At 55.1% G+C, this 57,671-nt stretch carries 53 protein-coding genes and 1 riboswitch (1 of these 54 cut by a window edge); of the genes, 23 read left to right on the forward strand and 30 right to left on the reverse strand.

Going from position 1 to position 57,671, the window contains the following annotated elements; genetic code table 11:
- Nucleotides 1-410: the 5' portion of an Lrp/AsnC family transcriptional regulator gene (locus NIG5292_RS04160; protein WP_048598249.1), read on the reverse strand. The gene continues 46 nt to the left of window position 1, outside the view; 410 of the gene's 456 nt are visible here — the first part of the coding sequence; its start codon is at nt 408-410; its stop codon lies beyond the left edge, outside the window.
- 29 nt (nt 411-439) lie between these two features.
- Here NIG5292_RS04160 and ilvC point away from each other — a divergent pair, with 29 nt between their 5' ends.
- Both ilvC and NIG5292_RS04170 read left to right on the forward strand, forming a co-directional pair.
- Entirely contained in the window at nt 440-1,576 is a 1,137-nt protein-coding gene (ilvC, locus tag NIG5292_RS04165) for a ketol-acid reductoisomerase (RefSeq protein ID WP_267884459.1), read from the forward strand.
- Between the two features lie 118 nt (nt 1,577-1,694).
- Nucleotides 1,695-2,642, forward strand: coding sequence for a DMT family transporter (locus tag NIG5292_RS04170; RefSeq protein WP_048598251.1), 948 nt, complete (start codon nt 1,695-1,697; stop codon nt 2,640-2,642).
- Nucleotides 2,643-2,646: 4 nt separating this feature from the next.
- Here NIG5292_RS04170 and glmM read toward each other — a convergent pair whose 3' ends face one another.
- From glmM to NIG5292_RS04185, 3 genes are read right to left on the reverse strand one after another with little or no spacing between them, the layout of a single operon-like run.
- Nucleotides 2,647-3,987, reverse strand: coding sequence for a phosphoglucosamine mutase (gene glmM, locus NIG5292_RS04175; RefSeq protein WP_048598252.1), 1,341 nt, complete (start codon nt 3,985-3,987; stop codon nt 2,647-2,649).
- Nucleotides 3,988-4,003: 16 nt separating this feature from the next.
- The gene (folP, locus tag NIG5292_RS04180) at nt 4,004-5,011 is read right to left on the reverse strand and encodes a dihydropteroate synthase (protein ID WP_048598253.1); all 1,008 of its coding nucleotides are present in this window, start codon (nt 5,009-5,011) and stop codon (nt 4,004-4,006) included.
- A gap of 14 nt (nt 5,012-5,025) precedes the next feature.
- Nucleotides 5,026-5,952 (reverse strand): dihydroneopterin aldolase, encoded by a 927-nt coding sequence (locus NIG5292_RS04185; RefSeq protein WP_048598330.1) that lies wholly within the window; start codon nt 5,950-5,952, stop codon nt 5,026-5,028.
- 49 nt (nt 5,953-6,001) lie between these two features.
- On the opposite strand from NIG5292_RS04185, the gene NIG5292_RS04190 reads away from it, so the two are divergent.
- Complete coding sequence (locus NIG5292_RS04190; protein ID WP_233488168.1) at nt 6,002-6,946, forward strand: DMT family transporter; 945 nt, start codon at nt 6,002-6,004, stop codon at nt 6,944-6,946.
- On the opposite strand, the gene NIG5292_RS04195 is transcribed toward NIG5292_RS04190, so the two are convergent.
- The 5 genes from NIG5292_RS04195 to NIG5292_RS04215 form a co-directional block, all read right to left on the reverse strand.
- Nucleotides 6,943-7,650 (reverse strand): cell wall hydrolase, encoded by a 708-nt coding sequence (locus NIG5292_RS04195; RefSeq protein WP_048598255.1) that lies wholly within the window; start codon nt 7,648-7,650, stop codon nt 6,943-6,945. The genes NIG5292_RS04190 and NIG5292_RS04195 overlap by 4 nt on opposite strands.
- Before the next feature lie 209 nt (nt 7,651-7,859).
- A complete protein-coding gene (locus NIG5292_RS04200) occupies nt 7,860-10,400 on the reverse strand; it encodes a putative PEP-binding protein (protein ID WP_048598331.1) in 2,541 nt (846 codons plus the stop codon).
- Between the two features lie 108 nt (nt 10,401-10,508).
- Nucleotides 10,509-12,566, reverse strand: a complete 2,058-nt coding sequence (glyS, locus tag NIG5292_RS04205; RefSeq protein ID WP_048598256.1) for a glycine--tRNA ligase subunit beta — start codon at nt 12,564-12,566, stop codon at nt 10,509-10,511.
- Nucleotides 12,567-12,671: 105 nt separating this feature from the next.
- Nucleotides 12,672-13,196 carry a DUF6446 family protein gene (locus NIG5292_RS04210; RefSeq protein ID WP_048598257.1) on the reverse strand — a complete coding sequence of 175 codons (525 nt, stop codon included), beginning with the start codon at nt 13,194-13,196 and terminating at the stop codon, nt 12,672-12,674.
- Nucleotides 13,193-14,134, reverse strand: coding sequence for a glycine--tRNA ligase subunit alpha (locus NIG5292_RS04215; protein ID WP_048598258.1), 942 nt, complete (start codon nt 14,132-14,134; stop codon nt 13,193-13,195). Before NIG5292_RS04215 ends, NIG5292_RS04210 begins: the two co-directional genes overlap by 4 nt.
- A 173-nt stretch (nt 14,135-14,307) precedes the next feature.
- Between NIG5292_RS04215 and NIG5292_RS04220 the strand changes: the two genes are divergently transcribed.
- Nucleotides 14,308-16,173: a trypsin-like peptidase domain-containing protein gene (locus tag NIG5292_RS04220; RefSeq protein WP_233488169.1), complete on the forward strand. Its 1,866-nt coding sequence runs from the start codon at nt 14,308-14,310 to the stop codon at nt 16,171-16,173.
- Here NIG5292_RS04220 and NIG5292_RS04225 read toward each other — a convergent pair whose 3' ends face one another.
- From NIG5292_RS04225 to metZ, 3 genes are all read right to left on the reverse strand, one after another.
- Nucleotides 16,174-17,619, reverse strand: coding sequence for a TrkH family potassium uptake protein (locus NIG5292_RS04225; protein ID WP_048598333.1), 1,446 nt, complete (start codon nt 17,617-17,619; stop codon nt 16,174-16,176).
- Between the two features lie 83 nt (nt 17,620-17,702).
- Entirely contained in the window at nt 17,703-18,803 is a 1,101-nt protein-coding gene (gene folE2 / locus NIG5292_RS04230; protein WP_048598259.1) for a GTP cyclohydrolase FolE2, read from the reverse strand.
- Between the two features lie 128 nt (nt 18,804-18,931).
- A complete protein-coding gene (metZ, locus tag NIG5292_RS04235) occupies nt 18,932-20,110 on the reverse strand; it encodes an O-succinylhomoserine sulfhydrylase (protein ID WP_048598260.1) in 1,179 nt (392 codons plus the stop codon).
- Nucleotides 20,111-20,173: 63 nt separating this feature from the next.
- A riboswitch (SAM riboswitch) is annotated at nt 20,174-20,251 on the reverse strand.
- Nucleotides 20,252-20,345: 94 nt separating this feature from the next.
- Between metZ and NIG5292_RS04240 the strand changes: the two genes are divergently transcribed.
- Nucleotides 20,346-21,038 carry a glutathione S-transferase N-terminal domain-containing protein gene (locus NIG5292_RS04240; protein ID WP_048598334.1) on the forward strand — a complete coding sequence of 231 codons (693 nt, stop codon included), beginning with the start codon at nt 20,346-20,348 and terminating at the stop codon, nt 21,036-21,038.
- 31 nt (nt 21,039-21,069) lie between these two features.
- Here the strand turns inward: NIG5292_RS04240 and NIG5292_RS04245 are convergent, their stop codons facing one another.
- The 5 genes from NIG5292_RS04245 to xseA form a co-directional block, all read right to left on the reverse strand.
- Nucleotides 21,070-21,675, reverse strand: a complete 606-nt coding sequence (locus NIG5292_RS04245; RefSeq protein WP_048598261.1) for an inner membrane-spanning protein YciB — start codon at nt 21,673-21,675, stop codon at nt 21,070-21,072.
- Nucleotides 21,676-21,678: 3 nt separating this feature from the next.
- On the reverse strand, nt 21,679-22,578 hold the full coding sequence (locus NIG5292_RS04250) for an EamA family transporter (protein WP_048598262.1): 900 nt from the start codon (nt 22,576-22,578) through the stop codon (nt 21,679-21,681).
- 15 nt (nt 22,579-22,593) lie between these two features.
- Entirely contained in the window at nt 22,594-23,919 is a 1,326-nt protein-coding gene (gene ftsY, locus NIG5292_RS04255) for a signal recognition particle-docking protein FtsY (protein ID WP_048598263.1), read from the reverse strand.
- A 122-nt stretch (nt 23,920-24,041) separates the two neighbouring features.
- On the reverse strand, nt 24,042-25,742 hold the full coding sequence (locus tag NIG5292_RS04260; protein ID WP_048598335.1) for an NAD(P)H-dependent oxidoreductase subunit E: 1,701 nt from the start codon (nt 25,740-25,742) through the stop codon (nt 24,042-24,044).
- A 153-nt stretch (nt 25,743-25,895) separates the two neighbouring features.
- Nucleotides 25,896-27,488 carry an exodeoxyribonuclease VII large subunit gene (xseA, locus tag NIG5292_RS04265; RefSeq protein WP_048598264.1) on the reverse strand — a complete coding sequence of 531 codons (1,593 nt, stop codon included), beginning with the start codon at nt 27,486-27,488 and terminating at the stop codon, nt 25,896-25,898.
- A gap of 74 nt (nt 27,489-27,562) precedes the next feature.
- Between xseA and purD the strand changes: the two genes are divergently transcribed.
- Nucleotides 27,563-28,825 carry a phosphoribosylamine--glycine ligase gene (purD, locus tag NIG5292_RS04270; protein WP_048598265.1) on the forward strand — a complete coding sequence of 421 codons (1,263 nt, stop codon included), beginning with the start codon at nt 27,563-27,565 and terminating at the stop codon, nt 28,823-28,825.
- Nucleotides 28,826-28,838: 13 nt separating this feature from the next.
- Here the strand turns inward: purD and NIG5292_RS04275 are convergent, their stop codons facing one another.
- Both NIG5292_RS04275 and NIG5292_RS04280 read right to left on the reverse strand, forming a co-directional pair.
- Nucleotides 28,839-29,543 (reverse strand): FG-GAP repeat domain-containing protein, encoded by a 705-nt coding sequence (locus tag NIG5292_RS04275; protein WP_048598266.1) that lies wholly within the window; start codon nt 29,541-29,543, stop codon nt 28,839-28,841.
- Entirely contained in the window at nt 29,543-29,866 is a 324-nt protein-coding gene (locus NIG5292_RS04280; protein ID WP_048598267.1) for a 2Fe-2S iron-sulfur cluster-binding protein, read from the reverse strand. Before NIG5292_RS04280 ends, NIG5292_RS04275 begins: the two co-directional genes overlap by 1 nt.
- A gap of 149 nt (nt 29,867-30,015) precedes the next feature.
- Here NIG5292_RS04280 and NIG5292_RS04285 point away from each other — a divergent pair, with 149 nt between their 5' ends.
- On the forward strand, nt 30,016-30,555 hold the full coding sequence (locus NIG5292_RS04285) for a peptidoglycan-binding domain-containing protein (RefSeq protein WP_048598268.1): 540 nt from the start codon (nt 30,016-30,018) through the stop codon (nt 30,553-30,555).
- Between the two features lie 69 nt (nt 30,556-30,624).
- Here the strand turns inward: NIG5292_RS04285 and NIG5292_RS04290 are convergent, their stop codons facing one another.
- The 6 genes from NIG5292_RS04290 to rpiA all read right to left on the reverse strand — a co-directional run bounded on the left by NIG5292_RS04290 (nt 30,625) and on the right by rpiA (nt 37,026).
- Nucleotides 30,625-32,166, reverse strand: coding sequence for a Do family serine endopeptidase (locus NIG5292_RS04290; protein WP_082136630.1), 1,542 nt, complete (start codon nt 32,164-32,166; stop codon nt 30,625-30,627).
- A 155-nt stretch (nt 32,167-32,321) separates the two neighbouring features.
- The gene (locus tag NIG5292_RS04295) at nt 32,322-32,525 is read right to left on the reverse strand and encodes a DUF2065 family protein (protein ID WP_233488170.1); all 204 of its coding nucleotides are present in this window, start codon (nt 32,523-32,525) and stop codon (nt 32,322-32,324) included.
- A gap of 12 nt (nt 32,526-32,537) precedes the next feature.
- Complete coding sequence (hflC, locus tag NIG5292_RS04300) at nt 32,538-33,422, reverse strand: protease modulator HflC (protein ID WP_048598269.1); 885 nt, start codon at nt 33,420-33,422, stop codon at nt 32,538-32,540.
- Nucleotides 33,422-34,618 carry an FtsH protease activity modulator HflK gene (gene hflK / locus NIG5292_RS04305; protein WP_177193435.1) on the reverse strand — a complete coding sequence of 399 codons (1,197 nt, stop codon included), beginning with the start codon at nt 34,616-34,618 and terminating at the stop codon, nt 33,422-33,424. Before hflK ends, hflC begins: the two co-directional genes overlap by 1 nt.
- Nucleotides 34,619-34,705: 87 nt before the next feature.
- Nucleotides 34,706-36,061 carry a glutathione-disulfide reductase gene (gene gor / locus NIG5292_RS04310; protein ID WP_048598270.1) on the reverse strand — a complete coding sequence of 452 codons (1,356 nt, stop codon included), beginning with the start codon at nt 36,059-36,061 and terminating at the stop codon, nt 34,706-34,708.
- A 179-nt stretch (nt 36,062-36,240) separates the two neighbouring features.
- Nucleotides 36,241-37,026 (reverse strand): ribose-5-phosphate isomerase RpiA, encoded by a 786-nt coding sequence (rpiA, locus tag NIG5292_RS04315; RefSeq protein ID WP_048598271.1) that lies wholly within the window; start codon nt 37,024-37,026, stop codon nt 36,241-36,243.
- 190 nt (nt 37,027-37,216) lie between these two features.
- On the opposite strand from rpiA, the gene NIG5292_RS04320 reads away from it, so the two are divergent.
- On the forward strand, nt 37,217-38,590 hold the full coding sequence (locus NIG5292_RS04320) for an L-serine ammonia-lyase (RefSeq protein ID WP_048598272.1): 1,374 nt from the start codon (nt 37,217-37,219) through the stop codon (nt 38,588-38,590).
- A gap of 20 nt (nt 38,591-38,610) precedes the next feature.
- On the opposite strand, the gene NIG5292_RS04325 is transcribed toward NIG5292_RS04320, so the two are convergent.
- Nucleotides 38,611-39,282 carry a thiamine diphosphokinase gene (locus tag NIG5292_RS04325; RefSeq protein ID WP_048598273.1) on the reverse strand — a complete coding sequence of 224 codons (672 nt, stop codon included), beginning with the start codon at nt 39,280-39,282 and terminating at the stop codon, nt 38,611-38,613.
- A 139-nt stretch (nt 39,283-39,421) separates the two neighbouring features.
- On the opposite strand from NIG5292_RS04325, the gene NIG5292_RS04330 reads away from it, so the two are divergent.
- Nucleotides 39,422-41,455 carry a hypothetical protein gene (locus NIG5292_RS04330; RefSeq protein ID WP_048598274.1) on the forward strand — a complete coding sequence of 678 codons (2,034 nt, stop codon included), beginning with the start codon at nt 39,422-39,424 and terminating at the stop codon, nt 41,453-41,455.
- 76 nt (nt 41,456-41,531) lie between these two features.
- Here NIG5292_RS04330 and NIG5292_RS04335 read toward each other — a convergent pair whose 3' ends face one another.
- Nucleotides 41,532-41,780 (reverse strand): DUF2842 domain-containing protein, encoded by a 249-nt coding sequence (locus NIG5292_RS04335; RefSeq protein ID WP_048598275.1) that lies wholly within the window; start codon nt 41,778-41,780, stop codon nt 41,532-41,534.
- A gap of 34 nt (nt 41,781-41,814) precedes the next feature.
- The gene (locus tag NIG5292_RS04340) at nt 41,815-43,110 is read right to left on the reverse strand and encodes an adenylosuccinate synthase (protein WP_048598276.1); all 1,296 of its coding nucleotides are present in this window, start codon (nt 43,108-43,110) and stop codon (nt 41,815-41,817) included.
- A gap of 213 nt (nt 43,111-43,323) precedes the next feature.
- Between NIG5292_RS04340 and secG the strand changes: the two genes are divergently transcribed.
- The 14 genes from secG to NIG5292_RS04410 all read left to right on the forward strand — a co-directional run bounded on the left by secG (nt 43,324) and on the right by NIG5292_RS04410 (nt 56,037).
- Complete coding sequence (secG, locus tag NIG5292_RS04345; RefSeq protein WP_048598277.1) at nt 43,324-43,677, forward strand: preprotein translocase subunit SecG; 354 nt, start codon at nt 43,324-43,326, stop codon at nt 43,675-43,677.
- 216 nt (nt 43,678-43,893) lie between these two features.
- Nucleotides 43,894-45,537 carry a CTP synthase gene (pyrG, locus tag NIG5292_RS04350; protein WP_048598278.1) on the forward strand — a complete coding sequence of 548 codons (1,644 nt, stop codon included), beginning with the start codon at nt 43,894-43,896 and terminating at the stop codon, nt 45,535-45,537.
- Nucleotides 45,538-45,710: 173 nt separating this feature from the next.
- Nucleotides 45,711-46,145, forward strand: coding sequence for a tellurite resistance TerB family protein (locus NIG5292_RS04355; protein ID WP_048598279.1), 435 nt, complete (start codon nt 45,711-45,713; stop codon nt 46,143-46,145).
- A 23-nt stretch (nt 46,146-46,168) separates the two neighbouring features.
- Nucleotides 46,169-47,032, forward strand: coding sequence for a PhzF family phenazine biosynthesis protein (locus tag NIG5292_RS04360; RefSeq protein ID WP_048598280.1), 864 nt, complete (start codon nt 46,169-46,171; stop codon nt 47,030-47,032).
- A gap of 40 nt (nt 47,033-47,072) precedes the next feature.
- Nucleotides 47,073-47,366, forward strand: a complete 294-nt coding sequence (locus NIG5292_RS04365) for a DUF1330 domain-containing protein (protein ID WP_048598281.1) — start codon at nt 47,073-47,075, stop codon at nt 47,364-47,366.
- Nucleotides 47,367-47,424: 58 nt separating this feature from the next.
- The gene (locus NIG5292_RS04370) at nt 47,425-47,859 is read left to right on the forward strand and encodes a tellurite resistance TerB family protein (protein WP_048598282.1); all 435 of its coding nucleotides are present in this window, start codon (nt 47,425-47,427) and stop codon (nt 47,857-47,859) included.
- Nucleotides 47,860-47,975: 116 nt separating this feature from the next.
- A complete protein-coding gene (locus NIG5292_RS04375) occupies nt 47,976-48,746 on the forward strand; it encodes an ABC transporter ATP-binding protein (RefSeq protein WP_143081985.1) in 771 nt (256 codons plus the stop codon).
- Nucleotides 48,747-48,786: 40 nt separating this feature from the next.
- Nucleotides 48,787-49,512: a transporter substrate-binding domain-containing protein gene (locus NIG5292_RS04380; protein WP_048598283.1), complete on the forward strand. Its 726-nt coding sequence runs from the start codon at nt 48,787-48,789 to the stop codon at nt 49,510-49,512.
- Between the two features lie 108 nt (nt 49,513-49,620).
- Nucleotides 49,621-50,502, forward strand: a complete 882-nt coding sequence (locus tag NIG5292_RS04385; RefSeq protein ID WP_177193436.1) for an ABC transporter permease — start codon at nt 49,621-49,623, stop codon at nt 50,500-50,502.
- Nucleotides 50,502-51,308, forward strand: a complete 807-nt coding sequence (locus tag NIG5292_RS04390; protein WP_048598285.1) for an ABC transporter permease — start codon at nt 50,502-50,504, stop codon at nt 51,306-51,308. The genes NIG5292_RS04385 and NIG5292_RS04390 overlap by 1 nt, the downstream gene beginning before the upstream one ends.
- A gap of 44 nt (nt 51,309-51,352) precedes the next feature.
- Entirely contained in the window at nt 51,353-52,036 is a 684-nt protein-coding gene (locus NIG5292_RS04395; RefSeq protein WP_048598286.1) for a type 1 glutamine amidotransferase, read from the forward strand.
- Entirely contained in the window at nt 52,033-53,385 is a 1,353-nt protein-coding gene (locus NIG5292_RS04400) for a glutamine synthetase family protein (RefSeq protein WP_048598287.1), read from the forward strand. The genes NIG5292_RS04395 and NIG5292_RS04400 overlap by 4 nt, the downstream gene beginning before the upstream one ends.
- A gap of 5 nt (nt 53,386-53,390) precedes the next feature.
- Nucleotides 53,391-54,704, forward strand: coding sequence for an NAD(P)/FAD-dependent oxidoreductase (locus NIG5292_RS04405; protein ID WP_048598288.1), 1,314 nt, complete (start codon nt 53,391-53,393; stop codon nt 54,702-54,704).
- 139 nt (nt 54,705-54,843) lie between these two features.
- Entirely contained in the window at nt 54,844-56,037 is a 1,194-nt protein-coding gene (locus NIG5292_RS04410) for a DegT/DnrJ/EryC1/StrS family aminotransferase (protein ID WP_048598289.1), read from the forward strand.
- 20 nt (nt 56,038-56,057) lie between these two features.
- Here NIG5292_RS04410 and NIG5292_RS04415 read toward each other — a convergent pair whose 3' ends face one another.
- Both NIG5292_RS04415 and phaR read right to left on the reverse strand, forming a co-directional pair.
- A complete protein-coding gene (locus tag NIG5292_RS04415) occupies nt 56,058-57,008 on the reverse strand; it encodes a LysR family transcriptional regulator (protein ID WP_048598290.1) in 951 nt (316 codons plus the stop codon).
- A 3-nt stretch (nt 57,009-57,011) separates the two neighbouring features.
- Nucleotides 57,012-57,566, reverse strand: a complete 555-nt coding sequence (gene phaR, locus NIG5292_RS04420; protein ID WP_048598291.1) for a polyhydroxyalkanoate synthesis repressor PhaR — start codon at nt 57,564-57,566, stop codon at nt 57,012-57,014.
- Between the last annotated feature and the right edge of the window lie 105 nt (nt 57,567-57,671).

Genomic DNA, 57,671 nt, shown 5'->3' on the forward strand with positions numbered 1-57,671 from the left:
AACGCCTCAATATCCGAGATATGTGGCAGTGTTAGGATGCGGTCCCGGTAAAGCATCTGATAGTGTGCCATATCCCGCGCGACCACGAAAAGCCGAACATCTACACGCCCCAAAAACGTCTGAATTTCAGTGACTTCAGGCACATCACGGGCGGCGGCGTGAAATTCATCAAACGCACGCGCTTGGGTTTTATCAAGGGTGATGCGCAACGAAACGGACACTTCAAACCCAAGTGCCGCCCAATCGACCACAGCCTCTTGCCCCCGGTACAGTCCAGCATCACGCAACTTATCAAGCCTGCGCGTCACTTTGGCAGCCGTCAGACCACACCGGTCAGCAATTTCATGCATTGCAGCATCTGGCGTGTACTGCAATGTGCGCAGAATGCGTCTATCAAGGTCATCAAGCATGAATTTATCTATAAAGTAATTTTTGACGAATGAAACTGTCGGAAATAGTTACAAAAATTATATTTCTAACATCGCAATTGCCTTGGACAGGTCGTAGAAGGTACGCAGACATTCACCAAGCACTCAGACCAAAGGAATTTGATATGCGCGTTTATTACGATCGCGATTGCGATGTTAACCTGATCAAAGACAAAAAAGTAGCCATCCTCGGTTACGGCAGCCAAGGCCACGCCCACGCGCTCAACCTGCGCGATTCAGGTGCGAAAAACCTTGTTGTTGCTTTGCGCGAAGGCTCACCTTCCGCGAAGAAAGCCGAAGGCGAAGGCCTAAAAGTTATGGGCATCGCCGAAGCCGCAGCTTGGTGTGATGTGATCATGTTCACAATGCCCGACGAACTTCAGGCAGAAACATACAAAAAATACGTCCACGACAACATCAAGCCAGGCTCCGCAATCGCGTTTGCCCACGGCCTGAACGTACACTTTGGCCTGATTGAGCCAAAAGAAGGCGTCGACGTGATCATGATGGCCCCCAAAGGCCCAGGTCACACAGTACGCGGCGAATACACCAAAGGCGGCGGCGTACCATGCTTGGTAGCGGTACATGAAAACGCATCAGGCAAAGCGCTTGAAATCGGTCTGTCATACTGTTCCGCAATTGGTGGCGGCCGTTCAGGCATCATCGAAACCAACTTCCGTGAAGAGTGCGAAACTGACCTCTTTGGTGAGCAGGCAGTCCTTTGTGGCGGCCTTGTTGAGCTGATCCGCGCAGGCTTCGAAACACTCGTTGAAGCAGGCTACGCACCAGAAATGGCGTACTTTGAATGCTTGCACGAAGTGAAGCTGATCGTTGATCTGATCTATGAAGGCGGCATCGCCAACATGAACTACTCAATCTCCAACACAGCTGAGTACGGCGAATACGTCAGCGGCCCACGCGTGCTGCCATACGACGAAACAAAGGCCCGCATGAAGGCGATCCTGACAGACATCCAAACAGGTAAATTCGTGCGTGACTTCATGCAAGAAAACGCTGTTGGTCAGCCGTTCTTCAAAGGCACACGTCGCATCAACGACGAGCACATGATCGAAGAAACCGGTGCGAAACTGCGCGAAATGATGCCGTGGATTTCTGCTGGCAAAATGGTCGACAAAGAAAAGAACTAAGGTCTCTTACCTTGTTCACTTTGGCCTCCGCATCTGCGGGGGCCTTTTTCGTTTATGCTTGCCTGCACAGGCGCATTTAACTCTCGCCACTGGACCAAAGCGCGCCTAGTGTCAGCCCATGAGTAACACCATCCCCACCCCCGAAAATCCCGGTGCATTTAACTGGTTCCTGATCTGCTTTTTGGGCGTGATTTGGGGCAGCGCATTCATGAGCATCAGCGTAGCGTTACAAGAATACCCGCCATTTACTCTGGCAGCGCTGCGCGTCTTTTTTGGCGCAATTGTTTTGTGCATCATGGGCGTCATCATGGGCCAGCCAATCACACGCATTCATCAGACCGCGGGATTATCTGGATGGGGCTACAGCGCCGTCATTGGTTTTATCACCGTCACCGCGCCATTTTTGCTGCTGTGTTGGGGTATTCAATACGTGCCATCCGCGTTCGCCGGCGTCGCGATGGGGGCCATTCCGCTCATTATCCTGCCACTTGCGTATATCTTCTCACCTGAGGAAGGCATCGGCCCACGTCGCATTATCGGTGTGGTGCTGGGCTTTGCTGGATTGGCACTGTTGTTGGGAAAAGGCGCGCTTGAGACCACATCTGCCCAGACGTTTTGGGGCCAGCTTGCCTGTCTTGCAGCGGCTGCGTGTTACGCAGTTGGCTCAATTATTACCCGGCGTGCGCCGCGCATCCCGCCCGTGGCATTCGCCAGTGGCACGCTAGCTGTCGGTGCTGCGATGCTAATCCCATTTGCGATTATTGCCGAAGGTATGCCGCGTCTCAGCTGGAGTTTTGAGACCCTAACGGTCCTTTATCTTGCTGCCCTGCCAACCGGCTTGGCCGCAGCAATCCGCGTGATTGTTGTGCAATCAGCAGGCTCCGTCTTTATGTCACTGACGTCTTATCAAGTGCCAATCTGGTCAGCCGTGTTCGGGATCGTACTGCTTGGCGAGGCCCTGTTAGCACAGCTGTTCATCGCCCTCGCGCTCATCCTTTTGGGTATCGGGATCAGCCAATGGCGCAGCTTGGTTCTGGTCGCGCAAAGTATCCGCTCAAAGAAGTAACAGCCTAGGCCACTTGTGCCGTGATCTCATCGACAACGCCCTGCACCACTGTTTCAAGAAGTGTAGAGTCTTCGCATTCGGCCATGACGCGGATCAACGGCTCTGTCCCTGATTTACGGATAAGTAATCGCCCCTTGCCAGCAAGATCAGCCTCAGCCGCAGCAATCGCCTGCTGAACTGACGCGGCTTCAAGCGGCGCTGTTCCACTCGGGTAGCGCACGTTTTTCAAAAGCTGTGGCACAGTCTCAAACGTGCTCGACAAATCAGACGCGCTGTGACCGGTACGGATCATTTCACACATAAATTGGAGCCCCGCCAACAAGCCGTCGCCGGTTGTGGCATAGTCCGTCATCACAATGTGGCCCGATTGCTCACCGCCCAAATTAAACCCGCCTTTGCGCATCGCTTCAACCACATGCCGGTCACCAACCGCCGTACGCAACAAGGTCATCCCGCGATCCGCTAGGTACCGCTCTAGACCAAGGTTCGACATCACTGTGGCCACCAAAGTACGCGCATTCAAACGCCCTGCAGACGCCCATGAGCCTGCCAAAAGCGCCATCAACTGATCGCCGTCTGCGATGCGGCCCTTCTCATCGATGATCATCACGCGGTCTGCGTCACCATCAAGACAAATGCCCAGATCCGCACCGTTTTCAATCACCGCTTGCGCCGCCATATGCGGTGCCGTTGAGCCGCAGTTGTCGTTGATATTAAACCCATTCGGCGATGTCCCAACGGGGATCACATCAGCGCCAAGTTCCCATAAAATCTCAGGAGCCGTTCGGTGCGCCGCACCATTCGCGCAATCAATCACAACTTTCAGCCCTTGCAACGAAATACCTGCAAGCGATGTTTTCAGGCGCTCACCGTAGCGGAAACGACCCTCATCAATACGCTTGGCACGGCCAATATTGTCAGGTTGCGCGGGGCTGGTGCCTTCGTGAACCAGTTGCTCAATCGCGGCCTCTGCCTCATCTGACAACTTGAAACCATCAGGACCAAATAGCTTGATACCGTTATCCATATGCGGGTTATGGGAGGCGGAAATCATCACGCCCACATCCGCGCGCATCGACGTGGTAAGCATCCCTACCGCCGGTGTGGGTACTGGGCCTAGCAAGAAACAATCCATGCCTGTGCTTGTAAATCCGGCTGTCAAAGCGTTCTCAAACATGTAGCCCGACAGGCGGGTATCTTTGCCGATCACGACGCGGTGACGTTTGTTATCACGGCGAAAGTACCGCCCCGCTGCCGCGCCAAGGCGCAAAGCCATCTCGACGGTCATAGGATATTGGTTCGCCGTGCCGCGCACCCCGTCGGTGCCAAACAGTTTCGTAGTCATATTTAGTACCCGTTAGCTACAAAATTACGCCGGCCATATCAAAAGCTGCGCGTGTCGCCTCTATATCATGAACGCGGGTGATCTGAACCCCTTGCCGAAACCCTTCGAGCGCCACCGCGACAGAGCCAAAAACCCGCTGGTCCGCTTGGGGGGCATTTGTAATTGTGCCAATAAAACGTTTGCGCGACGCCCCGAGCAAGATCGGGCACCCAAGGCCATGCAAGACGCTCAGCCGTTTCAACAGCGCCAAATTATGCTCAAGCGTTTTGCCAAAACCAATGCCGGGGTCAATCCAGATATCTGTGCGCGCAATCCCGCACGCCAGAGCCGCCTCAATGCGCTCAGACAAAAAATCATACACATCAAGCACAACGTCGTCGTACTGCGGATCATCCTGCATCGTCTCCGGATCCCCGCTTGCGTGCATCAAGCAGATCGGCGCACGGGACGACGCAGTGACTGCGCCCATAGCCGGATCATGGGTCATCGCGTAGACATCATTGACCAAAGTCGCACCGGCTGCCAAAGCCGCCTCGGCAACATCTGCTTTTCGTGTGTCGATGCTGATTGGCGTGTGTGTTGTTGCGTCGTGGTTTCGCAAAGCTGAAATCACGGGAACCGTGCGCCCGATCTCAACGTGGCTGGGCACATAGGCCGCACCGGGCCGCGTGCTTTCCCCACCGATATCCAGCATATCCGCGCCAGCTTCCTGCATCGCAATCGCGTGGTTTATTGCTTCATCAAAGCCTTCAAACTTACCGCCATCGGAAAAGCTGTCTGGCGTGACATTGAGAATACCCATGATGTTGGCACGCGCCATATCAAGCCCCGCAACCTGCCCACGCGGTGACGTAAGACGCGATAGAACGTGATCCGGCACGTCAGCCGCCGGAATAATGCGCGGTGTCGCGCTGCGGTTCAGAACTTCTACGGTGTCGAACCACGTCCACCCACCCGCCAAAACATAGGCGCCGTTCGGACGGGCGATATCAGTCTGAACGATTGGGCGAAAATAGTCAGTCATGGCCTTCGTGACGCTCAAAGCTGTGACGCATCGGCGGCATGACGTGTGACACGAATATCGCCAACTGCGGCATCCGCGGGCAACTCAGCGCCGATAAGCATCAATTCAGACGCGCTCATATGGCGGGCAAACCAGGCCGCCAATGAAGGGCCATCCGATGGGGCCGTCGCGGGTCCTTCAACAGCATCGAGCACAATTTTAGACGGCGCCCATACGGCGATTTGTCCGTTTTTCATTGACCAATCAAGCTCGGTCAACGTTCCAACCACCACACATCGCGCATCACGGGCGGCGAGCACCCAAGCGTTTTGTTCAATTGCCAGCAAATCAATCCGGCGTTGCGGCGCGCCAAGTGATACGGCCGGCGCGGCAGTCTCGCCCATGCCCACGCACAAGATCAAAGGTAATTCACGCTTTGCAAGTGTATCAATCCAGCCACTTAGATGCGTCGAATGCAGTGCCTCGTTTGACAGATAAACAACACAAGGGTGAACCGTTTCCGGCGCGTCCTCAACTACACTCAGCGACCGCGAGCGTACAATCTCAACCCCAAGGGCGAACGGCCCACGGTCCAGTTTTTGAATGCGTACAAAAGCACGCATCGCCTGTGGCTCAAGCAAAATACGGTCCGCAATCCGTTCTGCCAAGGTTTCAAGCAGGTTCAACCGCTCGGCGGCCAGCTCAATGGCAACGGCCTCAGTAATGCGGTCATAGGACAAGATCCGGTCCACATCATCGCCGATGGGCCCCTCAAGCGGTTTCACTTCCACCACGATATCAAAACGAACGCGCTGTGTTGTGCCTCGCTCAAGCTGAAACGCGCCAATCTCAACATCCACAATATGGTCGCGCACAGAAATACGGTCGAGCGGCTGAACCGCAGTTGTCGCCTCGGAACGCTCGGACGGATGGGCAAAAGCCAGATGGATGTCGTTTGTCATGGCCGTGGGCATATCGCGGATAATTGCGTAGAACCAGACAGATTGCGACATGGGGGCAACCGTATACGGTGTTTGCTGGCCCGCGACCCAGATGCTAAGCAACCCCATGACCCAAGCGCCCCCCTCTTCCGCCGTGGCAACTGTGATCGTTGTTGCCATCGGCATTCTGTGGGGGTTTTACTGGATGCCCGTCCGGTATTTACAAGACGCAGGCCTGCCCGGGGCATGGGGTACATTTGGCATCGCCCTTGCGGCAACCTTTGTGTTGGGGATTTCAGTCCTGATTGCGCGCCCGAACGTTCCACGTGATTGGCCCACTTACGGAGCATTGGCATTGGGCGGTGCAGCCTTCGCTATGTATTCAGTGGGCTTTGCCTATGGGCGTGTGGCAATCGTCATCCTACTTTTCTTTTTGACGCCGGTCTGGAGCACATTGATTGCACGTTTCATTCTGGGTCGTACAACCAGCGTAACGCGCCTTGCAGCAATCGTGATCGGTCTGCTTGGGCTTTTTGTGATGCTCGGCGCGGATGGTGGGGTACCGTTACCGCGTAGCATCGGGGACTGGCTTGCGCTGGCGTCTGGCATCTGCTGGTCCCTTTCGAGCACGATCATTCATGAACGCGAACCGATCAAACCGCTGCTTGCCGCTTTTGCATTTGCCAGCGGTGCGGCAGTGCTTTCGGGTGTTTGTATCTTGGCCCTGCCAACGCAACCACTGAACCTTAACGTGCTAACCCCGCCGACCCTTTTGATCACAGCTGTTACCGGCACGCTTTGGTGGGGTGTCTCCATGGCAGGTCTGATGTGGGCAACGGCCCTGCTCGACCCTGCGCGCGTCGGCATCTTGCTGATGAGCGAAGTGCTTATCGGCGCGCTTTCTGCCGCTTTTTTGGTGGGAGAGCCATTGTTACCGTTCGAGCTGATCGGCGGCGCGTTGGTCCTGAGTGCTGCAATCCTCGAGGTCTGGCCTACAAAGGCCAAACAGCCCTAGCTGCTGTAGCTTTGACGATAAAAATGGTGAAAGCCAATTGTCGCGGTACGCGGATAGACCCGTGCCCAATTCGGCCGCACGCTTTTGGTATGGTAATGGGTCGCACCAGCGGTGAGTGCTGGAAGATTGCCTTGCAACGTTAGCTTTGCGATCTTGCCAACACGGGTCCATGCCCGCGGCTCGCCGATGATTTCTTTCTTGCCGTCGCAAGTATAGGTGAACTGACACGCAAACTTACGGCCAGTCCCTTGGTTAATAACGCCACACACAGTGTCGGGATATTTCGCAGACTTAACGCGGTTCATAATGACCTCGGCCACTGCAAATTGGCCTTTCACGCTTTCGCCGCGCGCCTCAAAATAAAGCGCCTCTGAGAGACATTTCCAACTTTCACCCCCTGAAGCGGCAGGCAGTTGCGCCAAATAACTGCGCTCATAGGCGACGCCGCGCAACCCGCTGGGCCGGCGCTTTGGCAGCAAAGACACCTGAGGGGCAGCAGTCAGCGTATCAAGCCGGTTTGATGGGACCATCTGAAAAGCTGCATTTTCAGTCTTTAGAAGACCAACAATATGCGCTGAAACCTTGAGCGCTGTGCCATCGGCCGCCTCAGCATCGCGGGTCTCAGCGATAACGCCAAAACCGGCAACGAGGGCCAAAACACTGCAAACGCGCTGAGCGCGTGAGATCAAAGAAGTTCGGGGCATGCGCCATCCAGAGTTGTTTCAAGGGCAGACAGCACAGCCAATACATCTATAAATAAGGCTTAAATGCGCGTCTGAGGCGGGCTGTTAAGCCAATTCAGCACACAAATCTACCCCCCGTTCCTGACTAGGCGGTATGCACGGGATGCAAATCGTCGCAGTGCAGCAAAAGGTTTAAGAAAACCAATGCGTTCCAAACAAGAGCTGGAAACTTAGCTTGGGCGACCCAACGCCAATTGCGCCGCGATCAGCCGTGCAACAGGAACCCGAAACGGCGAACAGGACACGTAGTCGAATCCCTGCGCACGGGCAAATGCCATGGCTGGCGCCGATCCACCGTGCTCGCCGCAGATGGACAATACCACGTCTTTTGCAGTCGCCCGCCCGCGGTCTGCGCCAATTTGCACCAACTCGCCCACACCTTCCTCGTCGAAATATTGAAACGGATCTTCTGCGAAAACTTGTTGCTGCACATAGGTCGACATAAACCGGCCCGCATCGTCACGGGACAAGCCATAGGTCATTTGTGTCAGATCGTTCGTCCCAAAGGACAAAAACGCGGAATGCTGGGCGATGTCGCCTGCGCGCAAAGCCGCGCGCGGCGTTTCAACCATCACGCCCAGTTTATAATCGAATGTCTGGCCAGAACTGACCATCACGGCCGAGGCAACCGCATCGATGCGAATTTTTAACAGCTCAACTTCGCGTTTGGCACTGACCAAAGGCAACATGATTTCAGGCGTCACTGCATGGCCGCGCTTATGCGCTGCCGCCGTTGCCTCAAAAATCGCTTGGGCTTGCATATCGTAAATCTCGGGCAGCGTGATCCCAAGGCGCACCCCGCGCAACCCCAACATTGGGTTGAACTCTGACATCTGATCTACCCGCGCAATCACGTCTGACAGCGGCAGGTTCATCGCTTCTGCCAAATCGCGCATGCCATCCCGATCCGACGGTAAAATTTCATGAAGGGGCGGATCAAACAGCCGGATACACACGGGCAAGCCCGCCATGATCTCGAACAATTGTCCGAAATCATCCCGCTGCATTGGCAACAACCGCTCAAGCGCCGCACGACGGTCCTCAGAGGTGTCTGCAAAGATCATCTCGCGCATCACGGTAAGGCGGTCACCGTCAAAAAACATATGCTCTGTGCGGCAAAGCCCAATGCCTTCCGCGGCGAAATTACGGGCGGTTTGCGCATCCGCAGGGGTGTCTGCGTTGGCCCGCACGCCAATATCGCGCACCTCATCGGCCCAACCCAGCAACGTTTGAAAGGCCCCATCGAGAGAGGGCTCCACAAGAGTGACCTCACCCACCAGAACTTCACCCGTGGTGCCATCGATCGTGATCTTGTCACCGGCCTTCAAGACAAGTCCGTCTTGGGTGGTAAGCGTTTTATCCCGGGCGGAAATACTCAGGCCCGCAGCCCCAACAATTGACGGCAGGCCAAGACCGCGGCCGATCACAGCCGCGTGGCTCGTCATGCCACCCCGCTCGGTCAAAACACCCGCAGCCACGTTCATTCCACGAATGTCTTCGGGCGCAGTTTCACGGCGCACCAAGATGCATTTCTCGCCTTGCGCCGCAAGCGCCTGCGCCTCATTGGCAGAAAATGTGATTTGCCCCATTGCAGCACCTGGCGATGCAGCAAGGCCCTTTGCGACCACATTCCGGTCAGTGCCAGCCGCAACTTGGCGGTGTAGCAATTCTGACAACATGTTGGGCGGAATACGCAGCAACGCATCCTCGCGTGCTATGATTTTGTCTTGTGCCAAAGCCACCGCCACATTCACTGCGGCGCGAGCAGACCGTGTTACGCGGATACCATCAAGGATGAACAGCTCTCCGTCTTGGATGGTAAATTCATGCTCCATTTCCTCGCGCAGCTTACCGCGCGAAGTCTCCATATGCGCCAATAGCTGCGCATATAACTCGGGATGACGCTCCTCCAGAGAGGGGCCGCGCGCATCTCGCGTCAGGTATATCGCACGGTCCGCATCCATTGCATCGCGGCCTTGGCTTTGCCCCAAGAACCGACCGCAAATCATCCGCTCACCGGTCGTTTGGTTGATGCCCATGATCACACCCGAGCCGCAATTGCCGCGACCAACGCCAAGCTTCATCTCTTGCACAACAAGCCCCAAGCCCGCATCCGCCGGCGCGCCTTTTGCTTGGCGCAGCAAATGTGCAGTTGTGCCTTCCCACGCACGCGCCATGGATCGCAGAACCTCGCCCAATTGTTGCTTGGGGTCTTGGGGGAATACTTCATCAGTTTCAGCAAAATACGCGCGCAACGCATCATCAAGCGCCTCGCGCGGGCGCTCAATGGGTTGGGTGAACTCATCAGGATCAAGGCGCGCCACATTGACCGCATAGGATTGCACGAACCGCAAATACATCAGCGCGGCGGCGTCTGTGCCAATCTCATCAGACAGTCCCGTAAAACGCGCATCATTCATACCGATGTTTAGAACTGCTGAGGGCCCACCCCAATCACTGTCTTGGCTCGACGGGCGCACACTAAAAAGCGCGTCTTGCGCAAACTCCGCCAGAATAGCACCCAAGTCTGGGCCCATACCGTTGGCAATCGCGCGGACAGTTTTGAACGGTAGCGCCACAGTGCGCGGCACAGGCATGTCAAGGCGGATCAGACGCTGCAAGCATTTTGCCCGCCCGCCATGGGTATCGGCGGCCATCGTTGCTTGCGCTGAGATGACCGTGAAGTCGTTGATTTCTATAGCTTGCTGCATCGCCGCATCCCGTTCAGTTGGCCGCAGCATAGGGGCTTTTTGGCAAGGAACAAGTACTTGCTCCTTGCCGTTTAATCAGACAGTTCCGGCCACCCGAGCCGTACGGCGCTACCCTTCGATGCGGGTCAGGTCAGCCACCGCACCGCAGGTTGTACGGATACGGCTTAGCAAGTTCAGGCGGTTGCGACGGATAATTTCGCTATCAGCATTAATTTTCACATCGTCAAAGAACGCATCGATTGGTGCACGCAACTGCGCCATTGCCGACATTGCAGCGGCAAAATCACCACTTTTCATTGCCGATGCAATAGCAGCGTCAGCCGTATCCAAGGCTCCGAACAAGGCTTTCTCTGTGTCGGCTTCAGCAAACTTGATGTCCGCTCCGAAGGAGTACTCCACCCCGTCTTTTGCTTCCGCTTGGCTTAGAATATTGTTGGCGCGCTTGAACCCTTGGATCAGATTTTCTCCGTCATCGGTTTTTAGCGCGTCCGACAACGCGCGTGCGCGTTTGACCAACAAGTTCAAATCATCGTTGCCGTCCATAGCCGTGCACGCATCAATGATGTCATGGCGAATGCCTTGATCGCGCAAATAGACTTTCAGGCGGTCGTGGAAAAAGGCCAATAGATCAGAGGCATCTGCATCTGCGTGCGCTGCAGAAATGATATCGCCAAGGGGCAAAGTCAGGTCGTTTTCAAGGATTAGACGGGTCACACCCAATGCAGCGCGCCGAAGGGCAAACGGGTCTTTAGAGCCTGTCGGTTTTTCATCAATCGCCCAGAAGCACGCCAGCGTATCCAGCTTATCTGCAAGGGCAACGGCCACTGATACAGGCGCAGTTGGCACCGCGTCAGTCGGACCGAGAGGGGAGTAATGTTCTTGTGCTGCAGCTGCGATTGCCTCGGACATGCCAGCGGCCTTGGCGTAATACCGCCCCATAAGCCCCTGCAATTCGGGGAACTCATAAACCATTTCCGAGCTTAAGTCAGCTTTGGCAACACCTGCTGCCTGTTCTGTCTCATTGGCATCAGAACCAGTTACATCCGCCAAACGGCGCGCTAGGGCGACGATCCGTGCAATACGGTCTGCCTGTGAGCCCAGCTTATTGTGGAACGTCACATTGCTTAGCGCCTCTGTCCAAGGTCCCATGCCTGCTTTGGCGACACGCAAGTCATTTTCCCAAAAGAATTTTGCATCAGCCAAACGGGCCGACAGCACTTTTTGGTTGCCCGCCAAGATAGTCGCACCGTTGTCAGCTGTTGCGATGTTGGCCACGGTTACAAACCGTTCAATGCGGCCCGTTTTGGTACTGCGAACCGAGAAGAACTTTTGATGCTCGCGCATGGAGGTCTGCAAAACCTCTGCTGGCAATTCAAGAAAGTCCTCATCGATTGTGCCCATCAACACAACCGGATGCTCTACAAGGTTTGCAACTTCGGCCAACAGGCCCGCATCTTCGATAACTTCAAAACCGCCCGCAAAGGCTTGGTTAGTGGCATCTTGCCAAATCGCGTCAGACCGCTCAGCCGCGTCCAAAACCACGTGGGCGCGTGCAAGCTTGCTTGTGTAATCATCGAATGACGAGACAGCAAACGCGTCCGGCGCATGAAAGCGGTGACCCCGTGTGGTATTAGAAGAAACGATCCCCTCAACCTCAAAAGGGACAACACGTGCCCCCTCTTCATCGCTGAGAATACACAGGATTGAATGAAGTGGCCGGACCCACTTCAGATTGCCAGCCCCCCACCGCATGGATTTTGGCCACGGAAAGTTGTGCACCGCAGCTTCAAGAACTTCAGCAATGACATCTTCTGCCAAACGCCCTGGTTTATGGATTGCCGCAAAGTAGACCTCTTTCTTGCCAACAGTCCGCACTTCAAGATCATCTTTGCTAACGCCAGCACCGCGCAAAAACCCTTCGATTGCTTTGTCGGGTGCGCCAACGGCGGGACCTTTGCGTTCTTCTACAGTCGGTTTGCTTTGCGCCAGTAACTCGCCCACAGCCAAGGTCAAACGACGTGGGGTGTGAAAAGCCGCCGCCCCCGCATAAGTCAGCCCTACCTCAACCAAGCCATCTGTAATCAGCTTTTGCAGGTCCTTTGCGGCACGCGCTTGCATGCGCGCAGGAATTTCTTCGGAAAAGAGTTCAATCAACAGATCGGGCATATCGGGTCCTTAATCGCGGGTCGCGAGGGTATCTTTTCGTTTCGGATCAAAGGGTAGCAAACTGCGGAATTCCGCGCGCGCCCAAATAAAATGGTGTGGCCAAAATCACTGAAGGGTCTCCGGCGGGGTTGGGCAACCCTCGGGCGCGCGCCGACCGTCAAAAACCACCTCGCCACAGCCGTTGATCTGGTGCCAGACAAAGCCACGCCCATCAGACATGATGCCCACCACACGGTCGATCCCGTATTGCACGTTTTCTTCGCCCAAATACGCCGTTGCTGTGCCATCTTCCAGGGCAGCACCAATCGCATCCGCATCAAAGCACTCAAACCAATTGGGCGCCACACGGGGCTCGGCCGCATCATAGACTTTGTAGGTTTCCGTCAGCATCGCCTCTGACATCTGCGTGGTAAAGCATGCACGGTACCGAAGCGGCGAGCTGTCTGCGTCAATTGCTTGAAAGTCTGCAAACAAAATAGGCTCGGCCACATCACTGGTCACAGGGGTCAGTTCAACACCGCCGTCCGTGACCTCATCATAAAAAGCGTAAACCTGAAGATAATAGAGCGCGATCCCCGCGATGAGCGCACTCACGACAATGGCCGATATTGCGATGCGTGCGCCATTCATGCCTCAGCCGCCTTGTATCCACCCGCCTCAGTTTGCACGAACGCATCTGCGCATTGCTTGGCCAACGCGCGCACTCGGCCAATATAGGCCTGCCGCTCGGTCACCGAAATGACGCCGCGCGCATCCAGCAGGTTGAAGACGTGTGACGCCTTGATGCACTGATCATAGGCGGGATGCGCCATCACGATGCGCTTGCCCGTTTTTGGGTCCTCATGCGGCTGTGCCAAAATCGCTTCGCACTCGGCCTCGGCATCTTTGAAATGCTGCAAGAGGGTTTCGGTGTTTGCCACATCAAAGTTCCAGCGCGCATACTCTTCTTCGGTTTGCTTGAAGATGTCGCGGTAGCTCAGCGGGATTGGCGCGGAGGGGTCGTTGAACGGCATATCCATCACGTGATCGATGCCCAAAATATACATGGCCAAACGCTCAAGCCCGTATGTCAGCTCGCCTGAAACCGGCTTACAATCATGGCCGCCAACTTGTTGGAAATACGTAAACTGCGAAACTTCCATACCGTCGCACCACACTTCCCAGCCAAGACCCCAAGCGCCCAGCGTGGGGCTTTCCCAGTCGTCCTCGACAAAGCGGATATCATGCAAGCTCATGTCGATACCGATTGCCTTCAACGAGCCGAGGTAGAGGTCCTGCAGATCAGAAGGCGATGGTTTGATCAGCACTTGATACTGGTAATAGTGCTGCAAACGGTTCGGGTTTTCACCGTAGCGCCCATCTGTTGGCCGGCGCGAAGGCTGCACATAAGCCGCTGCCCACGGTGTGTCCCCAAGGGCGCGCAGCGTTGTGGCAGGGTGGAACGTGCCCGCGCCTACTTCCATGTCATAGGGTTGCAATATCGCGCAGCCTTTTGAGGCCCAGTAATTTTGCAGCCGCAGGATGATTTCTTGGAACGAACGCGGGGTATCAAGCGCTGGTGTGGTCATGGCGAACCGCCTATCAAAACAGAGTTGCCTGACCCATAAAGCGTGCCCCAACAAGGGTCAACCGGCGCCCGCAAACTCGGTTCTACGCGCACCTTGTGATCTGGATAGATTGCGGGCAATCTTGTGCGGATACGTAGCCGGACCGCTGGTCCAATTTTCAAGAGTGAGACCCTATGCGCCCTATTACTATGCGCCCTATTACTGCCGCCTGTTTTTTCGCATGCTCAACCGCCTTGACTGCCCCCCTGCCCGCGTTGGCACAGCAGACTATTTCAGGGCAAACCGCACCGGCTGCACAAGTCACGCCACAAGAAAGCAGCTGGATTCAAATTGAGGCGCAATCAACCCTTTTGGGCGCGCAAGACCGGATACGCGACTACGGACAGACCTTCCCAAATGTGGCGGGCTTCGACCTTGGGTCGGGCTGGTACGGTATTTTGTTGGGGCCATACACCGCTGAGGACGCCCGCGCGGCCCTGCGCCAATTGCGCCGCGATGGGTTGGTGCCCCGCGACAGCTTTGTGCAATTTTCATCTCGCCTTAAGCAGCAGTTTTTTCCAATCGACGCACAATTTGCCGAGACTGCGCCCGCGGCTCCGGCCACTACCCCGAAGGTAAGTGAGCCGGCCCCAACACAGGCGCCAGCAGTAACTCCGACACTTGAAACAGCTGAGCTTACCCCAATTCCAAAGGTATACATTCCCGATGAAACGCGCGCCGAGGCGCAAAGATCAGAACGACTTTTATCACGGGACGACAAAAAAGAACTGCAACGCGCGTTAGCCTGGGCAGGTGTTTACGCAGCGGCAATTGACGGATCATACGGGCGCGGCACACGTGGTGCGATGCGCGCATGGCAAGCACAGCAAGGATTTGACGAGACTGGCATTTTGACCACCGGCGAGCGGGCCATTTTGCTTGAGCAATTCAATGCGGTTTTTGACGGCCTTGGCCTTGAGGTGGTGCGCGAAGCAAAAGCGGGCATCGAAATGCTGGTGCCTACGAATATTGTGAGCTTTGACGCCTACGCGCCCCCTTTTGCCCGTTTCACAGCGTCGGGCGACATAGAGCAAGCCCAGCTTTTGATGATCTCGCAGGACGGTGCCGAACCTGAATTACGCGGGCTTTACGACATCATGCAGACCCTCGAAATTGTTCCGTCTGAAGGGGCGCGGCAAATTCGTGACGACACTTTTGAGATGGAAGGCATCGGGGATGATTTCATCAGCTACACTTTTGCTGAAACGAAACGCGCCAAGATCAAAGGCTTCACGCTGATCTGGCCCGCCGGTGATGAGCCGCGCCGCGCGCGGATTGTCCAGCGCCTCAAAGACAGCTTCACACCGATTGAAGGGGTGTTGGACCCCACTTTGGGTGATCCCGCCGAACAAGCAATTGATCTGGTCGCGGGTCTTGAAATACGCCAACCGCTGCGGGCAGGGTCAGGCTTTTTCATCGATGATCAAGGCACCGTGCTGACCCATGCCGCAAACGTCGCGGGATGCGGTCGTATTTCATTAAATGATCGCTATACCGCAACAGTGGCGAACCCAAGCGCCACTGGCACTGGTGAGCTTGCCGTGCTCACACCCATTGAGCCGCTTGCCCCTGCATCCTACGCGCAGCTTACGGGCGAACCCATTCGGCTTGGGCAAAGCGTTGCGGTTGCGGGATACCCCTATGGCGGTGTGTTGCGCGCGGCGACACTGACCTTTGGAACCCTGCAAGACCTGCGTGGATTGCAAGGTGAGGCTGACCTAAGTCGCCTGTCTATGCTGGCGGCAGGGGGCGATATCGGCGGGCCCGTTGTCGCAAATAACAACGCGGTGATCGGCATGCTGGCCCCCCGCCAAAGTCCAAGCGCGCAAGCCCTACCTGCAGATGTGCAGTTTGCCATCAACAGCAGCACTTTGGTTGATCTTGCAAACGCGGCTGATGTTACGATTGAGGCCCCAAACAGCACAGCGGGGCGCCTTTCGCCAGAGGAGCTGACGCTACAGGCCCGCGAATTTACCGTTTTGGTGCAGTGTTGGGAATAATCAGTTGCGCCAAAAACGCAGGGTCAGCATGGCATAGACCGCCATCAACTCAAGGCGTCCGATGACCATCGCCGCAATCATGATCCATTTTGCGGCCGTGTTGATCTCAGCATAGTTGCCCGCAGGTCCAATTTCGTCCCCCAAGCCAGGACCAATATTGGCCAAAGTTGCAACGGCGCCTGAAACCGATGTGGTGAAATCCAAGCCAGTCAGGCCAAGCAACACGGCCACAACGCCCAACGTTACGACAAACACCATGAAAAATGCCATGACCGAGTTTACCACGTCTTCCTCAATCGCACGGCCTTCGTAGCGGGGCGTGAAAATACCGTGAGGCGAGTGGATTGCGTTGATTTGCGCACGTATCGAGGCAAACAGCAGCTGGAACCGGAACACTTTGATCGAACAAGAGGTCGAGCCAGCACAGCCCCCGACAAGTCCGATAAAGAAGATTACCGCAATGGGAAAACTGCCCCACTGCATGTAATCGGCGCTGGAATAACCAGTGCCCGTCATGATGGACGTGACGTTGAAAAGCGCCTTGCGCAACGCCTCTTCGGAAAAGCCGCCCTGTGACCAGAGCCACATCGTTACGGCCGCCACGCCAACAGCCAGAATGATCAAGAAGCCGCGGATTTGCGCATCCCGCAAAAGTGCAAGATTATCACCTGAGATAAGCTGTACATAGCGCACAAACGGCAAAGCTGCAGCGATCATGAAGACGACGGCTACATACTCGGCAGCGGCGGGAAGTGCGCTGAACGAGGCGTCATAATTCGAGTGCCCGCCCGTGGAAACCGTTGTCATGGCATGCATAAACGCATCCATCCCGGACAAACCACATGCTAAATACGCAATGATCGCAGCGGCTGTAATCGAGATGTAGATCACGGAAATTTTGCTCGAAATCTCTGTGGCGCGGGGTAGGATTTTGCCAAAAGTATCAAAAGACTCTGAGCGGAAAATCTGCATGCCCCCAACACGCAACTCAGGCAGAAAGACCATTGCCACAACAATAATCCCGATGCCCCCAAGCCACTGCAACGCACCGCGCCAAATATTGATCCCCACAGGCAGATCGCCCAAGCCAGAAAAGACAGTGGCGCCCGTGGTTGTCAGGGCAGACATGGCCTCAAAAAATGCATCGGTGGGGCTTGCTTGGGTTGCGCCGAAATAGAACGGTAACGCCCCGAACAGTGGCAATGCCAGCCAAACAAAAGTGGTCAGAATAAATGTCTGTTGGATGGTGAGGCCGCGATGATCCGCATTAGCGCAGCTTTGTGCGATAAGCCCACCTGTGAAAACAGTGATGATCGCGCTTTCCAAGAAGGCCATCCAATTGCGGTTACCAGCGTACAAATCAACCGCCATGGGAAGCAGCATCGCGCACCCCAAAGCGGCCACCAAAAGGCCAATGACATAACCGATAGGACGCAGATCCAACATGGTCAGAAGGGTTGGACCCTGCGCCATGGGGTGTCAAGGCAGCATGCATGACTAGGGTCGCAAGCGGGCACCACAGCTTTGTTCTAGCCTACGTGAAACAGCGTAGCGAAGAGCTTGGGATCGATGCTGTCTGACGCAAACGTATCGCCTTCAAAAAGAACACTGACCGCATCGTGGCTGTGCAGGCTTTCTTGGTGGCTGGCAATCACACGGAAGTCGCCAACACGCGGGTCAGCTTGCAATTGCTCACAAAAAAGCCGCGCGGCGTCTTCAACAAAAATGGGGTTGGCCGCGTTGAGTTCAGCAAAAGCTTGTTCGTCTTCACGCTTGACCATAACTTGCGTCTCAGTTGGCACGGCGCGGCGGGCCATTTCGATCAAATCCTCAAACCACAATACCTGCGCGTCATTTTCAAGCGCCACAGAAATACGCGCAACCGAACGTTGGCTATGCGGAGTTGCCAGTTGTCCGCGGGTTTGGCGGGCATGCTCTGACAACTCAAGCGAACAAGGGCATGTTGAGGAATAGACGTAATCCAGGTGCACGATCTTTTTGCGCGCGCCTGCTTGTTCAACCAACTCAAGCGCGATGTCGTAATACTGATAGCCAGACAGCCCCGACCGCAAAGAGGTAACTTTCATAGGGAACGAAAAACGCATCTGAATACGCGCATCGAAGCTTTCCAAGTCGGTTTTATACGCATCAAGGGTACGGTCGATCACATCAAAGCTAAAGGTCTCATCAGCGGATTGATAGAACGTGCGCATAATGCGCGACATGTTGATGCCTTTTTTCTCGGCATCAAGGCTGACAGTGCCCGTAACAGATGTCTCAAGAGTCAGATCGCCGTTATCACGGGTACGAAACCGAATTGGCAGGCGGAAGTTACTAATGCCCACGTGCTGAATTTGACGTTTGGCACCGCGGATAAGGGATGTGGGGCCATTTTGGAGATCAGGCAGCGATGCTTTATACGCCGCGTCCACCTCAAACTCGGCCGGATACTGGCGCGACAAGTCTGGATAATCGGCGGGGGCATCAACAGTCAAACGCGCGACAGCCGGATCAAGATCGCTGCGTTCAACATCTGTGGCGCCACCGGCCCACCGCCGCAAAACGGCAAGGGCCGCTTCGGCTTCTTCTCGGGTAGGCTCACGGTCCATATCGGGCGTGTGAAAGTTCATCTAAAGTCCCTCCCCCTTGTTGGTTATCGGGCAACGCGAACCACTCTGACATAAGGGGCGTAGCACATATTACCAAACAATTACGTGACACAAACGGCTTTAGATCAGTTAAATGCGGAGTCTGACGCTTAAATTTGCGCCAACGCCTGTTCAAGATCAGCGATCAAATCGGCAGTATGTTCAAGCCCGACCGAGATGCGAACAAGCCCCTCAGTGATGCCCAATGCGTCTTTTTGCTCTTGGGGCAAACGCTGATGCGTCGTGAAAGCAGGTGGGGTGACGATTGATTTTGCATCGCCCAAGTTGTTTGAAATGGTAAATACTTCAAGCGCGTTCAGCATCGCATAGCTAGCGTCTTTGCCGCCCCGCACATCAATGGCTAAAACTGTTCCACCCGCGCCAAGCTGTTTCATGCAAATGTCATGCTGCGGATGACTGGGCAAACCAGGGTAGATAACCCGCTCCAGACGCGCATCACCTTCCAGTACCTTAGCAATTTCCAAAGCACTTTGCGTTTGTGCGCGTACACGCAGATCCATCGTCTCAAGCCCTTTAAGCAGCGTCCACGCATTGAACGGCGACATCGCACCGCCTGTGTGCTTTAGATACGGCTCAAGTGTTTTGCGAATGTAATCGCGACTGCCCAGAACGACACCCCCCAGAACACGGCCCTGCCCGTCAATGTGTTTGGTCGCGGAATAGACCACCACGTCTGCCCCCTGCGCCACAGCGTCAGAGAAGACAGGCGTTGAGAACACATTGTCCACCACAACATAGGCGCCCACCGCGTGGGCCAGTTTGGACACCGCAGCAATGTCGATCACTTCCAGCGCAGGGTTCGAGACAGTCTCAAAGAAGGCCATTTTGGTATCCGGACGCAGGGCCTCTTCCCATGCGTTCAGGTCAGTGCCGTCAATCAACGTGACCTCAACTCCAAAGCGCGGCAAAATATCGTCAAGGATATAGAGACACGACCCGAACAACGCACGCGCGGCCACGATGTGATCGCCTGCTTTCAGACCGGCCATCACGGCGCCGTTCACCGCAGCCATGCCGCTGGCGGTAGCAAAAGCATCTTCTGTGCCCTCAATCGCCGCGATGCGTTCTTCGAACATCCGCACGGTTGGGTTGCCATAGCGGGCATAGATGAACTCGTCCTCACCAAGCGAGACAAAGCGCGCCTCGGCCGCTTCGGCTGTGGGGTAGACAAACCCTTGGGTCAAAAACATCGCCTCTGAAAGTTCGCCGTATTGGCTGCGGCGGGTGCCTGCGTGAACGGCGGCAGTGCGAGGATGTTTCTTTGTCATGTCATTTTCCTTCGGTGGGCCGTGGCCCAAATAAAAAACCCCACCGGTCAAGGGCGGGGTTGCAACGCTGGCACCTGACCCTCTTTAGCGGCATATTTAACGTGGCCCGCAATCCGGTAACAAATCGCCACGAGGCTGTTCTATGCCAAGCCCGCTTGAGCCGTCAAGCATGGCCCTTGCACAATGCATCAAATCCGCCATTGTCTTACTAAATTGTGATGACAGGAGCTTGCCCATGATTGATCTGTACTACTGGCCCACCCCCAACGGATGGAAAGTCAGCATTGCACTTGCAGAGATGGGCTTGCCGTTCAAACTGCATGAAATCAATATCGGCAAAGGCGATCAGTTCGATCCCGCCTTTTTGCAAATTGCCCCCAACAACCGCATGCCCGCAATCACCGATCCTGATGGACCAGACGGTGCGCCGATTTCTATTTTTGAAAGCGGTGCTATTTTGCAGTATCTGGCGCGCAAGACTGGCAAGTTCGGCGGCCCGACTGAGCGTGACCGCATCGCAGTAGATCAGTGGCTAATGTGGCAAATGGGGGGCTTAGGCCCCATGGCCGGACAGGCGCATCACTTCCTAAAATACGCCCCGGCGATGAATCCGCCCCACGATATTCCTTACGCCAAAGACCGCTACCGTGCTGAAACCGGACGCCTTTACGGGGTGCTAGACAGGCAGTTGGCAAAACACGAATTTGTGGCAGGGGATTTTTATTCAATCGCCGATATGTCGATTTGGGGTTGGGCGTCTTTGTGGGAAGGCCAGCAACAAACGCTGGATGATAAGCCCAACTTACGCCGCTGGCTTGAGACCGTCAGCGCACGGCCTGCTGTTATTGAGGGGCGTGCGCTGCTGGCTGAAAAGCGTGGGGATCATTCCAGCAAGGACGCACAAAAAGCGCTGTTCAAAACGAAGTAGGCCGCCGCGTTCAAAAATATGGGCGCGCCATTCAGTCTGTTTGATCTGGCTCGTCCATATACTTTTGCAGTAAGATAATCTGCACCCAAAGAAACGCAAACAGAGCAATCGGAAACCCGAATGTCTCGATCTTGACCCAAGCGTCCGTGGACATGGTCCGCCAAACAACTTCATTCGCAACTGCCAAAAGCACAAAGGCCGCTGTCAGCCGCTTGGTCAAAATCATCCAGCCCTCTTGGCGCATTGGCATCGCATCACCCAATACATAAGCCAGCAGGCTGCGCCCACGCAAAAGGCCGCCGCCCAGAAGCACTGCAAAGACACCGTAAACAATGGTCGTCTTCATCTTGAAGAAGGTCTCATTGTTGAACCACGCTGTCAGCCCGCCGAAGAAAATGACCATGAAGGCGGTGAAGACCTGCATCTTGCTCAACTCACCTGTCAGCACCCAAAGCGCACCCATCGCTGCCAGCAGGATTGGAATGAAAATCACTGCGGAGACGATAAAGCCTGAGTATTCAGTGCCCGCAAACATAAAGCTGTCGTCTTTGATGCGAAGATAGATCAGGAAAAACGCGATTGTCGGCCCTAACTCAAGCACCTGTTTCACGATTGGATTGATTGGTTTTCCGGCCATTTGTTAGCCTCCCATTTCCACAATAACTGCACCAAGCGCGATCAGCGCCATCAAGCCTATCCGTCTTGGACCGACTGTTTCTTTTAAAAATATCCAGCCAATGAAAGCCGCAAAAACCGCTGAGGTTTCGCGCAGCACAGCCGCCTCGCCTACTTTATCAAGGCGCGTGGCCAACATCACCGCCCCAAAAGAGCCGTAGGCAATAAAAGCCCCCATCACCGAGCGCCCCATCAAACCACGCACATCAGGCCAGTCACCTTTACGGTAGCGCCACAGCATCAACAGCGGAAAATCCATCGATGTGAGCAGGAAAAACCATGCGATAAACGTAAACGGATCAGGCAATGCACGGATCGCGTAAGCATCATAAGTTGTATAGATCGCTACAAAAAGCCCCGTGCAGACTGCAAACCACAAAGCAGGGATGAGCGTATCGCGGCCACTATCAAGCCGGAAAAAGTTATACGCAGCCAGTCCAAAAATACCGGCCACAAGTGTGAAGACACCCAACCACTGAACGATTGTGAAGACCTCACCAAAGATCAAATAAGCGCCGATTACAGTAAAAAGCGGCCCCGTGCCGCGCATCACAGGGTAGACAACCGTGTAGGCGCCGCGTGTGTAGGCCATGGCGATAAGCACTTTGTAAATCAGGTGGATCACCACTGCACCGGCCATCAACCACCACGCACCACCTTCGGGCCACGGCACCAAAAACAGCGCGACGGGCAGCGAAATAACAACTAAACAGACATCAATCGACGCACGCGACAGCCATGGATCAAAGCGCCCTTTTTGCAACGCTCCAAAGACCGCGTGCAAGAACGCCGCAGACAGCGCAAGAACAAGCGCAAGTTGATGCCCCGCTTCTGTTCCCTCCAGCGAGACCAACCATTCACTCATATTTATTTTTCGCTTCTAAACATCCGCGCCGGTCAAGGCCGCCGCAAATTCTTCGGGGTCAAACGGGGATAAATCATCAATTTGTTCACCAACGCCAATCGCATGAATAGGCAAGCCAAATTTATCGGCAAGCGCGACTAAAACACCACCCTTTGCGGTGCCGTCCAGTTTGGTCATCACAAGGCCGGATACATCAGCAAGTTTTTGGAAAATCTCTACTTGGTTCACCGCATTTTGCCCCGTGGTCGCATCAAGCACCAACACCGTGTTATGCGGTGCATCAGGGTCTTTCTTACGAATGACACGCACGATCTTTGACAACTCTTCCATCAAATCAGCGCGGTTTTGCAAGCGACCAGCAGTATCAATCATCAACAAATCAGCACCATCGGCCTCGGCCTTGGTCATTGCGTCAAACGCAAGCGAGGCCGGATCAGACCCTTCGGGTGCGATCAAAACCGGCACATCAGCCCGTTCACCCCAAACCTGCAATTGCTCAACGGCAGCGGCGCGAAACGTATCACCGGCGGCGATGACCACTTTTTTACCTGCATTTTTGAACTGAAGCGCCAGCTTGCCGATCGTCGTGGTTTTGCCAGACCCGTTTACGCCGACGACCAGAACCACTTGGGGCTTTTTGGCATAAAGCGGCATGGGTTTGGCGACAGGTTCCATGATCCGCGCCACTTCAGCGGCCAGCAAGGACTTGATCTCAGCGGTCGAAAGGCGCTTACCAATGCGGCCCTCCGCCATGTTTGCGGTGACGCGCAGAGCCGTATCAACCCCCATATCTGAGGCAATCAATAACTCCTCAAGCTGTTCAAGCATATCGTCGTCGAGCACACGCTTGCGTGCGGAAGTTTGCTTGGCGCTTCGGCCAAAGACACGGCCCAAAAAGCTTGGTTTTTCTTGTGGGGCAGCAGGTATTTCGGCCTTGGGCGCCGCAACAGGCTCAGGCTCAGGCTCAGGCTCAGGCTCAGGCTCAGGCTCAGGCTCAGGCTCAGGCTCAGGCTCAGGCTCAGGCTCAGGCTCAGGCTCACGAGTTTCGATTTTGACAGCTACGTCAACAGGTTCGTTGACGAACTCCACCTCATCCCGCACGGCCTCATCTGGCACAACTTCATCCGGCGCAGATTGCTCTGACCCTACTTGTTCTGGCTCACTAACCGGTTCCGCTTCAAGCACGTCGCGGACTTGAACTACAGCCTCTGCAGCAACGGCTACTTCGGACTGCGGTTCTTCTTCAACCGTGCCACCATCCTCGACAATCGCATCCAACCCCTCCTCAAGTTTGGAGGAAGACTTAAAAAGCTTGGATTTCAGCTTATTGAAAAAAGACAAATCGGCTCTCCGAAAAGGGTTCAGTTAGTGATCTAACCCTTTGGCAGCGCTTTTGAAAGACGCCCGTTGCACCGCAAGGGCCAGACGCGCATTAATTTTGCGCACTGGCCCTACAGAAGTACTCAGATTTCGTCTTTGAAGTGTTCCATGACCAATTTGATCGGGTTTGGCGCCGCTTGTCCCATACCACAAATTGAGGCATCGACCATTGCGGTGCTCAACTCGGTCAGAAGGCCCTGATCCCACGTATCGGCCTGCATCAGCTTTACAGCCTTTTCGCAGCCCACACGGCACGGTGTGCATTGACCACAGGACTCATCTTCAAAAAAGCGCAGCATATTCAGCGCCGCATCACGAGCACGATCCTGATCTGACAACACCACCACAGCAGCAGAGCCAATAAAAGTGCCAAGCGGCTGCAACGTGTCAAAATCAAGCGGCACATCGTGAATGGAAGCAGGCAACAACCCAGAAGACGGCCCGCCCGGTTGATAGGCTTTGAAAACGTGCCCGTCTGCCATGCCGCCAGCCGCTTCAATGATATCCGTGATTGTAGAGCCAGCGGGCAGCAAATAAACGCCCGCGTTCTTCACACGTCCCGACACAGAATAGCTGCGCAACCCTTTGCGGCCATTCTTCTCAACGCTGCTCAAAATCTCGGGGCCTTCACGACAGATGCGCGCGACCCAATGCAGGGTTTCGACGTTATGGACCAGCGTTGGCTGGCCAAAAATGCCAACCTGAGCCACAAAAGGAGGCCGGTGCCGTGGCATGCCGCGCTTGCCTTCGATGCTTTCAATCATCGCGGATTCCTCACCGCAGATATACGCCCCCGCACCGCGGCGCAGGTCAATATAGCCTGCCTCAACGATACCCGCATCCTCAAGTGCCGCAATCTCACGGCGCAATATTTCAAGCACTGCAGGATACTCGTCACGCATGTAAATAAACGCCTTCTCAGCCTCAACAGCCCAAGCCGCGATCAACATGCCCTCAAGGAAAAGATGCGGTGTACTCTCAAGGTAATAGCGGTCTTTGAATGTACCGGGTTCGCCCTCATCACCATTTACAGCCAAGTAACGAGGTCCTGCGTTTGCGCGCACAAAACCCCATTTTGTGCCCGACGGAAAACCAGCACCACCCAAGCCGCGCAAACCCGAAGACAGCACTTTTTCTTGTACCGCCTCCCAATCGCCACTTTGGCGCAGTGATGTCAGGCTGTCGTAACCACCGGCGGCGCGATAGGCATCTAACGCTTCATAATCAGGCACATGGGCGTGTGTGTCACCCGCCGCGATTGCAGCTTCGACTTTGGCTAAATCAGCGTGGTCAATGTGGTTATGACCCAGCTCAAGTACCGGTGCCGTATCACACCGCCCCATGCATGGGGCGCGTACCACGCGAACTTCATCGGCATTAAGTCCCTTCTCCAACGCATCTTGCAGCGCTTGGGCGCCTGCAAGCTCGCACGAAAGACTGTCACACACCCGGATGGTCAGCGCAGGCGGCGGGGTCTCGCCTTCTTTGACAACATCGAAGTGGGCATAAAACGTCGCCACCTCATAAACCTCGGCCATGGACAAACGCATTTCCTCGGCCAAAGCACGCAGGTGCGCCGCGGACAAGCAGCCGAATTTGTCTTGGATCAAGTGTAAATGCTCGATCAACAGATCACGGTCGCGGGATTTCCCGACAAGCAGGCTTTGCACTTCGCCCCACGCAGCATCATCAAGCTGACGGCCTTTGGTGTGGCGGCGGCCCCTGCCTTTGCCCGATTTCCAAACGCCTTTGCCTGCGTCCATATCCTTGCTGTCCAATGCCATTTTGCGCATCCCCCGAAAAATCTATTTTCTTGTAGCCCCGTTCACAAACTGCGGTCAGGGGCAAAAGCGACATTTAGCAGGGCCAAGCGGACGCGGAGCGTGTCAAAGCAACAGCCAACGCCGCGAGCGCACCAACCACGGCAATATGCACACCTAAAGCAGCGTGCCTTGTTCAGGCGGGGTGTCATCCTTTTTGATCCGTTTTTTGGGCGCAGTAGATGGCTTTTTCACAATCGCTTCCGCACCCCGCGATCCCGTGGCGGACCCCAGGGAAACGCGGCCATCTTTGAACTGAATTTCCAAGGCGTCAGAAGCGCGCGCATCATCCACTTGCGTAATGACCGCACCTGCGCTGCGCACCACAGCAAAGCCGCGTTCCAACGTGGCCTCATACCCCAATGTTTTGCGCAGTCTTTCAAGCCCATCAAGCGTCGCACGCGCAGTTGTGATGCGTTGCGTGGCCCCACCGCTCATCTTGATGCCAAGCATCCCAGTGCGTTCGCGCTGGCGCGTGATTTCACTTGCAACCACCGCAGGGCGCAAACGCGCACTTACGCCAGCCAATGCCTCGCGGCGGCGTTCCGTTTTACGCGTCAACGCAGGCACCAATTGGCGCGCGCGATCATCTGTGCGCCTGCGTGCTTCGCCGATCCGCGCGCTCAGCACTGTGGGGCGCACGCCACCAGCAACATCAGCCAGAGCAACCCGTTTAGTACTGACAAAACGGTTCAGCGCGCCATCCAATCTGTCAGAGGCCGCATCCAAACGTTGGCGCTGGTCTTCGGTCAACCGCTCGGGCCGCGGCAGACCACGGGCCAGATCACGCAGGCGGTCCGCACGACGCGTCATCCCGTTTGCAAGGCCGCGTGACAAACGCCCGCCGCATTCGTTTACAAAGGCCAGCATATCAAGGCGTACAGGCACCGCCATTTCCGCCGCCGCCGTTGGCGTGGGCGCGCGCCTGTCCGAGACATAATCGATCAATGTCGTGTCAGTTTCGTGCCCAACAGCAGAGATGAGAGGAATATCACTGGCCGCAGCCGCGCGCGCCACATTTTCCTCATTAAATCCCCACAGGTCCTCAATGCTGCCACCACCACGTGCGACAATCAAAACGTCGGGCCGCGGAAGCGCGCCACCAGGCGTCATGGCGTTGAACCCCTCGATCGCACGGGTCACTTCAGCAGCACAATTCGCACCCTGAACGGCCACAGGCCAGACCAGCACTTTGCGTGGAAAACGATCACGCAACCTGTGCAGAATGTCACGGATGACAGCACCGGTTGGCGAGGTCACAACCCCGATAACATCTGGCAAAAATGGAATATCGCTTTTGCGCGCGGGATCAAAAAGCCCCTCAGCGGCCAGCTTGGTCTTGCGCTTTTCAAGCATGGCCATCAACGCACCAACACCGGCCACGCTGACGTCTTGAACGTTCATCTGATACTTTGACTGGTTCGGAAATGTCGTCAGCCGACCAGTGGCCACAATTTCCATACCCTCTTCGGGGATCACATTCAGGCGCGCGACTTGGGCTTTCCAAGTGGTGCAGCCAAGCACGGCGCGGTCATCTTTGATGTCGAAATAAAGATGTCCTGAGCGCGCATGCATCACACGGCCCACCTCGCCTTTGACGCGAACATGCCCAAACGCGCCCTCAACCGTCTTTTTGACCGCGCCCGAAATTTCGGAAACGCTAAACTCTGGTGCGTTTTCACCGCTACGGGGGTCGTCGATCAAATCCATCACAGGCCGTTCCTTGTGCATCACTTCACACCAGCTTAGAACGCACGCAAACCAAGGCCAAGGGGAACTGCGCGATGAACATTCTTATTCTGGGAAGCGGCGGACGTGAGCATGCGTTGGCGTGGGCTGTAAAGCAAAACCCCAAATGTGACCGCCTGATTGTGGCCCCCGGCAACGCCGGCATCGCACAGATCGCCGAATGCGCCAACTTTGATATCAACGACGGCCCGTCGGTTGTGCAATTTGCCACAGATCACAGCGTTGATTTTGTCATCATCGGCCCCGAAGCCCCTCTTGCGGCGGGTGTGGGTGACAGCTTACGCGCGGCGGGCATCTTGACCTTTGGCCCCTCTCAAGAAGCGGCAAAGCTGGAAGCGTCCAAAGCCTTTACCAAAGAGCTATGCGATGCATGTGACGCACCCACCGCGGCCTATGCACGTTTTGACAGCGCAGCACCGGCCAAAGATTACATCCGCGAGAATGGTGCCCCTATCGTGGTCAAAGCTGATGGGCTTGCGGCAGGTAAAGGCGTGATTGTCGCAATGACCGAGGCCGAAGCCCTTGATGCGATTGATGATATGTTCAGTGGCGCATTTGGCGGTGCTGGTGCCGAGGTCGTGATCGAAGAATTCATGGAGGGCGAAGAAGGCTCTCTATTTGTGCTTTGTGACGGGGAAAACGTGCTGAGCGTGGGCACTGCGCAGGACCATAAGCGCGTAGGCGACGGGGATACTGGCCCGAACACTGGCGGCATGGGCGCCTACTCGCCAGCGCCTGTTTTGTCCGCATCTGTTGAAGCGCTTGCGATGGAGACGATCATCAAACCCTGCGTCGCCGAAATGGCGAGACGCGGAACGCCTTACCAAGGGGTACTTTATGCGGGCCTGATGATTAAAGACGGCCAGCCGCGATTGGTGGAATATAATGCGCGCTTTGGCGACCCGGAATGTCAGGTATTGATGATGCGCCTTGGGGCGCAAGCACTGGATTTGATGCTGGCTTGTGCTGATGGCACGCTTTCGTCAGCACAGGTCAACTGGGCCAATGACCACGCAATGACCATCGTGATGGCCGCAAATGGCTATCCGGGCGATTATGCCAAAGGCACAGAAATTCGCGGCCTAGACGCCTTACCTGAAAGCAGCACGCAAATGTGTTTTCACGCTGGAACCGCACAGAAAGACGGTGCGATTGTCGCCAACGGTGGACGGGTGCTGAACATCACAGCGCGCGGCGCAACATTGGCCGAGGCTCACAAAGCGGCTTACGCGATGCTGGACAAAATCGATTGGCCTGAAGGGTTCAGCCGGAGCGATATCGGTTGGCGCGCCCTTTAAGGCGCATCATAATTTAACAGCCTTCAAGACTTTGGCGCCCAGCAAATGGGCCCAAATCACGACTAACGAGCGTGCCCGCCTGAAGCACGGTCCCCATGCGACGTGACCAATCTGCGTTGGCGGTAACGATCGTAGGAATGCCCTTACACTGGATCAACGCGCCGGAAATAAAGTCTTCGCCGATGCGGTGATTGGTCAAACCCGACGCGCGCGCCAACGGGCGAAGATCACCGTTCACAAAAGACCAAACTCGCAGCTCTTTGGCCAAATGCGGGCGGTCAATATAAGCAATCTCGATTATTCCGTCGTCGTCCAAATCAGCCGCGCCAATTGGGGCAAGCCACCTGTTCGTGCGCCCGATATGAGGCGTCTCAGCCAGTTTGCCAGCAGGGCCATAAACCGCAAGCGCCGCACCGAGTGCGACATCTGTTTCAATCACCACAACCTCGGGCAAGCCGTCTCCGGTTACATCCCAAAGCCGTGGGGCAATGTCTTCAAACACGTGACTGACGGGTAACGTAATGCTGCGTGTCAGGCGCTTACCGCTGCTCGATAGAACGGTGATCTGCAAGCCACCGAATTCAACCGCATCCCCAAGCACCCCATGAGCGTAGCGTGTTGTGGGGTCGGTAAAGCGCGCCGCTTGGATTGTCTGAGCCGCGCCACTGCCCGCTAAGCAGATAAACGTCGCGACCAACCAAGCGGCGCGCCAAATCATTAAACTTGCTTTTCAGGCATCCGGACAATCAGCCCGTCCAGCTCGTCAGTCACTTTCAACTGACAGGTCAAGCGCGACTGACCTGGTTTTGCTTCAAACGCAAAGTCGAGCATATCTTCTTCCATCCCGTCCAAAGCAGGCAACTTATCAGCCCATGCAGGGTCCACATAAACGTGGCAAGTTGAACACGCACACGCGCCACCACAATCCGCTTCGATGCCTGGAATGTTGTTGTCACGCGCACCTTCCATAACCGTAAGGCCGTTCGAAACTTCGACAACATGCTCGGTGCCGCCAAATTCAATATAGGTAATTTTCGCCATGAGATGGCCTCCAGTTTAAATATCTGGCGTAAGATGTAGCGGCGCGCTGAGGGTTTTTCTAGAGCGAAGGTCATAGGGTTTGCGATGAGGCCGCAGATTACCCTATCATGTGCCAAGATTTATCTCGGATTTAGCCGTCAGGACCCCAAATGCGTCTTTGTCACTTCAACAAATTGCCTAACATTCTGGGCCTTGGAGTGCTTGCAATTTCTGCGGCCTGCACGCCTGTTGAACAGCCTATTCGCGCAGACCAAGCTACCGCCGCGTTTGGCATTGGGCCACCCAACGCCGAAGATGGGATTTGCTATGGCCGCGATGTAAGCCCCGCTGTGGTGGAAACAGTGACCCAGCAAGTTCTGGTGCAACCCGCACAGCTCAGCAGCGATGGAACTGTGCTGTCACCGCCCATGTATCGCTCTGAAACATTGCAGCGGATTGTAACAGAGCGCAAAGAGTTATGGTTTGAAGCGTTGTGTAGTGACGAACTAACCCCGACGTTTGTGTCTTCAGTCCAGCGCGCCTTAGCGGCACGCGATATCTACTCAGGCGCAATCACAGGCAGTCTGGATCTTAGGACACGCATGGCGATCCGGCGCTATCAAAAAGCGCAGGGCCTTGATAGCGCACTTTTGTCCACCGCCGCCGCGCGGCAGTTGGGGCTCGCCCCAATTAAACGCGAACTACGGTGATCCATAAACCAATAAAAAAGGCGCGCCAGAAATTGACGCGCCTTTTCAATTTTTCACATCGTGCGATGATTAGTCGTCTAGAGACAACGCCAAAAAGCGAGGCTGCCCATCACGACGGATGAGGAGCAGTAGTGACGTCCGCCCAGCATCGCGTGCATCTGCAACACGGTCTTCAAAATCACCGACAGTCTCAAGCTTTTCTTGCCCAGCCTCGGTGATCACATCGCCCGCACGTAGTCCCTTCGAAAACGCCTCAGACGCCTCATCAAGATCAACGACAGCCAGACCCGCCGCACCTTCACTTAGTCCAAGCTCTTGACGCATATCATCGCTCAGTTCTGACAAAGTCATGCCGAGAATGTCCAAGCTGTCTGGCTCTTGCGGTGTATCATCGCCAGATGCGCTAGCCGCTTCCGCCGCCTCACGACGGCCCAAAGTGACACGCAGCGTTTCACGGCTGCCGTCGCGTAGCACAACCACGCGGACCGTCTTGTCCACGTCGGTGTTGCCCACACGGCGCACAAGGCCACGGGTGTCCTCAACTTCATCACCGTCGAAATTCAGAATAACGTCGCCTGCTTGAATACCCGCGTTCTTAGCCGGGCCATCTGGCACATCCGTGACAAGCGCCCCTTTCTCATTTTCAAGACCTTCAATCGCCGAAACCATATCAGGCGCGATGTCTTGGATACGCACACCCAACCAACCGCGACGGGTTTCGCCGTATTCTTTCAGTTGCGCCACAACGCGGGTCACAACGTCAGATGACATCGCAAAACCGATCCCGATTGACCCACCGTTTGGCGACAGGATCGCTGTGTTCACGCCAATCACTTCACCGTCCATATTGAACAATGGTCCGCCCGAATTGCCACGGTTGATCGCCGCATCTGTCTGGATGTAGTCATCATAGCTTCCCTGAAGGGCACGATTACGCGCAGAAATAATGCCCGCAGAAACCGAGAACCCCTGCCCAAGCGGATTACCCATCGCAAGCACCCAATCACCCACACGCGCGATGTTGCTGTCCCCAAACGGCACATGGCGCAGTGGCGTATCTGCATCAACTTTCAGAAGGGCGATATCAGTGTTCTTATCTGTCCCAATCAGTTCTGCGTTCAACAACTCGGTCGGCTGGCCGTCGCCGGGGAAAAATTCAATCTGGATTTCATCAGCACCCTCAATGACGTGATTGTTGGTGACAATGAACCCGTCCTCGGAAATCACAAAGCCAGATCCCAACGCAGACGATCGGCGGGGTCCGTTATTGCGGGGGCGGTTGTTGAAGAACTCTTCAAAAGGCGAGCCTTCAGGTACGATCCCTTGGGGACCGGTCCGGCCCGCGATAACTGTGGACGTGGTGATGTTGACCACTGCGGGGCTAATTTTCTCTGCCAAATCAGCAAAACTTGCAGGGGCGCTGCGGGCATTTGCTGGCATCGATGCCAACACAATTGCGCAGAACGCCAACAATGCCGTCAGGGCGACAGCAAACATCGGCAGGGACATTTTTAGTTGGGTCGCTACTTTGACAGCACTTCGGGCAGGCTGTCTGCGGCTAGGAAGGTTTTTCGCCAAATACTGCAATGTAAACTCCTCGTTCGACTGCATGTTTTGCATAGGTCAGATTGCATCAAATGCGGGGACCGTTCCCGCTGTGAACTTAGAAGTAGGGACGTTTGTGCAAATGGCCAAGTCTTTGGGCCGGATATAACGGTGCTGTGACTATTGTTGCGCGGATTTACGCCGCGCAAAATCCGCCATTGTCACGATAAAAACCACAACAATCCAAGGCCACTGAGCATGGAAAGAAGGCCAATCAAACGGCGTGCTTCAAGGGGCATGTCGCGCAGCGCCTCTAAAAGTTGCTCCACTATTTTGGGAAAGAGCGCATAGACCAGCCCCTCCACAAAAAGCAAAAGGCCCAACCCCAAAAGAAGGAGCTGGGCCAATGTTAAATCAACAAACACGAGGCGTTCGCCTTAGTTTGCCGATGCGCCCGTGTCGGAGCGCAAGTAGTTGAAAAACTCACTATCGGGAGACAACACGAGGGTCGAGTTACTGCCCTTGATTGCTTCTTCGTAAGCGGCAAGTGAGCGGTAGAATTCAAAGAACTCCGGGTCCTTCGTGTAGGCTTCCGCAAAGATGCGGTTACGTTCCGCATCTGCTTCACCTTCAATGATCCGCGCATCTCGTGTCGCTTCAGCAATGATCTCATCGTATGTACGATCAGCAAGCGCACGCACACGTGATGCGGCCTCACGGCCACGGGCACGTTCGTCGGTTGCTTCACGGTCACGCTCGGCGATCATACGTTGCAGTGTCGCGTCAAAGTTTTGCTCAGGCAGGTTTGTCTGACGCAGGCGCACCTCAACAACCGCAAGACCCAACGCGTCCGCACGTGCGGCAGCTTGAACGCGAATGTTTTCCATCAAGGCACTCCGTTCAGGTGACAGAATAGTGTTGGATGTCACACCTTCTGAACCCAAAACCGCACGGATCTGACCGTCAAGAATGTTTTCAAGCTGTGCTTCTGCTTCGCGCAGACCGCCAAATGAAACCGCTTGACGGAACTGGATGATGTCAGCAATCCGGTAGAGAACGAACGCATCTACCTCCAAACGCCGGTCATCCGCAGGGGTGACCTCGATCGTGGGTGTTTGCAGCGACAAAATACGATCTTCGTAGCGCACGACTTCATCAAGAAGCGGCACTTTGAAGCCCAAACCTGGCTCTTCAACCACGTTCACGATCTGACCGAACCGCAGCACGAGTGCTTTGTTACGCTCATCAACAATGAAGATCGACGAAAGGGCCGTTGCCACGACGATCACGAGAATAGGCAAGATATAAATATTCTTACGCATTAGTTTGATCCTCCACGGCGCAGGTCATTGAGAGGCAGGTAAGGCACAACGCCTTGTCCACCACCGCTGCTGGTGTCTTCAAGAATGATCTTATCCACGTCACCCAAGACGCGCTCCATCGTCTCAAGGTAAAGACGGGTGCGGGTCACATCGGGGGCTTGCGCGTATTCAGTCAAAACGGATGAGAAGCGTGACGCCTCACCGATGGCGCCGTTCACTTGGCGCGCGCGATACGCTTCAGCTTCCTCTAGAACCCGCGCAGATTCACCACGTGCATCCGCAAGGCGTGCGTTTGCATAGGCGTCTGCTTGACGCTCAACGCGGTCACGCTCTTGTTCGGCGGCCTGAACATCGCGGAAAGCGTCAATAACGCTGACATTTCGGGTGTTACCGTCATTATCAGTTAGGGCGACCTGCTGGCTTGGCGGGTCCACTTTGTTGAAGTTGACACGCACAATGTTGATACCACTGTCGCGGTCATCAAGGGTACCTTGGATACGGGTGCGCACCTCGGCTTCAATCGCTGCACGGTCACGGTTCAAGATTGGCGCAAGTTCCGACTGTGCAATAACTTCGCGCATTGCCGCTTCCGAGATTGAAACGACTGATTGACGTGGATTAGCCAAGCTAAACAAGAAATCTTGCGCGTTCTTGATGTTCCAAACCACTTGGAAATCAATATCGACGATGTTTTCATCAGTCGTCAGCATCAAGCCATTGTCGCCGTTTGTGCCACGACCAACGCCAATGTCTTCGGTGCGGTTTGTGGTCACGTTGAACACTTCTGCTGTCACAAACGGCCATGGGGCAAAGTTTAGACCTTCGGTGCCAACACCGCGGAATTCACCCAAGAAAAGCTCAACGGACTGTTGTTCAGGACGGACCGTGTAAAACGATGCCATGCCCCACAGAACCAAACCAGCCAACGCGGCAAGGCCAAACGTACCGCGGGTCAGCATAGGCCCACCGCCTCCGGTGCCGTTGCCGCCTGAACCAGTGCCACCGCCTTTGCCACCCATCAGGACGCGCAACTGCTCTTGGCCTTTTTTCATCAGCTCATCAATTTCCGGGATTTGCGCGCCCTCGTTTGGACGCCGTCCACCGTTCCCACGGTTTCCGTCATTTCCCTGTCCACGGTCGTCGCCGCCGCGATTTCCGCCTCCGCCACCCCAAGGGCCGCCGTTATTTCCAGCCATGTATGAAAAGCTCTCTTCGTTAAGTAATGGGTCGGTATGCCACTCTATGTGGGCGATTGTGGCGTGATTTCAAGCAACTTCCGCCGATCAAGTGCTGCGCACAGGCGTTTTCATTGTCACCAGTTCTTCCGACATGGTCGGGTGAACGGCGCATGTTTGGTCAAACTGCTCTTTTGTGGCGCCCATTTTCACGGCAATACCTGCCAGCTGGATCAACTCACCCGCGTGAGGCGCGACAATATGACAGCCCAAAACAACCCGCGTTGCCTTTGAAACCACCAGTTTCATAAGAACTTTGCCTTGCCCTTCCGCGAACGCGGTTTGCATCGGACGGAACGAAGTCGAGTAGACCTCAATCGGCTCTTGCTTGGCCGCATCTTCCTCTGACAGGCCAACTGTGCCCATCTCAGGCTGTGTAAAGATCGCCGATGGGATCAACTCGTGATCTACGGCAGTTGGGTTGTCATTAAACACGGTTTCCACAAACGCCATACCTTCGCGGATCGCGACTGGCGTTAACTCTACACGCTTTGTGACGTCACCTACCGCATAAATATTTTCAACACTGGTGCGTGAAAACTTATCAACTGTAATCTGACCGCTTGAGCCTGTGGCAACCCCTGCCGCGGCGAGACCCAAGTTATCTGTCAAGGGCCGGCGGCCCGTTGCAAACATCACCACATCAAACGTCGCATCAATACCGTGGGTGCCTTCGACAAAAATTCCCGCATCCGTTTTCTCAAGCGATGCAGCACTCGCGCCGGTGACCAAATCAACGCCTTTCTCGCGCATTCCTTCCGCCACCAAGTTGCGCGCTTCTTCATCAAAGCCGCGCAGGATTTGCTCGCCGCGATACCACTGGCTGACCTTTACACCGAGGCCGTTCATAATGCCCGCAAATTCAGACGCGATATAACCGCCGCCGATGATCAGCATCGTCTTGGGCAATGTCTCAACATGGAAAATATCGTCGCTGACAATGCCTAATTCGGCGCCAGCAATATCAGGCCGCGTTGGCGTACCGCCGGTCGCGATCAAAATAGTCTTTGCCGTGACACGTTCACCATCATTCAACTCAACTGTGTGCGGATCCACCAGCTTTGCAAAAGCGTCAAAGATTTTAACATCAGAATTGTCCAACAAGCGGCGGTAAATGCCCTCAAGGCGATCCAACTCCGCAACTAATTTGCCGTGAAACGTGCTCCAGTTGAAATCACCAGCGGTCACATCCCAACCATAATTGCGCGCGGCTTCAAACGTTTCGGGGTACTCTGATGCAAAGACCATCAGCTTTTTGGGTACGCACCCGCGGATCACACATGTACCGCCCAATCGAGACCCTTCGGCCAAAGCCACTTTGGCACCTGTTGCCGCCGCAACCCGTGCTGCTCGCACGCCGCCAGAACCGCCACCAATGACAAACAAGTCAAAATCATATGCCATTCGACGGCCCTTTTCTTTTTGTTCAGTAACACACAAGCAGTGTCACCACCTGCGCGTTTTCATTTTATGTCCTGCACCAGTGTGCACACGGCCGCTTGGCAAGCGCAAGCCGCGCGCGCTATCGATCACAGAGTTGAGAGCGCGCCATGCACCCCGTCATTTCCGAATAGGGCTAACAATTAGCCCAGATCGGCAAACAGGTTTTCATGTTCCATCAGATCGACGCTGTCATGTTCAACGGTACCACTAGAAATGTCTGTCACCTCAACGCGGCCATCACCGTGCCCCACGACAACGACATCACAAATATCGATAAACAGCCCGTTTTCCACAACGCCCGGAATTTGGTTCATCACAAGGCTCAACTGGCGGGGATTGCCGATGCGCTCAAGATGCAGATCAAGAATGTGGTTGCCCTCATCCGTTACGAACGGCGCGTCACCATTCATCCGTAGCGCAGTTGTGCGACCCAAAACGTCCATGCCAACCAGCGTTTCTTCCACGAGGGTTTTTGTGGTTTGCCAGCCGAACGGGATCACCTCGAGCGGCAGTGGAAACGCGCCGAGGGTGTCTACTTTCTTGGCTGCATCCGCAATCACGATCATGCGGTCGCTGGCCGTGGCCACAACTTTTTCCTGCAAATGCGCGCCGCCGCCCCCTTTGATAAGGCTTAGGTCCGCATCATATTCATCCGCACCATCGATGGTCAGGTCCAACCACTTGGCCTCATCAAGGGTGACCACTTCAATGCCCAGACTTTGGGCAAGTGCTGCGGTTCTGCTTGATGTGGGAACGCCCTTAATTTTGAGACCGTCGTTTTTCACGCGCTCTCCAAGGCAACGCACCATCCACGCCGCAGTTGATCCGGTCCCCAGACCGACACGCATTCCGGTTTCAACGAAATCACTCGCGCGCTTGGCCGAGACAAACTTGGCCTTCTCGATGGGTGACAATTCAGCGGGCATGGCAGTGCTCCTTATCTTTGCTGTTGCGCCGTCTATAAATCGCATCGGCCAAAGGTGCGAGCGGGTTTTGTACACAGCATTCAACAAGTCTGCGCCGCGCTTGATCCAAGCCCTCCGCCTCTGACCGAATGGCCCTTTGAAACGTCGCAATCAGACGTCCGCTTCGCCCTTAAGCAAGTATCACTTACATATGTTTTTATCTGTCTTTGATATGTTCAAAGTGGGCATCGGCCCATCTTCGTCTCACACAATGGGACCGATGGTTGCGGCTGCGCGCTTTTTGGACATGCTGCGCGCGGCTCCGTTCACAGCTCACGGGCTTAAGGCCTCTTTGCACGGCTCACTCGCCTTTACAGGCGCAGGTCACGCAACAGACCGCGCGACCATTCTTGGGCTGGCGGGCTTTTTGCCTGACACCTACGACGAGGCCAAAGCCGAGGCGGCGCTTACGGCGATCAACGCGGACAAGGAAGTCATCAATGATGGCCTACCAAATTTGCATTTTGATCCTGCCTCGGATCTGATTTTTGACTATGACACCCGCCTGACAGGTCACGCCAACGGAATGCGCCTGCAAGCCACCGATGCGCAGGGCGATATTATCTTGTCGCAGGTCTTTTACTCTATTGGCGGTGGATTTGTTCTCACCGAAGAAGAGCTTGCAAGTGGTGCTGCGACCGAAGAAGGCGCGCCCGTGCCCTACCCGTTCAAATCCGCCAACGAGATGATGGAAATGTCCGCGCAATCGGGCAAAACCATCGCCCAAATGAAAGAGGCCAATGAGCTTTCGCGCCGCCCCCGCGCGGACCTTGAAGCAGGCCTTACGCGCCTTTGGGACGTTATGAATGACTGTATTGATCGCGGGCTTGCCCGTGACGGCATCTTGCCCGGTGGTTTATCTGTGAAACGACGCGCCAAAAATATCCATGAAAAATTGTTGGCCGAACGCGGAATGAATCTGAATGCGCCGCACACGATCAACGACTGGATGAGCGTCTACGCAATGGCCGTAAATGAAGAAAACGCGGCCGGTGGACAGGTGGTCACAGCGCCCACCAATGGGGCCGCCGGCGTTGTGCCGGCAACCATACGCTACTACCTCGATCACGTGCCTGGCGCATCTGTCAGCCGCGTACCGGAATTTTTGCTGACCGCTGCGGCGATTGGCGGTTTGGTGAAATTCAATGCGTCAATTTCGGGCGCAGAAGCGGGCTGTCAGGCCGAAGTAGGTAGCGCCGCCGCAATGGCCGCCGCTGGCCTGACGGCTGTTTTAGGTGGCACGACTGAGCAAATCGAAAACGCCGCAGAAATCGCACTTGAGCATCACTTGGGCATGACCTGCGATCCGGTGCGTGGCTTGGTTCAGGTGCCCTGCATTGAGCGTAATGGCCTTGGCGCGATCAAGGCCGTGTCTGCGGCATCACTATCGATGCGCGGCGATGGAACACATCTCGTCCCGCTTGACGCGGCGATTGAGACCATGCGCCAGACGGGTGCGGATATGTCAGAGAAATACAAAGAAACGTCTCTCGGCGGTCTGGCCGTCAATATTCCGAACTGCTGACCACAACCCGTTTCAAGCACCTACCAGCTGGGTGCGGCACGTAATGCATCCGCCAGCACATAGATCAGCGTACGGGGCAAAATAAGCAACATTTTGGGATCGTATGTTTCGATTGTGACGGCGCCGCCCAAAGCCTCGTTCGAGGTGCCGATAGCGCTGTCGGGACTAAAACGAATGCCATCAAGCGCCCACTTCAGCCCAGTCGAGCTTGCCCGTGCGGGTCCCATCGGAAACAGTGAAACCCGCGTTTGCGCCGTCACATCCCTAAAATCAAGACGCGCTGGCGCAAGACAAACCGTATCGACCTCGCCCACCACGATGCAGCGAGACTTGGGTGCTTTTACAAGGCCGCTAAGCACAGCAAGGCTGTGATCCATGCGCGCGCCCGTAAACCCGATGGCATAGATAAGCGGCGCATCGATATTGCGCAGCGCTTTGTCGAAATCCGTAGTGTCTTGCTCGGACACTGCAATGACCCGATCCGCGAGTTTGTCATGGCCGGCTCCGCTGATACTGTCCAGATCGCCGATCACAAAATCAGGTGTCACGCGATTGGCCAAGGCTGCATCCGCCCCGCCATCCACAGCCACAACGCAACCACACTTAGACGCTAAAGACCAATCATCGCGATGAGTCGTACCACCACCAACAAGTAAAACGGGAGCGTTTTGTGAAACAATTGCTTTGGACATTTAACATTACTGCCTAAGTTGGAAACAGATCACAATTCTGCCTTGAAATAATACCGCCATCAACGCGGCATTGTTCAAATTTGACACATGTATCACGTTAAACCGTTCCCCGCTGGATTACAAAGAAAGCGAGTACACCATGGTAGGGCCAAATAAAATTCTAACAGTCTCATATGGGACGTTTTCATGCACGCTTGAGGGGTTCGACGACTCCTTCAATGCGATGAAAGCGATTGCGGAGTATTTCCGCGACCTTGCGGCTGAGGATCGCTACTTTGGCGCAGAACCACCCGTACCAGACGCAGAGATGCTGGCCCGTATTGCAGAGCGTGAAATTGAGCGGCGCGTGATTGGTCGCATTGAAGGCAATGACGTCAAACTCAGCGCTAGCCCGAGCAGCCCTGCCCCCGCACCAGCTGCCCAGCCCGACGTAAGCAGCCCGCAAAACGCGGCGACGGTGCCCAATACAGCCACAGCAAGCGGCCAATCACAGACTGATAGTGGCGTTGCAAGCGCTGCCGAAAAGCTCAAGCGCATCAGGTCCGCGGTCCAATCGTCTGCAGCAAACAAAAGCGAGGCCATGCGCAGCGCAGCACCAAACACCGCTGCGATTATACCCAACCCCAGTGAATTTATCGAAGATCAGCACGCCGATGCAGAACGTAGTATCGACACTGCCTTTGCGGATTTGCATACCAGCGATGACGCCCCAACAACAGATAACGCCGCCCCCGTCACATCAGTTGAAGCACCGACTGAAACCGAAACAGACTTAGCTGCGGACGATTTCGATATCGATAGCTTCATCTCGACTGTCGAAAACGATGAGGCCAACGACGCAGTTGCGCCCGCCCCCAAAGTTGAGGCCGCAACCAGCCCCGTTGCACGGGTTATCAAAGTCAAAAAAGCAGATCTTGAGCGCGCATTGGACAGCGGCGAGTTGGAAGAGTTGTTCGACGATGAAAGCGATGAACGGGAAGAAAACGAAGTCCTGCAGGACAGTAAGGTTGAAGCCGCCAGCCCAGCAGACGAGAGCGCCCAAGACGATGCTGATCTGATGGATGACCCTCTCGATGCAGAGGACGAAACTGACTTGGAGACAACAGACACCGCGACGGACAACCCGAAAATTATGCTCACAACACCCTCTTCCCTAAGCCCCGAGGATGAAGCGGATTTGCAAGCCGAACTCGCGGCGGCTCTTGCGGCCGAGGACGAAGTGCAAAACGTGGCCGAGGCGACCACCCCAGAATTCACTCCAGAATCTAAGCCGGAAACTGAAGCGCGCGCAAAGGACCCACGCGTGTCTAACCTTGCGACTAACACGCCTGACGAAGCCGCCACCGCCGAAAAAGATGACGCAGCAGACGCTCTTGCAGCAATGCTTGCCGAGGCGGAGGTCGATGCCCGCAAAGAAGCGGCTGCCCAAACTCGTGAAGACGCGCCAATTGATATGGAGCGTTTGATGCAGCAAGCGGACCGCGAGTTGGCTACCGCCGAAACCGGTCGCAAGCAAAACGCTATTGCGCACCTGAAAGCAGCGGTTGCATCAAAAGCAGCTGACCTCGCCGCGGGCTTTGGAAATGGCAATGCTGATCAGACGGATGAGTACCGTGCAGATTTGGCCGACGCCGTGCGCCCAGCGCCCGCAGCCCCGCTTAAGTTGGTGGCCGAGCAACGTGTAGACATTCCGCAAGCACCGAAACCTGAGATGCAAGATGAGGATACGACACTCCCTGTGCGTCCTGTCCGTCCGCGCCGTGTTGTTCGCGGGTCAAAACCCGTTGCCCAGCAAACCTCCGCTATCAATCCACAGACGGCCCCGCCCAAGGCACCAATAAGTCCGACCACTACGATTCCGGCATTTCAGGCCGAAAGCTTTTCAGAGTTCGCCACCCAAATGGGCGCACATGGACTTCCCGATTTGCTTGAGGCAGCGGCAGTTTATCTTGCAGTCGTCGAAGGGCAGCCAACGTTCTCGCGCCCACAGGTCATGTCAAAAGCAAGCAGCGCAAGTGACGACGGATTTAGTCGCGAGGACGGGTTACGATCGTTCGGACAGTTGTTGCGCCAAGGTAAGTTCCAAAAACAAAAACCAGGGCAGTTCGTGGTCCAAGAAACCAGCCGGTTTAATCCCAACCAAGAATTCGCCCCCCTGCGGCGCGAGGCTTGATAACGCCATTTAATTGAAAGACGTGGTGAGCAGAAACAAAAAAGCGGCCCCTGAATTTGGGGCCGCTTTTTTTCAATCAGTGCTGTTCATCTTCCGGTGGCGCATTCGGATCAGCTTGCCCAACCCCTTTGAAGACCGCCTTTAGTGGAAACGCCCATAAAACACCAAGTACGACAAATACGCCCAGCTCGACCCAAATGGAGGGCCGTCCCATCATGTCCCGGAGCAGATCAATGAGTGTCACCGCCATAACAATGTAAATCGGCACCCCAAAAATCAGGATAAACAGTGACCAACGTCTCTTTGCTTTGTGGCTTAGCGCCATTGGTGGCCTCCGGAAATGTTAAGGTGCGAATTTTTTAGTCCGCAAAGGGGTCTGTCACGAGAATGGTGTCTTCGCGCTCTGGTGAGGTGGAAACTAGGGCGACAGGACAGTTGATCAACTCTTCGATCCGGCGGACATATTTGATGGCCGCAGCAGGCAAATCGGCCCATGACTTTGCACCAGCAGTGCTATCTTGCCAGCCTTCAATTTCTTCATAGATCGGTGTCACGCGCGCTTGTTGGTCCGCGGCTGTTGGCAGGTAATCAAGACGCTCGCCATCCAGATCATAACCGACGCAAATTTTGAGCGTGTCAAAACCGTCGAGAACATCAAGCTTGGTTAGCGCGATACCAGAAACGCCGGACGTGGCGCAGGTCTGACGTACGATGGTCGCGTCAAACCAACCACAACGACGCTTGCGCCCTGTTGTCGTTCCGAACTCATGGCCACGCTCACCAAGACGTTGGCCGTCTGCATCTTCCAGCTCGGTCGGGAACGGCCCTTCACCCACACGGGTGGTGTAGGCTTTGACGATGCCCAAAACAAAATCAATCGCCGTTGGCCCAAGACCTGTACCCGTCGCAGCCTGCCCTGCGATTACGTTAGAAGATGTTACGAACGGGTATGTGCCAAAATCGATGTCGAGTAGTGCACCTTGGGCGCCTTCGAACAAAATCCGCTGACCGGCTTTGCTACGCTCGTTCAACACTTTCCAGACTGGTGCCGCGTAAGGCAACAACTGTGGCGCAATGGCGCGCAACTCGTTCAACAGTGCTTCGCGGTCTACGGGCTCGATGCCCAAACCTTTGCGCAGCGGGTTGTGGTGCTGCAACGCGCGATCAACACGCGCAACAAGTGTTGCATCATCAGCCAGGTCAGCTACGCGAACAGAACGGCGTCCCACTTTATCTTCATATGCGGGCCCGATACCGCGGCCTGTTGTACCAATCTTGGTGCCAGCGCTTGCAGCTTCTTCACGTGCGCGATCCAGTTCGCCGTGGATTGGCAAAATCAATGGTGTATTTTCAGCAACCATCAATGTCTCGGGCGTGATTTCAACACCTTGGGCACGGACTGTCTCGATCTCTTTCATCAAGTGCCATGGGTCCAACACAACGCCGTTCCCAATAACGGACAGTTTGCCGCCACGCACCACACCGGATGGCAGCGCATGCAACTTGTAGACGTTGCTATCAATAACCAGCGTGTGGCCTGCATTGTGGCCCCCTTGGAAGCGGGCAATGACGTCTGCGCGCTCTGAGAGCCAATCAACGATCTTACCTTTGCCTTCGTCACCCCACTGGGCGCCAACCACCACTACGTTTGCCATTGCGCTCTGCCTTCATGCCTAGAGATCAAACCGTGGTCCCTATAAGACAGAGGCACGGCAGGGGAAAGGGTGAAAGGCGCGCTCAAACCTCAAAGCTGATAGAGTTACCTCGGCAGCAGCGCCAAATGAATGATAAATCCCCTACATTCGGACCTTGCGACATTGGGCCGTTCCCACTACATACCGGCCAACCTTTGATAAACGAGCGTCTCCATGGAAAACGTACTGCTGATTGTTTTGTTGTTGCTAGCTTTGGCTTTGATCGGCGTTGTGCTGCTTCAACGGTCTGAAGGCGGCGGCCTTGGCATGGGCAGTGGTGGCGGCGGTGGCGGCGTTATGACCGGCCGCTCTGCAGCATCAGCCTTGTCAAAAGTGACGTGGATTTTGGGTATCGCGTTTATGACGGTCGCATTGCTAATGACCGTTTTGACGTCCCTTGATGGCAACGGCAGCTCTGTGGTGGATCAATTGGCACCTCCTTCTGCGGAGACAGCACCTGTGGCCCCGGCGGGCGCGGACTTACTGCCTCCATCCGCGGATGAGCCAGCGACACCGCGTGCTGACTAAATAACCCAACACAACATATGCCAGCCTAAACACCTGATCTAAAAGCGGCTTTCTTACACTATCTATAGTATATGGCGATATTAATTCCGCCCTATATTGCGTTTGACTGGTTGCGCGCCTCGTCCGAATCCTGATAGGATTAAATCCCGTGATACAGCGCATCTGAGGTGCTGTTTTGCACCGAGCATGCAACAAAACACGGGGATATCTCACACCATGGCACGGTTTATTTTTATTACAGGTGGTGTTGTTTCCTCGCTTGGCAAAGGCCTTGCATCTGCCGCTTTGGGCGCTCTTTTGCAGTCGCGAGGCTTTACTGTCCGCCTGCGTAAGCTGGACCCCTACCTCAATGTCGATCCGGGCACGATGTCACCGTTTGAGCACGGTGAAGTGTTTGTGACGGACGACGGCGCAGAAACTGATTTGGACCTTGGCCACTATGAGCGCTTCACCGGCGTCGCGGCGCGCAACAGTGATTCCGTCTCATCTGGTCGGATTTACTCAACCGTTCTCGAAAAAGAACGGCGCGGAGATTATCTGGGCAAAACAATCCAAGTAATCCCCCATGTAACCAACCAGATCAAAGAGTTCATCGACATTGGTGATGATGAAGTTGATTTTATGCTGTGCGAAATCGGCGGCACTGTTGGGGACATCGAAGGCCTGCCCTTCTTTGAGGCCATTCGTCAATTCGCCAACGATAAGCCACGCGGTGACTGTATCTTTATGCACCTGACGTTGCTGCCGTTCATCAAAGCCTCGGGCGAGTTGAAGACAAAGCCGACCCAACACTCGGTCAAGGAACTCCGCTCAATCGGGTTGGCACCGGACATTCTTGTTTGCCGTTCAGAGGGTCCAATCCCGGAAAAAGAGCGTGAAAAGCTGGCCCTTTTCTGCAACGTGCGCCCCGAGAGCGTGATTGCGGCGCAAGACCTTAAATCCATCTACGAAGCCCCACTGGCCTATCACCGTGAAGGCATGGACCAAGCAGTATTGGACGCCTTTGGCATTACACCTGCCCCGCAGCCCAACCTCAAGCGTTGGGAAGATGTGGCTGACCGCGTGTATAATCCCGAGGGCGAAGTCAAAGTCGCGATTGTCGGCAAATACACCCAGCTGGAAGACGCTTATAAGTCAATCAACGAAGCTCTAACCCACGGCGGCATGGCCAACCGTGTGAAGGTCAAAATTGAATGGGTCGACGCAGAACTCTTCGACCGTGAAGACCCTGCTCCACACCTTGAAGGGTTCCACGCGATTTTGGTTCCGGGCGGCTTTGGCGAGCGCGGCACAGAAGGTAAAATCAAAGCGGCAGAATTCGCCCGCACCCGTAAAGTGCCCTACCTCGGGATTTGCCTTGGCATGCAAATGGCTGTCATTGAAGCCGCACGAAATGTGGCTGGGCTGGCGGACGCCGGTTCCGAAGAGTTCGACCATGAGGCCGGCAAAAAGCGGTTTGAGCCGGTTGTCTACCACCTCAAAGAATGGGTGCAGGGCAACGCAAAAGTTCAGCGCAAGGCAGATGACGACAAAGGCGGGACCATGCGCTTGGGGTCATATGACGCGACACTGGTCGAAGGATCTAAAGTCGCCGAAGTGTACGGCACGACGTCAATCGAAGAGCGCCACCGCCACCGGTATGAAGTTGATACGAAGTACCGCAAGCAGCTTGAAGAATGTGGGTTGTTGTTCTCGGGCATGTCCCCAGACGGCACCCTGCCCGAAATCGTTGAGTGGCGTGACCACCCTTGGTTCATCGGCGTACAGTTCCATCCGGAACTGAAATCCAAGCCTTTCGCACCGCACCCCCTGTTTGAGGGGTTTGTGAAAGCGGCAAAAGAGGCTTCTCGCCTCGTCTAAACCCGCCTTGCTTTGTTGAAATACATGAAACGCGTCCCGCACCTGCAGGGCGCGTTTTTTTGCAACACTCCCCAAGACATGATTCGCCTTTTTCATTTTTCCCTTTGGAAACCGTCACCTCTGGGCCATTGCTAACGTAATGATCGCGAACAATCGCGGCGCTAGGAGCAGATATGATAGGCAGAATTTTTGGGGTGGTTTCACGACCGGCCCGACCCGAACCCGTTTTACCAGCACTCGATGACCACGTGACCCTTGCAGCACTGCTGGTGCGGCTTGCGCGTAGCGACGGCCCTCTCAACTTGGCAGAGATAACCACGATTGATGAGGTTCTAAAACGCCGTCTGGGTTTAAATGGTATTGCCGCGGCGCAATTGCGTGCATCCGGTGAAACGCTTGAACGCGAATACCCCCACACCGAAGCTCTGGGCCGTTTGCTAGCCCATGAGACACCCGCCCATGAGCGGGACGCTCTGATGGATGATTTGCTGCTTGTGGTAAATTGCGACGGCCCAGAAACGGGCCCCGAACACAACTTGATGGAGCGGATCGAAGCGCTCTTGCCCGCACCGGCGAAAACCATTCAAATGTACGGGACGATCAGCTAGGTCGTCCCTACAAGGTGGACCGGATGCCAACTCTCGACTTCACAACCTACGACGTATTCACGCAGCGCCCGTTCAGTGGCAATCCATTGGCCATTGTTGAGGGCGCAGACGATCTGAGCACAGCACAGATGCAAACAATTGCGCGTGAATTCAACTTGTCGGAAACCATTTTTGTGCAGACGGCAGATGATACTGCGAACACGGCTAAGGTGCGGATCTTTTTCCCAACCGCTGAAATCCCTTTTGCAGGTCATCCCACCATTGGCTGCGCGCTGCATCTGGCCAAAAAGCGTGGCTTGGATCATGTAGTGCTTGAAGAAGTTGCCGGACTTGTACCCGTCACAATTACCAACGACACAGCACAATTTACCGCGCCTGTTGTACCTTTTGACTGCAATATTGCCGTCAATCCTGAATTAGCCGCCTCCGCTTTGGGCCTGACCACCACGCAACTTGGCCCTCACACGGCAGGCGTGCACGAAGGCGGGCCGCGTTTTCTTTATATTCCCGTGGTGAATGAGGCCGCGTTGCAACAAGCGCGCCCACTCCAGCCCGCTTGGGATCAACTGATGCAAGCCTGTCAGTTGGACAGTGCGTATCTCTATACACCAAGCTTTAATGCGCGAATGTTTTCCCCCACTGCCGGTATTCCCGAAGATCCCGCAACAGGCAGCGCAAGCGCAATTCTGGCCAGCCAGCTTTTGCAAAACGGTGCGCTGGACAAAGACAGCACAACCAAACTGCAATTGACCCAAGGCGTTTCCATGGGGCGACCAAGCGAGATCTACTTTGAAGCGGATGTAGCAAGCGGCGTGCTGACTGCGGTGCGTATCGCGGGCAGCGCCGTGCCAATCTCACAAGGGCAAATTACCGTCCCTTCCGCCTAATCAGCCCACTTATTCACCCCATCACAAATCGGAGAAATACATGCCCAAAGGATACTGGATTGCGCACGGAGATGTCTCAGACCCTAAAGGCTATGAAGCCTACAAGGCCGCAAATGCCGCCCCATTCGCAGAATTTGGCGCGCGTTTTGTCGTCCGAGGCGGCGAACAAACCCTTGAAGAAGGTACTGCCCGCTCACGCACCGTCGTCATTGAATTCCCAAGTATTGAGGCTGCCTACGCTTGCTACAACAGCGCGGAATATCAAGCCGCCAAAGCCCTACGAGAGCCAATCGCATTGACCGATTTGGTTATCGTCGAAGGATATGACGGCTAGACGCTGTGCAGTCTGGCACGCCACTTGAAAGCCCTTTTGAAAAGCATAGATGTCGAATATGTTTGCACAACTTCTAAACCGCCTCACGGCCGATAAACCCGCCCAGCTTGCGGATGTGGACGCGCGGCTTGCCCTAACGGGACTGCTGGTCCGGCTTGCCAAATCTGACGGGGATTACGCGCTTGCGGAACAACAGCGCATCATGTCGATCATTCAGGCCCGCTACGGGCTGTCTGGCAGCGATGCTCAAAGCCTAAAACTGCAGGCCGAAGAGTTGGAAAAAGAAGCGCCGGACACAGTGCGCTTTACCCGCGCTATCAAAGATGCAGTCGCCTATGAAGACCGCATCGCAGTCGTCGAAGCGCTATGGACCGTTGCATTGGCGGATGGTGAGCGTGATGACGAAGAAGATTCGCTTTTACGCATGGTTGTGTCGTTCCTTGGTGTCTCTGATATCGACAGCAACTTGGCGCGCCAACGGATCAGCACTTAGGAAAGCTAAAAATAGCCATAGCGGCGCCAAGTTCCGCTGGGTCAAGTTTGGCGCATACCATTGCAATTTCTGTAGAATCGAAGTGTATTAAAGGGCTAACATTTGCAGGGATAGCTGTGACCACCGACACTGTCATCGAATTGAAGGATTTGCACAAATCCTACGGAGAGCTTGAGGTTCTTAAAGGGGTCGGTATCCGCGCGGAACGTGGGGATGTGGTTTCGCTCATCGGCTCATCTGGTTCCGGAAAATCCACGCTTTTGCGCTGTGCGAACCTGCTCGAAGATAGCCAGCAAGGCGATGTGATTTTCGAAGGCGATCCAGTAAATTGGCGCGGCACAGCCCAAGCGCGCCGCCCCTCTGATGCTGCTCAGGTTCGCCATATCCGCACTAATCTTTGCATGGTGTTCCAACAGTTTAATCTGTGGGCCCATATGACAATTCTTGAAAATGTTATGGAGGCGCCTGTTACTGTGTTGGGGCGCGCCAAGTCAGAAGTTGAAGCCTCTGCACGCAAATATCTCGAAAAAGTTGGCATTGGGGACAAATGCGATGTGTATCCCGCACAGCTTTCTGGTGGCCAGCAACAGCGTGCTGCCATCGCGCGCGCCCTGTGCATGGAGCCAAAGGCCCTGCTATTTGACGAGCCGACGTCCGCCCTTGACCCAGAGCTTGAGCAAGAAGTGATCCGCGTGATCAAAGACCTTGCCGCTGAGGGGCGCACGATGCTGATCGTTACCCATGACATGAACCTTGCCCGCGATGTGTCTGATCACGTTGTGTTTTTGCACCAAGGGCTGATCGAAGAAGAAGGCGCACCTGACGAGTTGTTTGGCGCGCCAAAATCCGAGCGTTTGCAGCAATTTCTTTCTGCTGGCAGCGCATAACAACACCAGTACCGACTTAATGAGACAAGGGAGAAACCTCATGAAGACACTAATTACAGCAACCGCTTTGCTTGCAATCACCGCAGGTGCTGCACTCGCAGGTAGCCACTCTGTGGTTCGTTTGGGAACCGAGGGCGCCTACCCTCCCTACAACTTCCTCAATGACGCAGGCGAAGTTGATGGCTTTGAGCGCGAAGTAGGTGATGAGCTGTGCGCACGCGCTGAACTGACATGCGAGTGGGTCACGAACGAGTGGGACAGCATCATCCCGAACCTCGTATCCGGCAACTACGACGCAATCATCGCAGGCATGTCCATCACAGCCGAGCGTGACGAAGTCATCGATTTCACAACACCTTACACACAGCCTGATCCCTCTTCATTCGTAGCAGCATCTGCTGACGTTGATCTGGCAGGTGGCGTGATCGCTGCGCAAACTGGTACGATCCAAGCGGGCCACGTTGCCTCAATGGGCGCGACACTTCTCGAGTTCGCAACACCAGAAGAAACAGTTGCAGCCGTGAAATCAGGCGAAGCGGACGCTGTCCTTGCAGACCGTGCATTCCTCGAGCCAATCGCAGCTGAAGATGCAGACCTGCAAATGGTCGGCGATGACGTATTGCTTGGCGGCGGCATCGGCATGGGCATCCGTGAAAGCGACACAGAGCTGAAAGAGAAATTCTCTGCAGCAATCGAAAGCATGAAAGCAGACGGTTCACTGAACGTACTGATCGCAAAGTGGCTGCCTGAATCCGCCCCTTTCTAAGCGGTCAAAACATCCCGAAGGGGCGCTTGGCACACAAGCGCCCCTTTTGATATGTGGTGACCACCCCCAACCCGCCAACATTTCGGCCATAACCCGCAGAGGCCCGCCATCTTTGAATTTTGCTCAGACCCCAGCCTGTTGGCTGACTGGCGCTGGATGGCGTGTTATCTGACCACCGGTAAGCACATGTCGCTTTACTGGTCCGTGGGCACGGTTCTTTTACTGTTGGCGATTACTGCACCCGCTGCTTTGATGTTTGGTTTTGGCGGTGCGGCTGCCGCGCGATCATCTTTTACGCCACTGAGATGGTTTGGAAAAACATACATGGCGCTAATACGCGGCGTGCCGGACATTGCCTTTTTCCTCTTTTTTGTGATCGCATTAGACCAAGGTTTTGAATGGGCCCGCCACCAAGTCCTGTGCCCTGACTGGACAGATGCAATCCGTCAAGGCAACGATTTTGTCGTCTGCGCCGAGGCAAAACTGCCCCAAGGCAACGCACCGCAATGGGTCCATGAGGTCTACGGCTTTTTCGTAGCCGTGCTGACGTTTGCCATCGTTTTCGGGGCTTTCGCAGGCAACGTTTTGTTTGGCGCTATGCGTGCTGTTCCAGCCGCGCAACTCGAAACGGCGGCGGCATACGGCATGAGCAAGCGCCAAACCTTCTGGCGCATCTTGGTGCCGCAAATGTGGGTATTTGCTCTGCCCGGCCTGTCGAACCTCTGGATGGTGCTGATCAAAGCGACGCCGCTTTTGTTTTTGCTGGGCGTTGAGGATATTGTCTATTGGGCGCGTGAACTAGGCGGTACAAAAAACCCGCGCTTCACAGATTACCCCCACGGCGATTGGCGGATGTGGTATTTCTTGGCGCTGCTCGTCTTTTATTTGGCCTTTACCAAAGTCTCTGAAGTGGTTCTTGACCGCGTCATGGCGCGCTTGACCCATGGACAGGCCACAGCCGCTGGTGAAGCCCAAAGAAAGGCCACGTGATGAGTTGCACCCAAACCATCCTTGATTACGGTCTACGCGCCATCGGGTACGGCGAACGGCTTTTGCCGCGCAGTGATTTTACGTTGTGTCAACAGTTTACGCTGATCGGGTCAGGCATGATCTGGAACATCTACTTTGGCTTGTTCGCCCTGATGTTTGGCTTTTGTTTCGCGGTCGCTCTTGCTATGGGAAAAGACAGCCCAAGGGTGCTTTTGCGCAAACCCTCCGAATGGTTCATTTTTATATTCCGCGGATCACCGCTCTTTATTCAGTTCTTTTTCGGATACTTCGTCTTTTTATCGCTCAAACCAATCCATCCAATGTTCGAAAGCCTTTCGGCGGCGTGGCTCGGTGCGTTAATCGTGCTCTTTTGTAACACCTCCGCCTACTCAGCCGAGATATTTTACGGCGCGCTGAAATCAATTCCCAAAGGCGATACTGAGGCCGCAGACGCATATGGGATGAGCGGCTGGCCACGGTTCAAGCGGATCGTTTTTCCAACGATGTTGCGCCTCGCGTGGCCTGCCTACACCAACGAAGCGATTTTTCTGTTTCACTCAACCACGTTGATTTTCTTCACCGGATTTCCTGCGCGCCAACAACGCGGAGACGCGCTGTATTACGCCAGCTACTTCGCGGACAAAACGTTCAACCCGTTTGTACCCTACCCGATCTTGGCGATGTATTTCATTCTTGTGACCCTGTTGATTATTGGCGTCTTTGGCATTGCCAACAAACGACTTAATCGCCACCTTCCGTCACAAGCGCGCCCCAAACTTCGGTTGCGTCCACAGATCATCCGCTAAGCACGGATCATCGCCCTATTTTCGCAGTCAAAGGACACCACGCGATGCACATCGGTATTTTGCAATGCGGTCACACCCCTGACTTGGTCAACGCAAACCATGGCGACTTTGACGCCCTGTTCACGCGTATGTTTGACGGTGAAGGGTTCAGCTTCACGACTTTCAATGTTGTCGATGATGAGTGGCCCGAAGATCATCTAACTGCAGACGGTTGGCTGGTTACAGGGTCCAAACATGGCGCCTATGAAGATCATGCATTTATCCGGCCGCTCGAAGAATTCATCCGCGCAGTAGATCAAAGCCATCGCCCCATGGTGGGCATCTGCTTTGGGCATCAGATCATCGCGCAGGCCTTGGGCGGTACAGTTGAGAAATTTGCTGGCGGTTGGGCCGTTGGCCGCCACACGTATGATTTTGAAGGCACGGCCCTGTCGTTCAACGCGTGGCACCAAGATCAGGTCGTTAAGCGCCCTGAAACAGCCAAAGTTGTGGCCACGTCTTCTTTTTGTGAGAACGCCGCGCTGCGCTATGAGGACCGAATTTTGACAACGCAGGCGCACCCTGAAATTACTAACGCTGTGCTGCAGGATTATCTGGCCGCCCGCGGCACAGATCCTCAGTATCCGACGGCTTTGATTGAGCAGGCCAAAGCACATGTGGATACCCCAAATGATGAATGGGTCGTCGCGCGGATGCTGGCGCATTTTTTGAAAGACAACGCACCATGACATGGACTGCAAACCTTCCAACACCGTTCCACGACTACTTGGGCGAGAACCGTCTTGATGAAGTCGAATGCATCATCGGTGACTTGTCTGGCATCGCGCGCGGCAAAGCCGTTCCCGCCAAGAAATTCGCAAAACAATCCCAGTTCTTTTTGCCCAATTCGATCTTCTTTCAGACCATCGCCGGTGGTTGGGGCGAGGCCGCAGGCCCTGAAGGCTGGATTGAGCCGGACATGACCCTTGTGCCCGACATGAGCACAGCCACGGCCGCCCCGTGGACTGGTGATTGGACCCTGCAAGTCATCCACGATGCGGTTACCCGCGAGGGCGAACCTGTGCCAATGGCACCGCGCAACGTATTGAAACGGGTTGTTGCCGCCTATCACGCACGCGGCTTGAACCCTGTTGTTGCCCCTGAGATGGAATTCTATCTGGTTGGTCGCAACACCAATCCCGCCAATCCGATTGAACCAATGATGGGCCGTAGTGGCAGGCCAGCTGCCGCACGCCAGGCGTATTCAATGTCAGCGGTCGATGAATATGGCCCCGTGATTGACGACATTTACGATTTCGCCGAAGCGCAGGGATTTGAGATTGACGGCATCACCCAAGAGGGCGGCGCAGGGCAGCTAGAGATCAACTTGCGTCACGGCGATCCGGTCAAACTTGCTGATGAAGTGTTCTACTTCAAACGCCTGATCCGCGAGGCAGCCCTGAAGCACGACTGCTTTGCAACTTTCATGGCCAAACCAATCGAGGGCGAGCCCGGTAGTGCGATGCACATCCACCACTCGGTCCTTGATCAAGACGGCAACAACATCTTCTCTGCGGCAGATGGTAGTGAGACTGACGCTTTTTACCACTTTATCGCAGGGCTGCAAAACCACGTGCCTTCAACCATCGCCGTGCTGGCGCCCTACGTGAACAGCTATCGGCGGTACGTCAAAGATCTGGCTGCGCCGATCAATCTGGAATGGGCTCGTGATAACCGTACAACGGGCATCCGTGTGCCCATTAGCGATGCTGCTGCACGGCGGGTTGAAAACAGGTTGGCGGGCATGGATTGTAACCCGTACCTCGCGATTGCTGCCTCCTTGGCGTGTGGGTTAATGGGCCTTGAAGAAGCACGCGCGCCACGCCCTGAATACCGCGGTGATGCCTATGACGCGGATGAAGACATCCCCCGTGGCCTGTTCGCAGCACTTGAACTTTTTGATAGTGCAGAGCGGCTCAAAGACATTCTGCACCCTGAATTTGCACGGGTGTACTCCATCGTAAAGCGTACGGAATACGAAGAGTTTTTGCAGCAAATCAGCCCTTGGGAGCGTGAGCATCTTTTGCTCAATGTATGACCTGAATGAACTGGCTTTTTGCAAACGAAGCACAGGGTGTGATGCCCGAAAGCTGGTACGCAGCAACTGCTGATGCCCCTGCCCCGCACCCTGTTTTGCGCGGAGATCATCGCGCTGATCTGTGTATCATTGGCGCGGGCTACACGGGTCTGTCTGCTGCACTTCACGCAGCCAAAGCGGGCATGTCGGTCATTGTTCTTGACGCCCACCGTGTGGGATGGGGCGCATCGGGACGAAACGGCGGCCAAGTTGGAACAGGCTTGAATTGGGACGTTAGCGTGCTCGACAAAACATTTGGCAAACAACGCGCCGATGCACTTTGGGCCATGACCGAAGACGCCAAAAAACTCACCCGCTCACTGCTTGCCGAACACGCGCCTGACGCTGACTACACCGCAGGCTTGCTACAAGCGGCCGTTACCGCGCAAAAAGCCGATGAGCTTGCTCAAGAAGCCGAGTTAATGCGCGCACGCTTTGGATATGACACCACCATGTGCGACGCAGCACAGGTTGAGGCCCATATCGGAACAAAAGCCTACTCAGGCGCAGTCCTTGATATGGATGCGGGCTATTGCCACCCGCTTCGCTACGCCTTCGGGCTTGCGCGGGCCTGCGACGCGGCTGGCGTGCAGATCTTTGAACGGTCCACAGTTCATAAAATTGACGTCAGTACTGATCACAATTCCGCCCGATCACCCCACACCGTGCGCACAGATGCTGGCACGGTTTCGGCAAAGTTCATCTTGCAAGCCACAAATGGCTACGGCGCGCATCTAAACCGCAAAACCGCCGCCCGCGTATTGCCCATCAACAATTATATCGCGGCAACCGAGCCTCTTGGCGCGCGCGCGCCCATCAAGAAACTAATGGCCGTGTATGACAGCAAGTTCGTGCTGAATTACTTTTGGCAATCCCGTGACGGACGACTTATTTTTGGGGGTGGAGAAAGCTACGGCAAACGCTTTGGCGAGATTGAGCCGCGCGTCAGAAAGCAGCTATCTGAAATTTATCCAGAACTCTCTGACGTCAAATTTAGCCACAAATGGGGCGGCACCCTCGCCGTTACCGCAACACGTTTACCATTTGTGGGCCAAGTCGTGGACGGGCATTACAGTGCGGGCGGCTACTCAGGCCACGGGCTTGTGCTTGCCACTTTTGCGGGCCGAGCCTGTGTGAACGCGATGCGCGGCGATACCGGTGAGTTTGACATGCTGCAAAACCTTCCGTCGCCCGCGCTTCCGGGCGGCGCTGTTCTTGGCGGACTAATTACCAACGCCGCAATGCGGTGGATGGCGCTCAAAGACAGGCTGTTTCACTAAGCGCACAGCCCACCCATCTTCTGACACAGGTCCAAGACAACAACACGCCCCGGTCGTATTGCCGCGGCGCTCAATATTTATAGACCGATAGCTTTTAGTATTTTACAATTATCGAAATTAGTTTTCGGAACGTATAAAAATGCTAGATCAAGCTCAGCCCACCAAAGCGCCCTCTGACCTTCACGCAGCCGAACCCATCCCCGCCGCTGTGCGCGATGAAATCGAGCGGCTTCTTAGCTCAGGCGATCTGTTCCGCTATACATCCCAGAACGCACCCGTCACTCTGCTCGAACGAGAGTTTGCCGTACAGCTTGGCAGTACATACGCGCTGGCGGTGTCATCATGTTCAGCGGCATTATTTCTGTCCCTTAAGGCGCTAAACCTGCCGCGTGATGCGCGGGTTCTTATTCCTGCTTTCACATTCGCAGCCGTACCATCATCTGTGGTCCACGCGGAATGTGTTCCAGTCCTTTGTGAAGTTGGCGAAAACTACCGGATTGATCTGAACGATTTTGCGGGCAAACTTGATCAAGATATCAGTGCTGTCATCATCAGCCATATGCGCGGCCATACCTCTGACATGGACGCCATTATGCGTCTTTGTGATGCGCGCGATATCCCAGTTATTGAGGATGCTGCACATTCCTTGGGTACGACATGGCACGGCAAAAACATTGGTACGTTAGGGCGGGTCGGATGCTTTTCGTTTCAATCCTACAAGCTCCTCAATGCTGGTGAGGGCGGCATTTTGATTACTGATGATGCGGACTTGGTTGCGCGCGCCACCATCATGTCCGGTGCCTATGAGCACGCTTGGGAGAAACACGATATCGCCGCTGAAACCGTTGAAAAGTGGCAAAACAAACTGCCGATTTATAATTTGCGGCTGTCCAACATGTCTGCGGCGATCGTGCGCGCGCAACTGCCGGAAATTGCGCGGCGTGTTGCGGACGGGCGGCGCAATCATGACCGGCTAGCCGAACAGCTAAATCGCCACCCCAATGTGACGGTGCCCGAAAAACTTGACCCCGAAAACCGCGCACCTGACAGCATCCAATTCAATCTGACCGATATGACTGATGCTGCGGTCACCGACTTTGTCTGCCGCGCGGACGCACAAGGCATCAAAGTACAGGTCTTTGGCATGTCAGCAAACAACGCGCGCGCATTTTGGAACTGGCAGTTTTTGAATGATACCCCAGAGCTACCCAAAACCCGCGCGATGCTGATGCGCGCCTGTGATGTTAGGTTGCCCGCACGCCTGACACCGCAAGACTGCGACATGATCGGAGAAATATTGCTAAACTCATTGCCTAGCGGCGAGTTGAATTAGCCACGTAACAGTGACGCGCGCTACAAAATGGTCAGCGCATCCCTAAGCCACGGGTGCCGCTGTGATGCCGGTTTAACGATCATCTCATCAAGATGGCCTTTGAGGCGTGCAGCCGTTTGTTCAGGCATATCACGCAAAATACCGCGACGCGCCGTCAGGCTGATTGTCCGGCTTAACGCGCCAAAGGGCAGCGGGGCCACATCAACCTGTTCGCGGAACCGGTCTGCGCGCAGCCAGCCGAGGGGTGTGAAAATAGTCCAACCCTGCCCTGCAGCCACCATCGCCATGATCGCGTGATAGCTATCGAGTTCAAACTGATGTGCAAGGTTCAGCCGCTGTCGCGCCAAATGAGCCGTGATCGAGCGGCCCATGTGGTGGCGCTGCGTGTACTGAATAAGAGGCATTTTCTTAAGCGCGTCAGCGTCTGTGGGTTGGCCTTTGGGCACGGCAACGATGAAGTCTTCCCTCATCAATGGGTGCACATCCATCCACTCGCCGGATGCACCAACATCTGCAGCCACGACAATATCCAGCGCGCGGGCGTCCAGCAGATCAAACAGCCGGTGCGAGGCCCCCGTCTCTAACAAGAACTGACACCCTTTCAGATCATTGGCCATGCCAGACAGAAGGCGCGGTGTCACATCTGCATCAAAATCCTCAATCATCCCAAGGCGAAAGCTGGTCAGCGCCTGCCCATCAAGAGCCAGTTCACTGCGTGCTTGTGTTGCCTCGTTAACGATGTTTTGTGCGCGCAGCCGGAACGTCTCACCAGCAGGGGTTGGCAGCACGGGGCGATGCGAGCGGTTCAACAGAGTGACCCCGATGGCGCCTTCAAGATTGGTCAACTGCTGACTAACCGTGGCCGGAGATGTGCCAAGCCTGCGTGCGGCCGCACTGATGCTTGCCTCCTCGACAGTAGCCAAAAATACTTCGATGCCCCAGAGGGTGAAACGGTCTTGAGATGCGCGCATGGACTAGGACAGTTTGGAAAGTTTATCTTGCAGCTCTGCCAGTTGCTTTTTGATATCGCTTAGGTCTTCGCCCTTTGGCGCGGGGGCTTCGTCTTTCGCAGCAGGCGGTGTCGCAAATCCAGTCATGCCGCTGGTCATTGCCTTCATGAAGGCTTCTTGTTGGGCTTGCATCGCCTCAAATCCGGGCATTTTGGCCATTGGATTGATTGTGCTCATGCTATCAACCACTTTTGATTGCCCATCACGAAGCATATCAAACGACATCTGCAAAAACTGCGGAACAACGCTGGCGGTCTGGGTCGTATAGCTACGCACCAAATCATTGAGCACACCAACAGGTAAAACGCTTTCACCGCGACTTTCGTGATCTGCGATAATCTGCAGCAAATACTGGCGGGTTAAATCATCGCCTGATTTCAAATCGACAATCTGAACTTCGCGGCCTTCACGAATGAAGCTCGCGATATCTTCGAGGGTCACGTAATCGCTGGTCTCGGTGTTATAGAGCCTGCGGCTTGCGTAGCGCTTAATTAGCAATGTCGATTTTTCTTCAGCCACGCGACGATCCTCCCAAGATGGTTCACTGGCGATTAGCCTATGCGCGTGCAGCAAAAAAGGAAAGAGATCTTGTGATCGTTCAAAGCTGCGGCGCAGCACAGACTG

The sequence above is a fragment of the Nereida ignava genome, assembly GCF_001049735.1.
Lineage (GTDB): Bacteria > Pseudomonadota > Alphaproteobacteria > Rhodobacterales > Rhodobacteraceae > Nereida > Nereida ignava.

Coding starts and splice junctions, on each gene's coding strand:
- NIG5292_RS04340 (WP_048598276.1), bottom strand. CDS start 43,110: ATGGCAAACGTAGTGGTGGTTGGCGCCCAGTGGGGTGACGAAGGCAAA.
- NIG5292_RS04325 (WP_048598273.1), bottom strand. CDS start 39,282: ATGTCCAAAGCAATTGTTTCACAAAACGCTCCCGTTTTACTTGTTGGT.
- folE2 (WP_048598259.1), bottom strand. CDS start 18,803: ATGAACTTTCACACGCCCGATATGGACCGTGAGCCTACCCGAGAAGAA.
- NIG5292_RS04330 (WP_048598274.1), top strand. CDS start 39,422: ATGGTAGGGCCAAATAAAATTCTAACAGTCTCATATGGGACGTTTTCA.
- NIG5292_RS04390 (WP_048598285.1), top strand. CDS start 50,502: ATGAGTTGCACCCAAACCATCCTTGATTACGGTCTACGCGCCATCGGG.
- pyrG (WP_048598278.1), top strand. CDS start 43,894: ATGGCACGGTTTATTTTTATTACAGGTGGTGTTGTTTCCTCGCTTGGC.
- glmM (WP_048598252.1), bottom strand. CDS start 3,987: ATGACTACGAAACTGTTTGGCACCGACGGGGTGCGCGGCACGGCGAAC.
- NIG5292_RS04170 (WP_048598251.1), top strand. CDS start 1,695: ATGAGTAACACCATCCCCACCCCCGAAAATCCCGGTGCATTTAACTGG.
- NIG5292_RS04415 (WP_048598290.1), bottom strand. CDS start 57,008: ATGCGCGCATCTCAAGACCGTTTCACCCTCTGGGGCATCGAAGTATTT.
- NIG5292_RS04360 (WP_048598280.1), top strand. CDS start 46,169: ATGCCAACTCTCGACTTCACAACCTACGACGTATTCACGCAGCGCCCG.
- NIG5292_RS04405 (WP_048598288.1), top strand. CDS start 53,391: ATGAACTGGCTTTTTGCAAACGAAGCACAGGGTGTGATGCCCGAAAGC.
- NIG5292_RS04410 (WP_048598289.1), top strand. CDS start 54,844: ATGCTAGATCAAGCTCAGCCCACCAAAGCGCCCTCTGACCTTCACGCA.
- NIG5292_RS04245 (WP_048598261.1), bottom strand. CDS start 21,675: ATGGCCGGAAAACCAATCAATCCAATCGTGAAACAGGTGCTTGAGTTA.
- NIG5292_RS04365 (WP_048598281.1), top strand. CDS start 47,073: ATGCCCAAAGGATACTGGATTGCGCACGGAGATGTCTCAGACCCTAAA.
- NIG5292_RS04335 (WP_048598275.1), bottom strand. CDS start 41,780: ATGGCGCTAAGCCACAAAGCAAAGAGACGTTGGTCACTGTTTATCCTG.
- NIG5292_RS04285 (WP_048598268.1), top strand. CDS start 30,016: ATGCGTCTTTGTCACTTCAACAAATTGCCTAACATTCTGGGCCTTGGA.
- NIG5292_RS04250 (WP_048598262.1), bottom strand. CDS start 22,578: ATGAGTGAATGGTTGGTCTCGCTGGAGGGAACAGAAGCGGGGCATCAA.
- NIG5292_RS04260 (WP_048598335.1), bottom strand. CDS start 25,742: ATGGCATTGGACAGCAAGGATATGGACGCAGGCAAAGGCGTTTGGAAA.
- secG (WP_048598277.1), top strand. CDS start 43,324: ATGGAAAACGTACTGCTGATTGTTTTGTTGTTGCTAGCTTTGGCTTTG.
- rpiA (WP_048598271.1), bottom strand. CDS start 37,026: ATGCCCGCTGAATTGTCACCCATCGAGAAGGCCAAGTTTGTCTCGGCC.
- NIG5292_RS04320 (WP_048598272.1), top strand. CDS start 37,217: ATGTTTTTATCTGTCTTTGATATGTTCAAAGTGGGCATCGGCCCATCT.
- NIG5292_RS04190 (WP_233488168.1), top strand. CDS start 6,002: ATGGGGGCAACCGTATACGGTGTTTGCTGGCCCGCGACCCAGATGCTA.
- xseA (WP_048598264.1), bottom strand. CDS start 27,488: ATGGATTTGATCGACGACCCCCGTAGCGGTGAAAACGCACCAGAGTTT.
- NIG5292_RS04195 (WP_048598255.1), bottom strand. CDS start 7,650: ATGCCCCGAACTTCTTTGATCTCACGCGCTCAGCGCGTTTGCAGTGTT.
- NIG5292_RS04185 (WP_048598330.1), bottom strand. CDS start 5,952: ATGACAAACGACATCCATCTGGCTTTTGCCCATCCGTCCGAGCGTTCC.
- folP (WP_048598253.1), bottom strand. CDS start 5,011: ATGACTGACTATTTTCGCCCAATCGTTCAGACTGATATCGCCCGTCCG.
- NIG5292_RS04380 (WP_048598283.1), top strand. CDS start 48,787: ATGAAGACACTAATTACAGCAACCGCTTTGCTTGCAATCACCGCAGGT.
- hflK (WP_177193435.1), bottom strand. CDS start 34,618: ATGGCTGGAAATAACGGCGGCCCTTGGGGTGGCGGAGGCGGAAATCGC.
- NIG5292_RS04290 (WP_082136630.1), bottom strand. CDS start 32,166: ATGCAGTCGAACGAGGAGTTTACATTGCAGTATTTGGCGAAAAACCTT.
- NIG5292_RS04225 (WP_048598333.1), bottom strand. CDS start 17,619: ATGTTGGATCTGCGTCCTATCGGTTATGTCATTGGCCTTTTGGTGGCC.
- NIG5292_RS04370 (WP_048598282.1), top strand. CDS start 47,425: ATGTTTGCACAACTTCTAAACCGCCTCACGGCCGATAAACCCGCCCAG.
- NIG5292_RS04210 (WP_048598257.1), bottom strand. CDS start 13,196: ATGAATGGCGCACGCATCGCAATATCGGCCATTGTCGTGAGTGCGCTC.
- NIG5292_RS04400 (WP_048598287.1), top strand. CDS start 52,033: ATGACATGGACTGCAAACCTTCCAACACCGTTCCACGACTACTTGGGC.
- glyS (WP_048598256.1), bottom strand. CDS start 12,566: ATGCCCGATCTGTTGATTGAACTCTTTTCCGAAGAAATTCCTGCGCGC.
- NIG5292_RS04215 (WP_048598258.1), bottom strand. CDS start 14,134: ATGACCACACCAGCGCTTGATACCCCGCGTTCGTTCCAAGAAATCATC.
- NIG5292_RS04395 (WP_048598286.1), top strand. CDS start 51,353: ATGCACATCGGTATTTTGCAATGCGGTCACACCCCTGACTTGGTCAAC.
- NIG5292_RS04200 (WP_048598331.1), bottom strand. CDS start 10,400: ATGCAGCAAGCTATAGAAATCAACGACTTCACGGTCATCTCAGCGCAA.
- gor (WP_048598270.1), bottom strand. CDS start 36,061: ATGGCATATGATTTTGACTTGTTTGTCATTGGTGGCGGTTCTGGCGGC.
- NIG5292_RS04275 (WP_048598266.1), bottom strand. CDS start 29,543: ATGATTTGGCGCGCCGCTTGGTTGGTCGCGACGTTTATCTGCTTAGCG.
- ilvC (WP_267884459.1), top strand. CDS start 440: ATGAAACTGTCGGAAATAGTTACAAAAATTATATTTCTAACATCGCAA.
- hflC (WP_048598269.1), bottom strand. CDS start 33,422: ATGCGTAAGAATATTTATATCTTGCCTATTCTCGTGATCGTCGTGGCA.
- NIG5292_RS04240 (WP_048598334.1), top strand. CDS start 20,346: ATGATTGATCTGTACTACTGGCCCACCCCCAACGGATGGAAAGTCAGC.
- purD (WP_048598265.1), top strand. CDS start 27,563: ATGAACATTCTTATTCTGGGAAGCGGCGGACGTGAGCATGCGTTGGCG.
- NIG5292_RS04355 (WP_048598279.1), top strand. CDS start 45,711: ATGATAGGCAGAATTTTTGGGGTGGTTTCACGACCGGCCCGACCCGAA.
- NIG5292_RS04280 (WP_048598267.1), bottom strand. CDS start 29,866: ATGGCGAAAATTACCTATATTGAATTTGGCGGCACCGAGCATGTTGTC.
- metZ (WP_048598260.1), bottom strand. CDS start 20,110: ATGACAAAGAAACATCCTCGCACTGCCGCCGTTCACGCAGGCACCCGC.
- NIG5292_RS04220 (WP_233488169.1), top strand. CDS start 14,308: ATGCGCCCTATTACTATGCGCCCTATTACTGCCGCCTGTTTTTTCGCA.